Raw genomic sequence first — 57,139 nt, forward strand, 5'->3', positions numbered from 1 at the left:
CGGCAAGATCAATATCGGCGAGTTCAACAGCTATATCGCGCTGGAGCGCACCGTGGCGGAGGCCGCGGTCGCGCGCCTGGGTCAAGGCGATGCGCCTGGACCGGGCTTCGGCGCCATCAAGGGCCGCTGGTTCAAGATGCGCTTCGTGGAAGTCTGAGCCTTTACATAGCTCACGCGACAAGCACCGCGCACGGTTGAGCGGGACAGCGCCATCCCCGGCGCAATTCTGGCATTATTTGCAATAAATAAATAATCACCGGACGCCCCTCCAGCGTCCGGCACGATGCCATGATGAGTTCCGACACCGCAACACAGCAGCTCGACGGCCGTACTGTCCGTGAAATCGTCGAGCACAACCACGAGATGGTCAGCGAAGCCTGGTGCCGCCGCATCGTGCGCCAGGTGCTGCAATCGCTCGAAGTGCAATACGGCATGCGCATGCCGCACCGCCTGATCACGCCCGACACCCTGCTCATCCTCGATTCGGGCGATCCGATGCTGCTGCCCAGCTCGGACCAGGAACCGGATCCCGAGTCGCTGCCCGAAATCGAGGCGCGCGACATGCATGACCTGGCCGCCGTGGTGCACTATGCGGTGACGCTCGACCTCGTTCCCACCACGCCGCTGCGCGGCCGCCCGCTCGGCGACTACAGCGAGTCCTTCATCGAAGCCATCGACCGCTGCCTGGCGCCCGATCCGGCACTGCGTCCGCATACCATCGAACAGATGCGCGAGCTGCTGGGCATCGTGGTGCTCGCGCCGCCATCCGCGGCATTGCTGCCGCCGGAGGAAGACGATGCCGCGCCCGTGCAAGCGGCAGCGCCCGCCGATGTGCCAGTGGCGCCGGTCGTCACGCCCGCACCGCCTGTGGCGCCGGCTCACCTGCCCCGGACCCGTTCCGCGCCCGACCCGGTCGCGGCCCCTGCCGCCACCGAACGCCCGCGGCGCTGGCTGTTGATCGGCATCCTCGCGCTGGTCTTGGCGGCGGCGCTGGTCGCCCTGTTCGCACTGCTGCGCCAGGCCGACTCCAGCGATGCGCTGGCCCTGTCCGTGCCGCCCGCGCTCGAAGACCCATATAGCGCATCCGAGACGCCGCTGGTGGCGCTGCCCCAGGAACCCGCGGCCCGACTGGAAGGCCCGGTGATCGACGAGAGCGCATCCGGTGCGCCGGTCGCCCCGCCACCCGCGCCGGACGCCGCGGTGCCGCCCACCGCGGTCCAGCTGGCGCCCAGGGGCACGCCGCCCGAGGCGGCCGTCGCCGGCACCACCTATACCCTGGCGGTCAAACCCTGGGGCACGATCGTCGTCGACGGCGTCGAGCGCGGCGCCAGCCCACCGCTCAGGCGCATCACGCTGCCGCCGGGCGAGCACACGATCCGCATCGTCAACCCGGGCTTCCCGGAACACACGGTCACCGTGAACTCGGTCGAAGGCCAGACGGGAACGATCGAACTTGATTTCACCGAGGAGGATGCACCGTGAGCATCGCAACCATGAGCCGGGCGGCTGTGCTGGCCACGCTGGCGTTAACGCTGTCGGGCTGCGCCCAGTTCGGCCCCATGTTCGGCGGCCAGGAGAAAGCCCGGCCGCATCCGCGCGCCGACGGCGCCCAGCCACGCAACCAGCGTGCCCAGCGCGCGCAGCAGCCGAACCGCCCTGCCGCGCCGGCGTCCAACCGCGACGACGTCGCGCTGCGCGAAGGGATCGCCCTGTACGACAAGGGCGACTACGACGGCGCGATCCGGCGCCTGAACGGCAGCGACATGAACGGCGCCGGCCAGCGCGAACGGCTGACCGCCCTCAAGTACACCGCCTTCAGCTATTGCGTGACGGGCCGCCAGGCGCTGTGCCGCCAGACCTTCGACCGCGCTTTCAAACTCGATCCGTCCTTCGATCTCGGTCCGGGCGAGCATGGACACCCGCAGTGGGGACCGGTGTTCGCGCAGGCGAAACAGACGGTCAAACGCTGAACCCTAGACCCGGATGTGCGCCACATAGGTCGGCGCCCTGCGCCGCCTGCCGGCCTGCTCGTAGGCATAGGCCATGGCGATCAGCGCCGGCTCGCTCCAGGCCTTGCCGACGAAGGACAGGCCGATCGGCAGCCCGTGCAGCAGGCCTGCCGGCACCGTGACGTGCGGATAGCCGGCCACCGCCGCCGGCGACGAAAAGCTGCTGCCGTAATGGTCGCCGTTGATGTAGTCGGTGAGCCAGGCCGGTCCGCCGGTCGGCGCCACCAGGGCGTCGAGCTTGCGGTCGCGCAGCACCTGTTCCAGCCCCTTGTCGCGCGCATAGCGCCGGTTGTTGGCCAGCGCCTTCACGTAGTCGCGCGCTTGCAGGCCGCCCTTGGACTGGGCCGCGATCAGGTGCTCCTGGCCGAAGTACGGCATCTCCCGCTTGGCGTTGCGCACATTGAAGTCGATGATGTCGGCCATGGTCTTGACCGGCGCGTGCGGCGCATAGGCCGCCAGCCAGGCCTCGAGGTCGGGCCGGAATTCATGCAACAGCACCGTCAGCTCGGTCTCGCCGTACTTGTCGCTATTGGGGATCGTGACGTCTTCCAGGATCGCGCCCTGCTCTCTCAGCAAGGTCAGCTCCTTCTCGATCAGCGCATTCACCCCTTCATTGGCGCCGAAGAAGTCGCGCGCCACGCCCAGGCGCTTGCCGCGCAGGCCGTCCTTGCGCAGGAAGCTCGCATAATTGATGCGCGGCGCCTTGGCGCTCGCGCTGTCTTGCGGATCGGGGCCGGCCAGCGCCCCCAGCAAAAAGGCGGCGTCGGCCACGCTGCGCGTCATCGGGCCGGCCGTGTCCTGCGAGTGCGCGATCGGGATGATGCCGGCGCGGCTGACCAGACCCAGGGTCGGCTTGATGCCGACGATGCCGCAGCTGGCGCTGGGCGAGACGATCGAGCCATCGGTCTCGGTGCCCACCGCCAGCGTGGCCAGGCTGGCCGCCATGGCCGCCGCCGATCCGGAACTCGAACCGCTGGTGTTGCGGTCGAGCGCATAGGGGTTGCGGGTCTGGCCGCCGCGCGCGCTCCAGCCGCTGGTCGAGCGCACCGAGCGCATATTCGCCCATTCCGACAGATTGGTCTTGCCCAGGATGACGGCGCCGGCATCGCGCAGCCGCGCGACCAGATGGGCGTCGCGGGCGGCGCGCACGCCGTCCAGCGCCAGCGAACCGGCGGTGGTGCTCATCTTGTCGCCGGTGGCGATATTGTCCTTCAATAGCACCGGGATGCCGTGCAGCGGGCCGCGTAGCTTGCCGGCCTTGCGTTCGCGGTCGCGCTCGCGGGCGATCTCAAGGGCGTCGGAATTGAGCTCGATCACCGAACGCAGGCGCGGACCGGCGCGGTCGACGGCCTCGATGCGGGCCAGGTAGCGCGTGGCGAGCCCGTGCGCTGTCAGCTTGCCGGCACGCATGGCCTGCTGCTGGAGCTGTACGCCGGCGTCGAGCATCGGGTCGGGCTTGAACTTCGCGGAGGCCTTCGCTGCAGGCGCGGCCAGTGCCAGGCCAGATGTCCCCGCGGCCGCGCCGGCCGCCAAACCCAGTCGTACAAAATCCCTGCGCTCCATGCCCCGCCACTCCATATATTACAAAGCATTAGCATAGCAGCACGACGGCCTCTACCCCAGCACTTCTGTGATACACAAAACCACTTACAGATCACGTCATCATATATTGGACAAACCCAGCCCCAGCCTTCACCCTGATGCCATCATTGTTTTTCACGCATTTTTCAAATTCTGCAGGAGCATCGCATGCCGACCTACCGTTCGCACACCACCACCCAGGGCCGCAATATGGCCGGAGCCCGCGCGCTGTGGCGCGCCACCGGCATGAAGGACGGCGACTTCGACAAGCCGATCATCGCCGTCGTCAATTCCTTCACCCAGTTCGTGCCCGGCCACGTGCACCTGAAAGACCTGGGCCAGCTGGTCGCGCGCGAGATCGAGGCGGCCGGCGGCGTGGCCAAGGAATTCAACACCATCGCGGTCGACGACGGCATCGCCATGGGCCATGGCGGCATGCTGTATTCGCTGCCCTCGCGCGACCTGATCGCCGACTCGGTCGAGTACATGGTCAATGCCCACTGCGCCGACGCCATGGTGTGCATCTCGAACTGCGACAAGATCACGCCCGGCATGCTGATGGCCGCGATGCGCCTGAACATCCCGACCGTGTTCGTCTCGGGCGGCCCGATGGAGGCCGGCAAGGTGATCAAGGTGGTCAACAACGAGCGCAAGGTGATCAAGCTCGACCTGATCGACGCCATGATCAAGGCCGGCGACGCCAGCGTATCGGACGCCGACGTGGCAGAAGTGGAACGCTCGGCCTGTCCGACCTGCGGTTCGTGTTCCGGCATGTTCACCGCCAATTCGATGAACTGCCTCACCGAGGCGCTCGGCCTGTCCTTGCCGGGCAACGGCACCATCGTCGCCACCCACGCCGACCGCAAGGAACTGTTCCTGCGCGCCGGACGCCTGATCGTCGACGCGGCCAAGCGCCACTACGAAGGCGACGATTACTCGGTGCTGCCACGCTCGATCGCCACCAAGGCCGCGTTCGAGAACGCGATGGCGCTCGACGTCTCGATGGGCGGTTCGACCAATACCGTGCTGCACCTGCTGGCCGCCGCCCACGAGGCCGAAGTCGAGTTCACGATGGCCGACATCGACCGCATCTCGCGCCAGGTGCCCTGCCTGTGCAAGGTGGCGCCGATGACCGATAAATTCCACATCGAGGACGTGCACCGCGCCGGCGGCATCCCGGCCATCCTGGGCGAGCTGGCGCGCGCCGGCCTGCTCGACACCTCGCTGCCGACCGTGCACAGCCCCAGCATCGGCGCCGCCATCGAAAAATACGACATCAAGGTCAGCGACGACGCCGACGTGCACCGCTGGTTCCGCGCAGCGCCGGGCGGCGTACCGACCCAGGTGGCGTTCTCGCAATCGGAACGCTACGAACAGAACGATCTGGACCGCAGCAGCGGCTGCATCCGCGACCGCGCGCACGCGTATTCGCAGGATGGCGGTCTGGCGGTCCTGTACGGAAACATCGCCGAGAAGGGCTGCATCGTCAAGACCGCCGGCGTGGACGAAAGCATCCTCAAGTTTTCTGGCAAGGCGCGCGTGTTCGAGAGCCAGGACGCGGCGGTGGAGGCGATCCTGGGCGACACCGTGCATGCGGGCGACGTCGTCATCATCCGTTACGAAGGCCCGAAAGGCGGGCCGGGCATGCAGGAGATGCTGTACCCGACCTCGTACATCAAGTCGAAGGGCCTGGGCAAGGCTTGCGCGCTGTTCACCGACGGGCGTTTCTCGGGCGGCTCTTCAGGGCTGGTGATCGGCCACGCCTCGCCGGAGGCAGCGGAAGGCGGCGCCATCGGGCTAGTGGAAGAAGGCGATATGATCGATATCGATATCCCGGCGCGCACCATCAACCTGCGCGTGACGGCCGAGGAGCTGGCGCACCGGCGGGCGGCGATGGAAGCGCGCGGCAGCGATGCCTGGCAGCCGGTCGGGCGCGAGCGTTACGTGTCGCAGGCGCTGCAGGCGTATGCGGCGCTGACCACCTCGGCCGATCGTGGGGCGGTGCGCGACTTGTCGCAGCTGCGACGTTGACAGCGCACGTATAGGGAATACGGCAGGGCAGAAATGCCGTTCAGTCGAACTGGACGGCATTTTTCTTTGGCGCTGTTCATGTTATTTCGGCACACGGCTCGAATCGATCTGCTTTGACTGCGGCCACCAGCAATTGGCCACGGCATCGGCGGCATCGTCGAACGTGGCCAGCCAGGCCCGTGGCTGTGAGCGTTCCTGAAGGCCCGGCGTGACGCCACGCAAGGCGCGGCGAACAATGTATCGACATCCAGACTGTCCGCGGCGCCGCCTCAAAATGACCGGCGGTACTGAGACCGGGCTGGGCTGGGAAGGTTCGCAGAACCGCAAGTGACCCGTCTTTCGTGCGAATATGCTATGCATTCTTTCCCTGCAGCATCTTTTTGGTGAATGTTATATGATTGCTCGTGGGCTAATTGTCGGAAGGCAAACAGCTGATTTCCATCGATCCTTCGCGGGCTCTCAACAGGCATGTCATGACCGAACACCAACCCGGCGCCGTCGTCAACGAACACTACCTCGACAAGGTGCTGGCGCTTTCCGAAGAAGTCGGCGTCACCGCGACCGAAGACATCTACGATACCCACGGTAACAAGTTGCTGGCAAAGGGCGCACAGGTATCGCGCCGGCTGCAGGAGCGGCTGATCGTGCACCGCCTGCGCAAGCCGATCGAATCCTGCATTGCCGTCGATGGCGCCGTCGACGCGCGGACACTGGCCGGCTGTGCCGCACGCGCGGTCGAGGAATCCGCCGCGCTGGGCGCCATCGTTTCGCTGTCGGGCATCAACGACGGGACCCTGCGGCGTGAACTGGACGCGCTCGAATTCTCCGCGCCGCTGGCGATGATGCTGACCATGATCGACCGCAACGACTCCTCCGGGCTGCGCCATGTGGCCGAGGTGGCGACGCTGGCGCTGGCATTTGCCGCGCATGCCGGCCTGGGAACGGACCTGCGCCGCACCAGCGCCATGGCCGGTGTACTGCACGATATCGGCGAGCTGTACATCGACCCGAAGCTGCTGCGCGCCACCCACGTGCTGGCGCCGGAGGAATGGGCGCACGTCATCGTCCATCCGCAGATCGGCCGCTTGCTGATCCAGGATCTGGGCGAATGCCCGCCAGCAGTCGCAATCGCAGTCGCGGAGCATCACGAGCGCCTGAACGGCACCGGTTACCCGCGCGCCATGGTGGTCGGACAAAGCAGCACCGCCGGCCAGCTGGTCGCAGGCGCCGAACTGATTGCCGGTCTGCTGCACGAACCGAATCCCCTGCAGCGCGCCGACATGGCGCTGAAGGTCGTCAGCGGCGAACATCCGCGCACCATCTCGGCCCTGATATCGCAGGCCAGCCGCAAGCTCGGCGGCGATGACTTCGGACTGGAAATAACGAGCGTCCGCGAAGACGACATCATTCGCCTGTCCGAACGGATGGGCGAGGCGACCGACATGGCAGCCGAGATCGCCCGCAGCGGCAAGGTCGCGCCCAAGCACCTCGACCTGTTGCTGCGCACGCGCGAACGGCTGGCGCTGGTGCAGCGCGCCTTCATAGCCACCGGCCTGGACATGCGCATTGCGGTCACCGAAGGGGCGCCGCCCAGCGCCGCCGAGATGTTCGAAGGCGAACTGGCGCTGCGCGAGATTACCTGGCGCGTGCGCGACATCGGGCGCGACCTGGCGCTGCAGCTGGGGCCCGCGCGCACGTCGATCGCGGGTGTCGAGCACTTGCTGGCGTTGATGTGCTGACGAGGTGGTGCGGCTTAGTGCTGCAACTGGAGGTCGATGGCGGACAGGAGTGGCTGGCGGTATAAGCTTTCCCGGCTTTGCCGCAACCACGCCCGAAGGCTTCCAGGCTGATCCGGCCAGGCTGCCGCCCCCGGGCAGGACGGATCCAGCCGCGTGTCGCCCGATTCACGACTGTGACATCGTGACATTGATGTCGGCCTGGAGCATCGACGGCATGTGCTTGACGAGCTCGTCGATGACGAGGCGTACGCGCATCGGCAGGTAGCGCCCTAGCGGCCACACCGCGTAGACATCGAAACCTGGCCCCCGCAGCGTCGGCAACAACTCGACCAGCAAGCCGGCATGCAACTGGCCGGCAATCAGCCATGACGGCAGCCATGCCAGTCCGGCGCCACCAACAGCGGCAGCGGCGATCGATTCCAGGTCGTCGAAGCGCAACCTTCCCCTGGTCCTGATAGTTCGTAACTGGCCCGATTCGGTAAACAGCCACGGTACTATTCGATCGCCCTTGCCATAGGCCAGCGTGTCATGCGCCGCCAGATCCGCGAGCGTCGAAGGCGCTGTGCGCGTACGAATGTAAGAAGGCGCAGCACACAGCACCATCGTTTGCGCCCCCAGGCGGCGCGCCTTCAGCTCGGCTTCATTGGCCAGTCCTCCGGTGCGGACCACCAGATCGAAGCCGTCGTCCAGCAGGTCAACGGGGCGGTCGGTGAAAACGGCATCGATTTCGAGGCGCGCATATTGTTGCGCGAGTTGCACCAGTAGCGGAGCGACACAATGACGTCCCAGCAGGACTGGAACGCTGATCCGCAGACGGCCCGCCGGCTCGTTCCGTCCACTGTCGAATATCTGCTCGGCCCCCCTGATTTCGGCCAGGGCGCCGGAACAGCGCTCGTAGAAAAGAGCGCCTTCGTCCGTCAGCCTCAGGCTGCGCGTCGTGCGATGGAACAATTGCACGCCAAGCCTCTCTTCGAGCCTGGCCACGGCTTTGCCAACTGCAGAGCGCGATAGCCCCAGCTGTTCCGCCGCCAGGGCGAAGCTGGCGGACTGTGCCGCCTGCACGAATGCGGCGATACCACCCAGTTGATCGCTCATATCACCCAAATCGATGTCGAATAAATGTATCCAGATAGAAGAGAAACATTCACCACTGGATAGTTATTTTCTCTTATACCATGACATTTCGATCCATCAAGGGGAAACCATGAAGACCAAACTGCTGCGCCATGCCGTCCTGGCCCTGGCTGGCGTGCTCGTGACAGCCATGCCGTCCGCGTCCGGACGGGGTGAGGAGGTAGCAATGCAAAAGGCGCAAGCGCCGGGATTTTTCCGCATGCCGGTCGGGCGCCTGACCGTGACGGCACTTTACGATGGCGTTGTCGATATCGATTCCGCATTGCTCGGGGGCGCCAGCAGGCAGGCTATCCAGTCTTCATTGACGCAAGCGTTCATTCCCATCACCGCGCCGGTACCGACGCCGGTCAATGCTTTCCTGATCGATACAGGTAGAAACACAATCCTGGTCGATACCGGCACCGCCAAGCTCTTCGGTCCGCAGCTCGGGCGCATTCTGGACAACTTGCGCGCGGCGGGATATGCGACTGCGGACATCGACACCGTCCTGCTGACGCATCTGCATCCCGATCACAGCGGCGGGCTACTGACCGGGAACGGGAACATGGCCTTCCAGAATGCGCAGGTGTTCGTACCGAAGGCCGATGCGGATTACTGGCTGAGCGAGGCGAGCGAGCGACACGCACGGCCGGACCAGCGCGCCCTGTTCAAGATGTCGCGCGATGCTGTCGCACCTTATCTGGCGGCAGGCCGGCTTACGGTGTTCGAGGGCGACCAGCCACTACGCGACGGCGTCACCGCCATCGCCGCACCCGGCCACACCGTGGGACATACTGCATATCTATTTTCCTCGAAAGACGGCGACCTTCTGGTCTGGGGCGACATCATCCACAATGCTGCGGTCCAGTTCCCACGTCCGGAAGTCTCGATCGAGTTCGACTCGGACCGGCAGCTGGCCGTGAACACCCGGTACAAGCTGCTGTCCTATGCCAGCGCGCGCGGCGTCTGGGTCGCCAGCGCGCACATACCGTTTCCGGGCATAGGCCGCGTAGGTGGCGACAGGTCTTCGATGTATCGCTGGGTGCCGGCCGAGTACCGCTGATGGAAGCAGCCGCAACCCGGCGAAAGGACACCAGTGGTCGGCGGTTCTGGATTTTTTTTGAATGAAAATGGCCCGGACGAAAACTCGACCGGGCCATCGAAACCCTGCCTCAACGCCACACCGTTCTTGTACTGAAGCGGGACTTCCGCTGAACGGCGTGACTGCAAAGGCAGCGTTGTTCTTGATTAGCCAGTGCTTAGTTACGCACCACTTTCTTGTATTCGTTGGTACGGGTGTCGATCTCGATCACGTCGTCCTGGCTCACGAACAGCGGCACCATGATGGTGTGCTGGTGGGCTTCGATGGCGTTCTCCAGCTTGGCTTCTTTCAGGACGTTGCCCGAAGTGTTGCCCTTGACTGCTGGCTCCGAGTAAATGATCTGGCGAGCGATGATGGTCGGCAGTTCGACCGAGATTGCCTTGCCGTCATAGAACACGGCTTCGCATTCCATACCGTCTTTCAGGTAGTGCAGCGCGTCGCCCAGGTTCTCTTCTTCGATCTCGAACTGTTCGTAATCGGCGTCCATGAACACGTACAGCGGGTCGGCGAAGTACGAGTAGGTGACCGGCTTCTTGTCCAGCACGACCACGTCGAACTTGTCGTCGCCGCGGAACACGTTTTCCAGCGGAGCGTTGGTCAGAAGATTCTTCATCTTCCACTTGTAGGTGAAGCCGGTGCGGCTCGAGCCGTTGACGTCGGAACGCAGCACGATGAATGGCTTTTCATCAACCATGATGATGTTGCCAACACGAATTTCTTTTGCGGGTTTCATAGGTATTTTACGTAAAAAGATAGTTGCATTAAATCATCGCGGGCTGGTGACTAGGAGCCTCGGAACCTGCGTTTGATCGTCGGAATCCGTTAGAAACTAACCGGGCATTATACTCGTTTTTCCTGTGCCTGCCCCAGCTCGCACACGAAATCGAGCAGCTTCGTCGCCAAATCGCCATGGCCGGTGACTTGCTCATGCCAGGCTTCGGCCTGCTCCGCGATACGCGGCAGCTCGGCTTCCAGCGCCGTCCAGGCGGCCGCCCAGTCACCAATCGTGCGCGCCCCGTTCCAGCCAAGCATGAAGGCATCCAGCGCTGGCAATCCCTTCGCATAGGCCTGCAGGAAGGCGCGCAGCTTCTTGTGGTGCAGCTGCTCGTCCTGCGGATAGATATGCCAGACGAAGGGGCGCCCCGCCCATTGTGCACGCACCCAGGAATCCTCGCCGCGCACGAAGTTCAGGTCACAGGACCACAGCAGCAGGTCGTAGTCTTCCTGCGGCACGAAGGGCAGCACCTTCAGCGTCAGGGCGCCGCGGGTGGCGCTCGCGCTGGCCGCTGCCGCGCCCCCGAGGAAGGCTTCGACCCGCTCGCGCGCCACGCCCTCGGGCACCAGGCACAGGGTCGGCTGAGCCGCCTCGCGCCAGGTGCCGAACAAGGCATCGACCGGCGCCTCGGGATAACAGAACAGCGACACCTTGCGCCGGGCCGCCTCCTCCGGCGCCACCCCAAAACGGGCGAGGAAGGCGGCAGCCTGGGCCGGATCCTGCTGGAAGGCGCGACGGCGCGCGTCAAGGCCGGCTTCGCGCAGCAGGCCGCCGGTGCGCTCGTTAAAGCCAGGAAAGTAGAAGTGCTTGGTCAGCTTCAGCCTTGGATGCATCGACGGCAGCCGGTGGCAGCCCTCGACCCACTCCTCGGCCGTCAAGCCTTCGTAGTTGATCCATACCGGACGCGGCGTGCGCGCCGCCATCGCCTCGATCCAGGACGGCGGCAGCTCGCAGCCGAAGAACTCGATGACGACGTCGGGAATGTCCTCCACGCCATACACGTCGTCCTGGCCGCGCCAGTGGCGCACCGCGACGCCCTGCACCGCCTGCGCCGCGGCGCCCGGATCGACTTCCGGACAGATGCGGCGGAAACTCGCCAGGTCGTCCACCCACAGCGTGACCGCGACCCCGTGCTCGTGGCGCAACTGGCGCGCCAGGCGCCAGCAGATACCGATGTCGCCGTAGTTGTCGACGACCTTGCAAAAGATGGCCAGCGACGGCGCGGAAGAGTTCTGGAACATGGGTAAACAGTGAGGCCGTCAGGCGGCGGTGGCAGGGGCCGCCATTCTAACGCCATCCGACAAAATATCCCTGAGCACAGTGCAATCCGCGAAGAAATTCGGGCATTTCTGGAGCGCGTCTGCGTTACCGCAATGACCAAAAACGAAGTGCCCACCGACCACCAAGAGCCAAAAACTTCGCCATCGACGCCCGGTCGAACAGCCTACCTGCAGGGAAGGCGGCCTCGATGGCAGCCCTTCCTGCCCTTCGCGTCGCGCCGTCGGTCTTGCGATGGCGCGAACAATGTGAACACGGCCGATCGCGGAAGGCGCCAACCCGCTTCCTGCCTGCCGCGATACGGCCGACTACCTGGAGGAGTTACCATGAACGAGTATCAACAAGCAGGCTATCCACAGCAATTCGGACCACAACAGTTTGCACCGCAATCGCTGGGCAGCATGTTTGGCGCGCCACTGGGTGGCGTGATCGGCCGCGGCATCGGCGGCCTGTTCAACAATGCGGGCCTGGGTGGCCGCATCGGCGAAACGGCCGGCGGTTTCCTGGGTCGTTTTTCACCGCTGTCGGCCGATCCATCGGGCAGCCTCGGCCAGCAACAACTGGACCCGCAACAGCTGCAAGAGCTGCAGCAACTACAGCAGCTCCAGCAGTTGCAGCAGATTCAGCAGATGCAACAGATGCAACAGATGCAACAGCAACAGCAACCGCAGCAGCAAGGCCAGCTGACCCCGCAAGGCGGATTCTTCGGCAACCTGATCAGCACGATCGGCAAGCCGGCCGGCAACCTGATCGGCAATCTGACCGGCAACCGCACCCTGGGCAATATCATCAGCGAAGGCTCCAGCTACGGGCGTTATGTGCCGTTCGGGGCTGACCCGCAGGGCCAGCAACAAGGCCAGCAAGCATCGTCGCCGCTGGTCCAGCTGCAGCAGTTGCAAGTGCTGCAACAGCAGCTGCAACAAACGCTGCAGCAAGTCCAGCAGCAGCAAGCGGTGCTGCAACAACAAGTCGCCCAGCAAGGCGGCCAGCAAGGGGGCCAAATCGCGCCGCAAGGCTGGATCGGCAATGCAATCGCCCAATTCGCCCGCCCGGTCGGCGGCTTCATCGGCGAGCAGCTTGGTAACCAGGGCCTGGGCGCCGCGATCGGCAACGTCGCCAGCCAGCTCGGCCGCTACGTGCCGCTCTCGGCCGATCCCTATGGCCAGCAGCAGTTCGGCCAGCAGTTCGGTGGCCAGCAACTGCCGTATGGTGGCCAGCAACTGCCGTATGGCGGACAGCAGCAGCCTTACGGTGGCCAGCAAACCGTGCATTGAACCAGCCGCCGACCGCTTGACGCGCAAGGCTTGACGCTTATTGCCTGACGCTGACTGTCTAACGCCTATTGTCTAACGACATTGCGCCAGCCTGCCGCAGGCATCCACCTGCGGCAGGCCGGCATTCAGGAGCCCCGCCATGCCGGCATCCCTGCCTCCCACGCTCGGCCGCTACATCGTGCGCGCCGCCAACGATGACAACGCACTTTCCAAGTTTCTCGCAACCCTGGGCACTGAACCAGGCGTGCAATTGGTCGACATTATCGGGCCTTCTTCCGGGCCGCCGCATACGGCCGTCGTTGAGACCGACGCGCCGACCGCCGAGCGGCTGCGGCAACAGACTCTTCACCAGTTAACGATCGAACCGGACCAGCCGCTCTCTCTCTGACGGAGCGGTCCCGGGCAAAGGACATCCCATGCCAAAACATACGAAAGGCTCCGCCGGCGAAGCCCAGGAGACGCCCAACCCGACTCCTGACGGCGCAGGAGCCAAGCGCACTGCGGCTGCAACTGCGGCAGGCGCAATCAATGGCGCCACGGCCATCGCGCACGGCCGTCCGGTCACCGAGCGCAAGAAAAAATACCTGGTCGCGCCACGCGCGGCCCTCACCGGCGCCTTCGGCACCAGCAGCTGGGTCGCACCACTTGGTCTGGCGGCCGTCCAGCAGGCCCTGCACACCCTGCCCGACATCGACGTGGTCGACACCATCGCCACCCGCGGCGGCATGGCGCCGGCCGGCTTCAGCCCCGCCGCCATGGGCGAACCGGCCGATGGCGTGATCGTGGCGCGCATGACCGACCAGAAGGCGGGCGAGCTGCTGCAGCGCGCCCAGGGCCAGCTGCTGGTCGAGCGCGACCAGCACCTGGAACTGCTCGACCCCATGCTGCGCCGCCCGGACCTCGTCAGTTCCCTCACGCCCTACCAGGGACCGCAGGCCGAGCTGCTGCTCGCCGTGGTCGGCAAGGACGGCGCGCCACTGCCCGATGTCGAGGTCTCGCTGTTCGGCGGTGCGCTGCCGAGCTCCGCGGTTACCGGCCCCGACGGGGTCGCCCATCTGCGCCTGTATGGCGAAGACGCGCACGCGATCAGCGGCCTGTACGTCAAGCCGCGCACCGATTACTGGAGCCATTACCAGCGCGACCCCGACCTGAGCCTGGACGAACCGAACGTCGTCATGCTGCGCCCGCTGGCCGATTGGCCCGCCCTGCAGGGCATGCCGCAGCAGCCCGTCATGGGCTGGGGCGCCCGCGCGATGCGTCTCGACCAGGTGCCCCAGCAATTCCGCGGCCGCGGCGTCAAGATTGCCGTCATCGATTCCGGCGCCGCCACCACGCATGGCAACCTCAACCAGATCCATGCCGGCTTCGACGTCGTCAACAAACAGGTCGACCGCTCCACCTGGAACGTCGATACCCTCGGGCACGGCTCGCACTGCGCCGGGGTGATCGCCGCCGCCGATCCGGCCTGGGGCATACGCGGCTTCGCGCCCGAGGCCGAGATCCACGTCTGCAAACTTTTCCCCGGCGGCCAGGTCAGCCAGTTGATCGATGCGCTCGAATACTGCATCGAACAGGGGATCGACATCGTCAACATGAGCCTGGGCGGCGGATCGCCGTCCGAAGCGCTGGAGCGGCAGATCGTGCGCGCCAAGCAGGCCGGCGTCGCCTGCATCGCCGCGGCCGGCAACTCGTCCTCGGCCGTCCAGTACCCGGCTTCCTCGCCGCATGTCCTGGCGGTGGCGGCGATCGGCAAGATCGGCGAGTTCCCGCCCGACAGCTACCATGCCGAAACCATCGGCCCGGACAGCGACATGCAGGGGTACTTTACGGCCAAGTTCAGCTGCTTCGGGCCGCAGGTCGACGTCTGCGCGCCGGGCGTGGCCGTGGTGTCGTCGGTTCCCCCCAATAACTTCGCGGCCTGGGACGGCACCTCGATGGCGGCGCCCCACATCACCGGCCTTGCCGCCCTGGTGCTGGCGCACCGTCCCGAGTTCCAGTCGATGTCGCTGCCGCGCTCGCCAGAACGGGTCGAGCGCCTGTTCCAGGTCTTGCGGATGAGTGCGCGCCCCGTCACGCTGAGCGATCCAAACCGGATCGGCTATGGCTTGCCGGACGCCCTGGTGGCGCTGGGCCTGCCCGTGGCGCAGCCCGGCATGGCGTGGCAAGCTGCGGCCGCCAGTTTCGGTATTCCTGCCGGGATGTTCGCGATGCAGCCAGGCGACGGTGTCCGCCTGGGCATGGGATTGCCAGGCGGTGGCGTGGGCCAGGGTGGAACGATGCAATACCCGTTCGCGGGTTTGCGGCCATCGGGATGGTGATGCCGCCCAGAAGATGACGGAGGCCGGGAAAGCGAACCTGCATGGACTGCGTTCGCAGTGCCACAGATGCAGCGCCCAAAGAAAAACCGGAGCCCCGCTCTCGCGGCCGGCTCCGGCTATCTGTATGGCGTCCCCACGGGGATTCGAACCCCGGTACTCACCGTGAAAGGGTGATGTCCTAGGCCTCTAGACGATGGGGACCTAAAACTGTATTGCGACTACTCTACTACTACTTTGCCCATATGGGCACACTTCTGCCAGCACAATAGAAAAACCGGAGCACCTCTCCGCGCTTGCGCGTTGGTCTACTCCGGTTTTAAGCTGGCGTCCCCACGGGGATTCGAACCCCGGTACTCACCGTGAAAGGGTGATGTCCTAGGCCTCTAGACGATGGGGACCTAAAACTGCACAAAACTTAAACTACCGACTACCTTACCATGCGCCGCCGCTGGCGCGGCGCATTGCCATATTCTTGGCGTCCCCACGGGGATTCGAACCCCGGTACTCACCGTGAAAGGGTGATGTCCTAGGCCTCTAGACGATAGGGACCCTAGTAAATCCAATACTGCTTGTTGCTGTTTTCCATCGTGGTGGAGGTAAGCGGGATCGAACCGCTGACCTCTTGCATGCCATGCAAGCGCTCTCCCAGCTGAGCTATACCCCCTACGAGAAAACAACATTTTACTACACTGCTACTGCTTCGACTAGTGCCGCTTGCGCTGCCTTCGTCCGGTCATTCTTGCCAGTTACCTGGCGTCCCCACGGGGATTCGAACCCCGGTACTCACCGTGAAAGGGTGATGTCCTAGGCCTCTAGACGATAGGGACCGGGAACAACCGCTTACTGCTTTTACTGCTCTACTACCTTACTGCCACTTCAGAGTTGGTGGAGGTAAGCGGGATCGAACCGCTGACCTCTTGCATGCCATGCAAGCGCTCTCCCAGCTGAGCTATACCCCCGCAGTGCTGAAGTGCGAGCATTATATAGGACGACCTTGCATTTCGCAAAGTCCGTTTTTAGCGTTTATGTACAACGCCATTCAACGTTCTTTCTTGCGTAGGGTCGGCGGGTCTTCCCGCCGACCCTACGCCTTCCTGCAGCCCTTGTTACAGGCCCTTCTGCACGCGCGCCAGCACGACGTCACGCCCGAACAGCTCCAGCACCGCATCGATTGCCGGCGTCTGCAGCTGGCCCGTCAACAGCAGGCGCAGCGGCATGGCCAGTTGCGGCATCTTGAGGCTGTGGGCAGCCAGCACTTCCTTGAGCATGGCGGCCAGCGCCGCCTTGTTCCACTCCACCGAGGCGCAGCGCTCGGCGAAGGTGGCCAGCGCGGCGCGGACTGCGTCGGTCAGGTGCAGGGCCAGCAATTCTGGATCCGGCTGCGGATCGCGGTAGAACAGCATCGCGGCATCGGCCAGCTCGTTGATCGTGTTGACGCGCTCCTTCATCAGGCCCAGCACGGTCGGCAGCGCCGGGGCGCCGTCGAAGCGCGCGCCGTCGCGCTCCAGCTTCGGCAGCGCCAGCTGCGCAAGGCGCTCGTTGTCGGTCTGCTTGATATAGTGGTTGTTCAGCCAGCCCAGCTTTTCAGGGTTGAACTGGGCCGCCGATGCGGTCAGGTGTTCCAGGTTGAACCACTCGGTGAACTGCTCCATCGAGAAGATCTCGTCGTCGCCGTGGCTCCAGCCCAGGCGCGCCAGGTAGTTCAGCATCGCTTCCGGCAGATAGCCCTGCTCCGGATATTCCATCACGCTCACCGCGCCGTGGCGCTTGGACAGCTTCTGGCCGTCGGCGCCCAGGATCATCGGCAGGTGGCCATACTGCGGCAGCTCGGCGCCGAGCGCGCGCAGGATGTTGATCTGGCGCGGGGTGTTGTTCACGTGGTCGTCGCCGCGCAGCACGTGGGTGATCTTCATGTCCCAGTCGTCGACCGCGACGCAGAAGTTATAGGTCGGGGTGCCGTCCGGACGCGCGATGACCAGGTCGTCCAGTTCCTTGTTGCCGATCGTGATCGGGCCCTTGACCACGTCGGTCCAGGTCACTTCGCCGTCCAGCGGATTCTTGAAGCGCACCACCGGCTTGACGCCTTCCGGCACGGCCGGCAGGGTCTTGCCCGGTTCGGGACGCCAGGTGCCGTCGTAGCGCGGCTTTTCGCCGGCCGCGCGCATGCGCTCGCGCATCGCCTCGACCTCATCCGGCGAGCAGTAGCACAGATAGGCGGTGCCCGCCTCCAGCATGCCCTTGACCACTTCGCGATAGCGGTCCATGCGCTGCATCTGGTAGAACGGGCCTTCGTCGTGCTCCAGGCCCAGCCACTTCATGCCGTCCAGGATCGCCTGCACCGCTTCCGGCGTCGAACGTTCGAGGTCGGTGTCTTCGATGCGCAGGATGAAGGTGCCGCCGAAATGGCGGGCATAGGCCCAGGAATACAGCGCGGTGCGCGCGCCGCCCAGGTGGAGGTAGCCGGTCGGGCTGGGAGCGAATCGGGTGCGGACGGTCATGGCAGAAAGCAATCAGGTAAAAGAGCGTATTCTACTCCGTCGCCCTGCGCCCGGCTGCATCGGTCAAGCGCCCGCCGCCCCGTTCTGCGCCACCCTTTCCTGCACAGCCCCGGCCTCCCTGCGCGCATCGAGATAGGCTGCCAGCTGGGCCACCGTCTGATATTCATACAAAATCTCGGCATTGATCGCCATCCCGGTCTGGCGCTCGAGGGCCAAAGCCACCGGCATCGCCGACAGCGAATCCAGCCCCACCTCGGCGAAGGGCTGGTCGTCGCCCAGCGTCTCGACGCCGCCATCCAGGCCATACGACAGGCAGCGCCGCACCAGCGCGCGGGTGTCGCCCGGCTCCGCCTCTGCGTCCTCCTTTGCCTCCTCCTTTGCCTCCCCCTTCGCCTGCGGCTGGACCCGCGGAGGGGCCGGGGCCGGCTCCGCCACAGGCGCCCACTCCGGCGCCAGCAAGGGATCGCGCCTGAGGTCCTCATCGGCCGCCTCCTGCTCCGGCGTGCCGATCGCCTCGGCATAGGCGGCGATGCGCGCCGCCAGGGTCGCGGGCGCCGCCGGCGCGCCAGGCTGCTTCAGTTGCGCCAGCAGCGCCGACCAGCGGCGCCGCGCCCAGGGGGCGGCCGGACCGTCGCCGCAGGCGGCCGCCAGCAGGGTCCAGGCGCACAGTTCGCCGGCCGCATGGCTCGGGCAGGCCGCGCCGGCCTCCCGCAGCGCCGCGCGCGCCTGCCGCACGATGTCGGGCGCGTCCAGCACGTCGGCGGCGAATGCCAGGCAAGCGCCGTCGAGCGCGCCGGCGCCCAGGTGCACGTACAGCGCCTCGGTCGGCCCTTCCAGGATGCGCATCACGCGCGCGTCGCGCATCAGCAGCGGCGCCAGGTTCGGTTCCAGGTAGCCGCGCCCGCCCAGCAGCTGCATCAGCATGTCGGCCGCCTCCCACAGCAGCTCCGAGGCCACGCACTTGCAGGCCATGCAGGCTTCCTGCGGCAGGCCGCGCTGAGCGCCACGGACTCCACCCTGTTCGTCATGGGCGCCGAGCGCGCGCACCAGCGCCTCGAGCGCGCCGATCGCACCGGTCAGCTCGTCCAGGCGCGCCAGCGTCACCGGATGCTCGAGCAGGCGCCCGCCCGCCACCTCGCGCCGGCCGGCATAGCGCAGCATCAGCTGGGCGCAGCGCTTCATGCCGCCAACGCACAGCGCGCCGATCCCGAGCCGCGCGAAGGCCATCGCGTCGCGCGCCACCTCCATTCCGGCGCCCGGCTGGCCCAGCACGTGGGTGTCGGGCACGAACACGTCGTCGAAGCGCAGCGCGTTCTGGACCATGGCGCGCATGCCCATGGTCAGCGCCTCGGCTTCCTGGGAGAGGCCGGGCGCGTCGTCCGGCAGCAGCAGCGCCACCGTCCCCAGCACGACGCCTTGCTCGTCGAGCGCGCGCGCCACCACCGTGATCCAGCCGGCCCAGTTGGCCAGGCCGATCAGGTGCTTGTCGCCGTTCAGGCGCCAGCCGCCGGCGCAGCGCTGGGCGCGGGTGCGCATCGCCAGCGGATTGGCGCCCGCCGCCGGCTCGGTCAGCGCGAACGCGGCCAGCTGGCGCCCGCCGGCCAGGTGCGGGGCCACCGCCGCACGCAGGCGCTCGGGTGCGAAGCGCAGCACCGGCCGCAAACCCAGGCCGTTGTGCACCCCGACCGCCGTCGCCAGGGTCAGGTCGATCGCGGCCAGCTGTTCCATCAGGCGCAGCAGGTCGCCGGTCGCCAGCGCCTTGCCGCCCAGGGCGACCGGCGCCTGCATGCCCAGAAAGCCATGATTGCCCAGGTCGAGCAGGACGTGCGGCGGCATCGTGCGGCGCTCGTCCATCAGGCGCGAGTCGAGCCGGCGCGGCGCCCAGCGCCGCAACCAGTCGCGCATCTCGCCCGCCGTGCGCCGGCTTTGCTCGGCCGCGCTCAGCTCGCGCGCGTCGCTGCTGCGGCGGCGCGGATGCAATTCACGGGCCGCGTACACCACGTCCAGTTCCTCGCGGGCGGCCAGCGCGCGGCACAGCGCGCGCTGCACCTTGCCGCTGCTGGTGCGCGGGAAGGAGCCGGGCCGCACCAGCACCAGCAGTTCGACCGTGGTGCCGAAGCGGCTGGCTACCGCGCTGCGGATGCGCCCGACCAGCGCGTCGAGCTGGGCCAGGCTGGCGGCGTCGCTGCGCCCGCGGCGGGCGATGCGCACCAGGCGGCGGTCGGCCTCCAGCACGATCGCCAGCCGCTCCTGGCCGCCGTCATCGACGCCGAACACCGCGCAGCGGTTCGGCTCCAGGAATCCGGTCACCTCCTCCACCAGCATCTCGACGTCCTGCGGATAGATATTGCGCCCATTGACGATCACCAGCTCTTTCAGGCGCCCGGTGATATACAGCTCGCCATCGCGCACGAAACCCAGGTCGCCGGTGCGCAGCCAGGGCCCGGCGCCGTCCGCCAGCCTGGCCTCGAACGCGGCTTGCGCCATGGAGGGCGCGTTGCGGTAGCCGCGCGCCACCGCCGCGCCGGCCAGCCAGATCTCGCCGACCCGGCCCGGCCCCGCTGGACGGCAGCTGTCCGGATCGACCGCCAGCAGCTCCACACCCGGCGCCGGCGGGCCGCAGCTCACCAGCTCGCGCGCATCGGGGTCGTTGCGCTCGGCCTCACGCACCTGGCCCGCCTCGAGACGCGACTGGCTGAGGGCGAAGGTGCGCGGCGCCTGCCCGCGCGGGCCGCCCGCCGCCAGCAAGGTGTGCTCGGCCAGGCCATAGCAGGGAAAGATCGCGCCAGGACGCAGCCCGCACTCGGCGAAGGCCGCGAACAGGCGGCGCACGGTGGCCGCGCGCACCGGCTCGGCGCCGTTGTAGGCCACCGTCAGGCAGGACAGGTCGAGCCGGGCCTTGTCCTCGAGCGTCGTGCGGCGCGCGCACAGGTCCCAGGCGAAATCGGGCGCGCCGGCGCAGGTGGCGCGGTAGGCGTGGATTGCCTCCAGCCAGCGCTGCGGCTGGCGCAGGAAGGTCGCGGGCGCCATCAGGACCGAGCGAAAGCCCACGCTGACTGGGGTGACGATGCTGCCCACCAGGCCCATGTCGTGGAACGGCGGCAGCCAGCTCACCATCACGCTGTCGGCGTCGAAGCCAAAGGCGGCGCGGATCATCGCGACGTTGGCCGCCAGGCTGGCATGGCCGACCTCGACCCCGCGCGGCGCCATGGTGGAGCCGGAGGTGTACTGGATGAAGGCCAGCGCATCGGGCGCAACCATGGGTAGGTGCACCGGCAACCCTTGCAGCCCATCGGTGCACAGCAGGCGCGTGCGTCCGCCGTCCATCACGAAGGCAAGGCCGGGTGCGGCCTCGCGCATGGCCAGCGCCAGCGCCGGATCGGCGTCGACCAGCAGCGCGCGCAGGTGCCGCCCGCCTTCGTTCCGGCGCGGCAGCGGGGCCGGCACCGCCACCAGGCCGGCGCGCAGACAGGCAAAGAAGGCGGTCACGAAGGCCAGGCCGGGCGGATACAAGAGCAATGCCCGTTCGCCCGGCGCGGCCTCGCGCGCCAGCAGGCCGGCCAGCGCATCGACGCGCGCGGCCAGCTCGCCATTGCTGAGGGATTCCTCACGCCCGTCCTCGCGCAGGAAGGTGAAGGCGAGGCGTTCGGGCGCGATGCGCGCGTGGCGCTCCAGCTGGCGCAGGACGAACGCCGCCTGCAGCGGCTCGCTCTCAGCCACGATAGCGCCCCTGGTAGGCCTGGCGCGGCGAGTTGCCGGCAAAGGCGCCGGCGCCGGCGCGGCCGCAGGCATTGGCGACCAGGCTGGCCGCGCGCCGCAGCTGGGCCGGCGTGTGCTGGGCCATCAGTTGCAGCCGCAGCCGCGCCGCCCCGAGCGGCACGCCGGGAAACTCGACCGGGTTGACGAACACCGAATCGCGCGCCAGCAGCATGCCGGCCACGCGCGCCGCGCTTTCCAGGCCGGTCCATACCGGCACGATCGGCGACGGGCCGCCCAGGCAATGCAGGCCCGAGCAGGTCAGCAGCGCGCGCAGCTCGACCGCGTTGCGCAGCAGGTCGGCGCGCAGCCCGTCGCCCTCGCTAGATGCGGCGATGCGCAGGCTTTCCAGCGCCACCGCCGCCTGCATCGGCGACAGCGCGTTCGAGAACATATGTGGCCCGGCGTACAGCTGCAGCTGGCGCCGCACTCCTTGGTGGGCGCAGGCGACGAAGCCGCCGTTGGTGGCGAAGGTCTTGGAAAAGCTGCCCATCACGATGTCAATCCGTCCCAGCATCCGCTGGCTGGCCACCACGCCGCCACCGCCCGGTCCCAGCGCGCCCAGGTCGTGCGCCACGTCGACCAGCAAGGTCGCGCCATATTCGCGGCACAGGTGCTGCAGCAGCGGCAGGTCGGGGCTGTCCGCGTCCATGCTGAACAGACCCTCGGTCACCACCAGGATGCCGTTGACGGCGTCCATCGCGCGGATCCGCGCCAGCAGCTCGCGCACATGGTCGCAGTCGAGGTGGCGGTGCACCAGCACGTTGCGGGTGGCGCAGGCCGCGCCCTGGCGCAGCGAGGCGTGGGCCAGGGCGTCGATCACCACGTGGTCAAACGAGTGCACCAGGGCCGTGATCGCGCCGAAGGCCGCCGCCCAGCCGGTCGGGAACAGCACCAGCTGGTCCAGGCCCAAGAGCTCGCCGAGTGCGGTTTCCAGTGCCTGCGAATGGCGGGTATTGCCCAGCAAGACAGCCGAGCCGGCGCTGTGCGGCCCGGCGTCGTGCAGCGCGCGCCGGGCCGCCTCGTGCACCGCCGGATGGGCGGCCAGCGACAGGTAATCCTGTGACGCGAAATTGATGCCGCGCGCGGACGGCGCGCCATCGGCGGCCACGCTGGCCAGCGGGCCGGGAGGGCCTTCCAGCACCCTGCCGTAGGGCCAGACGCCGTGGCGGGCGCGCAGCGCCACCCAGGCGTCGAGCGCGCCGCCGCGGCGCAGCAGGTCGGGCCCACGCGGCTGGGCGAACTGGGCGACGTTGCCGTCCAGGGCGCCGGAAGCACCAAGGGCCGCCGGGTCGCGCACGGGGTCGAAGGGAATCGATTCATTCTGCACGGCGTCCTCCGGCTACGGATTCAAGAATACGGGTTGGCGGGAGCATGGCATCGGCGCACTCGCGCTGCTGGCGCGCCAGCAGCGCCGCCACCAGCTCGGGCGACAGCGGCCGGTCGAACAGATAACCCTGGGCGGCATCGACGCCCATCGCGCACAGGTCGCCCAGCTGTTCCGGCGTCTCGACCGATTCGGCGATCACGGTAAGGCCAAGACGGTGGGCCATCGCCACGATGCTGTCGGCGACCGCGTAGGCGCGCGTGCGACCGCTGGCGGCGCCCAGGCGGCGCACGAACAGGCCATCCATCTTGAGGATGTCCACCGGCAGCTCGCACAGGTAGTTCAGGCTCGAATAGCCGGTGCCGAAATCGTCGATCGAGACCAGCACGCCGGCCTGCCGCAACTGGCTGATCACGACGCAGTTGGCGGCCAGGTCCTCGATCAGGATGCCTTCGGTGATCTCGAGATCGAGGCAGGCGGGCGGCATCCCGGTCTCGGCCACGATGGCCAGCATGCGCCCGGCCAGGCCCGGCTCGCGCAACTGGCGCGCCGACAGGTTGACCGCGGTTTTTATCTCCGGCAGGCCGGCGGCGTGCCAGGCACGGTTCTGCAGGCAGGCGCAGCGCAGCACCCACTCGCCGATCGGGACGATCATCCCCGTCTCCTCGGCCAGGGGGATAAAGCGGCCCGGGTCGATCCGGCCATACACCGGATGCTGCCAGCGCAGCAGCGCCTCGACCCCGATCACGCGCCGCTCGCGCAACTCGACCTGCGGCTGGTATTCGATGAACAGCTGGCCCTGGGCCAGGGCGTCGCGCAAGCCGTTCTTCAGGGCCAGGCGTTCGCTCTGCGAAGGGGGCAAGACGCTGGTGGCGCCATCGCCAGCGCCCGGGCCGGCTCCGTTGCCGGCATACGCGCGCACGATGTTCTGGCCCCAGCCCTTGGCGCTGCGCATCGCGATGTCAGCGCGCTTGAGCAGCGCGTCGAGGTCGCAGTCCGGCGCCGGATAGAGCGCGATCCCGACCGCCAGCGTCACATAGCAATCGCGGCCGGCGACCGCGAGCGGCGCCGTGAATCGGTCCAGGACCTTGTCGGCCACCAGCAGGGCGTCGGGCTGGCCGCCCAGGTCTTCCAGCAGGGCCACGAATTCGTCGCCGCCCCAGCGCGCCACCGTGTCGCAGTCACGCAGGCAGCGCCGGATCGCGTCGCCGGCCTGGTGCAGCAGGATATCGCCGGCATCAAAGCCGAGGGCGTCGTTGACTTCCTTGAAGCGGTTGATGTTCAGCAGCAGCAGCGCCACCACCCGGCCGTTGCGGCGCGCGCGGTCCATCGCATGGCGCAGGCGGTCACGCAGCAGGCGCCGGTTCAGGAGGCCCGTCAGCTGGTCGCGCTGGAAACCGTCCGTGCCATCCGCCGGCGCCCGGGCGTCGGTGACCGGCGCGGCCAGGCTTCTTGTTACTTCGGCCGGGCCGTCGTCGCCATGGCACAGCACCCGGTTGCGGCCACCCGACTTGGCCAGGTACAGGGCCTGGTCGGCGCGCACGATGGTTTGCGCCACCTTCTCGCCCAGCCGGTACTCGGCCACGCCAACCGAGACCGTCAGCGTGATCGTGCGTTCGACGTCAAGGCAGCGCAGACCTTCGACCGCGCCGCGCACCCGTTCGGCCAGCGCGATCGCACTCGCCGCCGGCGTTTCGGGCAGCATCAGGAGGAACTCTTCGCCGCCGTAACGCCCAAAGGCGTCGAGCGCGCGCAACTGGTCCTGCGCCGTGCGGGCGAAGGCGCGCAGCACGGTGTCGCCGGCCGCGTGGCCATAGGTGTCGTTGATGCGCTTGAAGAAGTCGATGTCGAACAGGCACAGGCTGAATTCGCTGCCATTGCGGTCGGCGCGCTCCTTTTCCTTTTCCACCAGGTCGAGCAGGAAGCGGCGGTTATGGATGCCGGTCAGCTCATCGCGGATCGCCAGCTCGTTGATCGTGGCCAGCGCCTGGCGCAGGCGCGAAAAGCCGTCGCTCTTGGTCAGTTCGAACAGCAGCACGAAGACCAGCACCACGACGTACAGGCCGAGGTCGCACACCAGGTGGAGCAGCGGCATCTGGGTAGCAGGCGCGAACGGCTGGGCCAGGCCGTAGGCCTCCAGCAGGTAGATCAGGGTGGCGCTGGCGCAGCTCATGGCCAGCCAGACGCCGGCGCAGCGCTTGCCGCCCAGGAACATCGCGACCACCGGCCCCGTGATCAGCCAGCTGACGGTGGGCGAGACGATGCCGCCCAGGTGCCAGCTGAGCCAACTGAAATTGAAGAACAGCGCGCACAGGAACACTTCGCGCGCCACCACCACGCTGCCGGTCAGGCGCAGCACCGGTGGCGCCGACAGCATCACCGCGCAACACAGCAGGATCTCGACGGCGGCCGTCTCCAGGCCCAGCAGCCAATAGGCGAGCGCGTACAGCGGCCCGGCGGTGCCGGCCATCACCGCCGCATTCACGACATTGGCGCCGCGCGCCGCCTGGGTCGCATCCTGCTGCAGCGCGGCGGGGATGAAGCGCTGCGCAATGCCCAGGTAGCGCCCGCTCCACCGCTGTGTGCTGTCGTCGTCCATATGATTCCCGATACCCGTTTTGCACACTTGTGCCCTGGTCGCTCAAGGTCAGAGTGTAGGTAGGGAATTTCCTAACGACTTTATTTTCAAACAGATAGTTCGCAGGAAAAAGCTGACCGCTCGGCACGGTTTCGGAATGCGAAATGAATGACGCGCGCCAACAACAAGTGCTGGCGCGCGTCAGAGTCAAGCGCAATGCGAGGGGAGCGCGGGGCGTGGCGCCCCGCTGCCGGATCAGTCGTTCTTGACGACGATGCTCGGGAACTTGCTGCTCATGTCCTTCGCCTTTTCGGCGATCTTGATCGCCACCTTGCGCGCGATCTGCTTGTAGACGGCAGCCACTGCGCCGTCCGGGTCGGCGACCACGGTCGGACGGCCGGCGTCGGCCTGTTCGCGGATCGCCATCGTCAGCGGCAGCGCGCCCAGGAAATCGATGCCGAAGTCGGCGCACATCTTCTCGCCGCCGCCATGGCCGAAGATCGCCTCGGTGTGGCCGCAGTTGGTGCAGGTATGGGTGCTCATGTTCTCGACCACGCCCAGGATCGGGATGCCGACCTTCTCGAACATCTTGAGGCCCTTGCGCGCGTCGAGCAGGGCGATGTCTTGCGGGGTGGTAACGATCACGGCGCCGGTGACCGGCACTTTCTGCGACAGCGTCAGCTGGATGTCGCCGGTGCCCGGCGGCATGTCCACGATCAGGTAATCGAGGTCGCGCCAGTTGGTTTGCTCGAGCAGCTGCTGCAGGGCGCCGCTGGCCATCGGGCCGCGCCACACCATCGGCTCGTCCGGGTCGATCATGAAGCCGACCGACGACACCTGGATGCCATGGTTTTCCAGCGGTTCCATGCTCTTGTTGTCGTGGCTGACCGGACGGCCAGAGACACCCAGCATCATCGGCTGCGACGGACCGTAGATGTCGGCATCCAGGATGCCGACGCTGGCGCCTTCGGCCGACAGGGCCAGGGCCAGGTTGACGGCCGTGGTCGATTTGCCAACACCGCCCTTGCCCGAGGCGACGGCGATGATGTTCTTGACGTTCGGCATTACCTTCATGCCGCGCTGCACGGTGTGCGACACGATCTTGCTGTAAGCGCGGATGGCAACGCCTTCGACGCCGGGCAGTTCCAGCACGGCAGCGGCGGCCATGCCGCGCAGCATTTCGACCTGGCTGGCGGCCGGGTAGCCCAGTTCCAGCTCGAAGCTGACCTGGCCGGCTTCGATCTTGATGTTCTTGACCGACTTGGTCGTGACGAAATCTTTTTGGGTGTTAGGATCGATGACTTCCGACAAAGCGGTCTTGACGTCGTTCTCAGTGATGCTCATGGTGCTCTCCGGATGATATTTGGGCGAAGTGTAGCGCAAAACGGCCTGCAAGCTGGGCGGAAGGGCCTGAAAGTCGGGAATACCCACTGAGCGCGCAGGGCCATCCACTGGTAAAATGCTTCTTTTCATATAACCCGAGCGTTTCGACACCATGACCCGCAAGCTGTTCGTCACCACCGCACTGCCCTACGCCAATGCTGCCTTCCATATCGGCCACATGATGGAATACATCCAGGCCGACATCTGGGTCCGCTTCCAGCGAATGCAGCGCGAGGGTAACCAGCAAGGCGGCCAGCCGAACGAGGTGCATTTCGTGTGCGCCGACGATACCCACGGCACGCCGATCATGATCGCGGCCGAGAAGGAAGGCATCACGCCGCAGGAATTCGTGGCCAAGATCGCCGCCGGGCGCGCGCAATACCTGGACGGCTTCCACATCGCCTTCGACAACTGGTATTCGACCGATTCGCCGGAAAACGTCGAGCTGTCGCAGGGCATCTACCGCAAGCTGCGCGATGCCGGCCTGATCGTCACCAAGACCGTCGACCGCTTTTACGACACCGCCAAAGGCATGTTCCTGGCCGACCGCAACATCAAGGGCGAATGCCCGGTCTGTCATGCCAAGGACCAGTACGGCGACAACTGCGAAGTGTGCGGCGCCGCCTACCAGCCGACCGAACTGATCAACCCGTTCTCGGTGTTCACCGGCTCGACCCCGGTACTGAAACCTTCGGAGCAGTATTTCTTCAAGCTGTCCGACCCGCGCTGCTTTACCTTCCTGAAGGAATGGTTGAACACCCCTGGCCGCCTGCAGCCCGAGATGGTCAACAAGGTCTCGGAATGGCTGGGCGAAGAAGGCGAGAAACTGGCCGACTGGGACATCTCGCGCGACGCGCCCTACTTCGGCATCCCGATTCCAGATGCTCCGGGTAAATTCTTCTATGTGTGGCTGGACGCGCCGGTCGGCTACCTGGCCAGCCTCAAGAATTACTTCGAGAAGCAAGGCCAGGATTTCGACGCCTTCCTGAACGACCCGGAAGCCGAACAACTGCATTTCATCGGCAAGGATATCGTCTCGTTCCACCTGCTGTTCTGGCCGGCCATGCTCAATTTCTCGGGCCATCCGATCATCGACAAGCTGAAGGTCGCGGTGCACGGCCACCTGACCGTGAACAACGAAAAGATGTCCAAGTCGCGCGGCACCGGCATTTCGCCGCTGCGCTACCTGGAACTGGGCATGAACCCGGAATGGCTACGCTACTACCTGGCCTTCAAGCTCAACGCCAGGGTCGAAGACCTGGACTTCAATGGCGACGACTTCGTGGCCCGCGTGAATAGCGACCTGATCGGGAAATACGTCAATATCGCCAGCCGCTGCGCCGGCTTCATCGCCAAGCGCTTCGACGGCAAGCTGGCCGACAGCCTGTCGCAGACCGCCCGCGACACCATCTGCAAGGCCCTGATGGCAGACGGCGCCGAGCGCCAGGCCAGCATCGCCACCGCCTTCGAGGCGCGCGAATACGGCCGCGCCCTGCGCGAGATCATGGAGATCGCCGACGTCATCAATCAGTACGTCGACGAGCACAAGCCATGGCTGCTGGCCAAGGACGAAGGCAAAACCGCCGAACTGCATGACGTGTGCACCACGGCCCTCATCTTGTTCCGCCAGCTGACCGTCATGCTGGCGCCGGTGCTGCCGAACGTGGCCACGCGCGTGGCCGAATTCCTGGGCGATGCCGAACTGAGCTGGGCCGACACCCATGGCGCCGCCGTCTATGAAACCATGCTCGGCCGCACCATCGGCACCTATGCCCACCTGATGCAGCGCGTCGATGCCAAGATGGTCGAGAACCTGTTCGACAAGCCGGCCGTGGCCGCCGTTCCCGCTCCGGCAGCGAAGGTTGAGACTGCGCAAGCCCCGGCAGCCGGCGACAGCGACATCGAAGCCCTGGCCCCGGAAATCTCGATCGACGACTTCACCAGGATCGACCTGCGCGTGGCGAAGATCGTCAACTGCGAACACGTCGAAGGCTCGAGCAAGCTGCTGCGCCTGACCCTGGACGTGGGCGAAGGCCGTCACCGTAATGTGTTCTCGGGCATCAAGTCGGCCTACCAGCCGGAAGACCTGATCGGCAAGCTGACCGTGCTGGTCGCCAACCTGGCGCCGCGCAAGATGAAATTCGGCGTGTCCGAAGGCATGGTACTGTGCGCCTCGGCAGCCGACGAGAAAACGAACCCGGGCCTGTACCTGCTGGACCCGATGCCGGGCGCGACGCCAGGCATGCGTATCCGTTAAATCCGCAAGGCAAGAGGCCATCCTGACACCGGCAACGCCGGTCGTAGAGGGGCCTCATGCAAGCCTCGGGAAGCATTCCCGAGGGTGTGGCGTGTGTGTACAATGCCATGTTTTAAATATGACAAAACGCCGCCACAAACTCTTTTGATAGGTAGCTAATAATATGACCGATTTGAATCCTCTCCGCCATATCCCTGAAGCCAATGTGTTCCGTAAGGGCGACGTCTTCGTCCTGTTCGGCGAACTGTTCGGCCGCGGCTATGTCAACGGCCTGATCGACCAGGCGCGCGCCGCCGGCATGACCATCGTCGGCGTCACCGTCGGCCGCCGCGACGACAGCGGCGCCCTGCGCCAGCTGAACGACGAAGAACTGGCCGAAGCGGAAGAGAAACTGGGTGGCCGCATCATCAACGTGCCGCTGATGGCCGGCTTCGACATGGACGCCCCGGAAGGCGAACAGAACCCGACCGAAATGCTGTCCGGGATCACCCTGAAGAACTGGCAGGAAGAAAAGCTGGACTGGGAACGCATCGAGCGCTGCCGCGCAGCAGGCGTGGCCCGCTTCACCGCTTCGGCCGCGACCGTGATGGCCGAGATCGATAAACTGGTGCCGCAAGGCGCCAACGTCTTCTTCGCCCACACGATGGCCGGCGGCATCCCGAAGATCAAGGCCTTCCTGGCCATTGCCAACCGCATCTATAAAGGCCGCGGCGAGCGCTTCATGTCCTCGCGCGCCCTGCTCGACAGCGACCTGGGCAAGCTGATCCTGATGAACTTCGACGAAGTCTCGGCCAATACGCTCAAGTACCTGATCGATGCATCCGCCGCCATCCGCGAGCGTGTGACGCAAGCCGGCGGCGAAGTGCGCTACACCGCCTACGGCTACCACGGCACCGAGATCCTGATCGGCGACGAGTACCAGTGGCAGACCTACACCAACTACACCCAGGGCTATGCCAAGATGCGCCTGGAATCGATCGCCGAAGCAGCCTGGAAGAATGGCACCTTCGCGACCGTGTTCAACTGCCCGGAAATCCGCACCAACTCGTCCGACATCTTCGTCGGCGTCGAGCTGTCGCTGTTCCCGCTGCTGCGCGCGCTGAAAAAAGAAGGCGGCGGCGCCTGGGCCGACGAGCAGTGGCGCATCTGTGAAGAGCTGCTGGGCGACGACACCTCGCTGCAACAGTTGCTCGACACCATCGAGAGGTACAATAACGATGCGACCAGCGCCACCTTCCGCAATTTCGAAGCCTGGCCGATGGACAATACCCCGGCGCTGGCCGACGTCATGATCGGCACCTCGGAAGCCATCACCGCCCTGCACAAGGACAAGAAGGCGCTGATCACCGATCACCTGTCGAGCCTGGTGCTGGAAGGCGCCGGCCCGTTGATGTTCCATGGCGCGTCGGAAAAAATCGCGCCGGTACTGTGGCTCAACCACGACATCATCGCCCGCCAGCTGAACGCCTTGCACAAGTAAGACTTGACGCCGGCGGCGCGTGGCAGAAGAATCTGCCCGTCGCCGGCAACCAGCCGTCATTTATCTTAAGCGAATCATGATCTTCTCGAAAAAACACGTGATGTACGAATCCGAGCACACCAAGTTCATCTCGGAGCTCAAGAAGCAGAATCCGCACCTGGACGCAGGCCAGGTCGCCGGCCGCGCCCTGCTGTGGGACAAGGAACCGGTTTCGCTCGACGAGCAGGCCCGCGTCGAGGAATCGCGCCTGCGCCAGCAGGCCTATCCGTACCAGAGCAAGGTCTGAGGCCGGAGGCGCGCGCATGATGCCCCAAGGGGCGGCCGGGGGAGAGGATATTCCTCTGCAAGCCGCCGTGGACGACCAGCATGCCGCGCCATCCGCACCGGAAGACGCCGCGATCGCGCGCCTGTATGGCGAACCGCTGACGCGCCTGCCGAACGACCTGTACATCCCGCCTGACGCGCTCGAGATCTTCCTCGACGCCTTCGAAGGTCCGCTCGACCTGCTGCTGTACCTGATCCGCAAGCAAAACTTCAACATCCTCGACATCCCGATGGCGCAGGTGACCCTGCAATACCTGGTGTACGTGGAGCAAATCCGCAAGAGCAACCTCGAGTTGGCGGCGGAATACCTGTTGATGGCTGCGATGCTGATCGAGATCAAATCCCGCATGCTGCTGCCCAAGCGCCAGGACGACCTGGTCGAGGACGTCGGCGACCCGCGCGCCGAACTGGTGCGACGCCTGCTGGACTATGAACAGATTAAATCCGCTGCTGTGGCGCTGGGCAATGTGCCCCAGGAAGGCCGGGACTTCGTGCGCCCGCAGCTGTTCGTGGAACAGGGCCTGAATACGGCCCTGCCGGACGTCGATCCCTGGGACTTGCAGCGCGCCTGGCTCGACGTGCTGCGCCGTGCCAAGCTGACCCAGCACCACCGGATCGGGCGCCAGGAACTATCGGTGCGCGAGCATATGTCGGCCATCCTGCGCACCCTGCAATCGCAGCGTTTCGTCGAGTTCGGCGACCTGTTCGCCGGGCAGCACACGGTCCCGATCGTGGTCGTTCATTTTGTCGCCATGCTCGAACTGGCGAAAGAAACACTGATCGAAATTACCCAGGCCGAGCCTTTTGCGCCGATCTACGTGCGCCTGGCCTATTCGCCGGCTTGATGCCGTTTTATTCTCATTTGTTCACCCATGAAAATCATTTCTTCCATTGACGAATTGCGCGATCAGTTGCGCGGCCAGCTGCGCACCGCTTTCGTGCCGACAATGGGCAATCTGCATGAAGGCCACCTGTCGCTGATGCGCCTGGCGCGCCGTCACGGCGACCCGGTGGTCGCCTCGATCTTCGTCAATCGCCTGCAGTTCGGCCCCAACGAGGATTTCGACAAATACCCGCGCACCTTCCAGGAAGACGTCGCCAAGCTGGAAAAGGAAGGCGTCTACGTGCTGTTCGCGCCGACCGAGAAGGATTTGTATCCCGAGCCGCAGGAATACCGTGTGCGTCCGCCGGACGACCTGGGCAATACGCTGGAAGGCGAATTCCGCCCCGGCTTCTTCGAGGGCGTGTGCACCGTCGTGACCAAGCTGTTCTCGTGCGTGCAGCCGCGCGTGGCCGTGTTCGGCAAGAAGGATTACCAGCAATTGATGATCGTGCGGAATATGGCGCGCCAGTTCGCCCTGCCGACCGAGATCATCGGCGCCGAGACCTTCCGCGCCGACGACGGCCTGGCCCTGTCCTCGCGCAACGGTTACCTGTCGGGCAGCGAGCGTGCCGAAGCCCCGGTGCTGTACCAGCAGCTGAATGCGGTGGCCGATACCATCCGCAGCGGCGAGCGCGACGTCGACGCCGTCGAAGCGCGCGCGATGGCAGCCCTGGCCGAACGCGGCTGGAAACCGGACTACGTCTCGGTGCGCAAGCGCATCGACCTGCAGGCGCCGATCGGCGCCGACCTGGAACGCGGCGAGCCGCTGGTGGTGCTGGCGGCGGCCAAGCTGGGCGCGACCCGCCTGATCGATAACCTGGAAATTTGATTCATGCCAATGCTGCACGATTGATTTCCCGTTTGCAACAAGATTGCAATGAGCGTTATACTTCCGTGCAGCAGCATTTTACAATCACGCCCAGGACCCCGCCGTGAACGTCTCCGATGCCGTCGCCATTGCCCGCAAGGGCCCGCCCAAGCCATCCGATCTATTGAGCCGCATTCCCGGCAATGCCGCGCCGCACCAGATGTCGGATCCGTTCGACATCGGCGACGCCTTGACCGCCCTGTCGCTCAGCGGCGATCCCGTCACCGTCTATTCCGGCATCCAGGACCCGATCCTGGTGCGGATCGAGTCGGTCGATCCGGAATTACCGCATTTCGTGCTGGATTTTACTGGCAGTGAATTGCCGGTCACCCACCATGCCACCTTCGTCAGCGCGATCGGCGGCAACGCCAAGCTGCAGTTCGAGCTGGAAAGCGACTGGGATGGCTTGCCCGGCCAGCCGCACCTGGTGCCGGCGACCTTCCCCGAACACTGCCTGGTGCTGAACCGGCGCTCCGCGCGCCGGGTCGAGACGCCGGTCGGCGCCAACTACAGCGCCAGCTTCGGCCTGTCGGGCCGCCAGTACGAACTGCCCCTCTACGATTTTTCCCAGGGCGGCGTCGGCATGCGCGCCTCGCCCGAGCAGTGCTTCGGGCTACATGTGGGCAAGAAACTGATCGGCGTGCGCCTGGAACTGGGACCGGCGCTGGTCGTCACGGCCGACCTCGAAGTGCGCCTGATGCGCCCGTTCCGCACCTTCCTGCTGGGCGAGCAGGTGCAGATCGGCTGCAGCTTCGTGAATATTTCGATGCAGTTGCAGCAGACGCTGGAGCGCTTTTTGACCAGCGGCCGCACCGAGCGCCGCGCCGCGACGGTCTAAGAGCCTGCCGTCAAGTCGAGGCTGACCACTCTCAGCGTGGCATCGTCTTCGCACTGCCGGTCGACGAAGCCCAGGCGCCTGGCCAGCCGCCGCATCGGGGTGTTAGCGGCAAGCACGAAACCCTCCATGCGGCGCAATCCGCGCGCCGTGGCGTGCGCGATGAGTATCTCCAGCAAGCGCCGCGCCAGGCCGAGTCCGTGCCAGTCGTCCACCACGGTGACCGCGAACTCGCAGCTATCGCTGCCCGCCGCGCCCACATAGCGCGCGCCCGCGACGATGTCCTGGTCCGGGCCGCCCTCCCCGCTGACGGCGACCAGCGCCAGGTCATGGCGTGGATCCGGGCGGGTCGCCGCCGCCAGCATGGCGGGCGGCGGCTCGCGCAGCGGCATCATGAAGCGCGCATAGCGCGAATCCGCCGACAGCCGATGGAAGGCCTCGCGCATCTCGTCTTCGTCCTGGGCCTGGATCTCGCGCAACAAGACCGTACGGCCGTCGCGCAGCCGTGCCAGGGCCGGCAGTCCCGCTCTGTCCGGTGGGTCGTCTTGCATCTCAGAGCCGTTTCTTTTGCCGCGCCAGGGCCTGGATTTGCGCAATGGCGATCGCCAGTTCCGACTGCGCCTTGGCGTAATCGATCTTCGTGCCCCGGTTGCGCAACGCTTCTTCGGCCTGCTTGCGCGCTTCGTTCGCGCTGGCTTCGTCCAGGTCGCGTCCTCGGATGGCCGTGTCCGCCAGCACCGTGACCTCGTACGGCTGCACTTCGAGAATGCCGCCGGCGACGAACACCAGTTCTTCGTCATCCTGTCCCGGCACCTTGATGCGCACTGCCCCCGGCCGTATCCTTGTCATCAAGGGCGTGTGCATGGGATAGATGCCGAGCTCGCCGCTTTCTCCGGGCAACGCGACGAATTCCGCATCGCCTTCAAACACCCCTTCCTCGGCCGAGACGACACTGACGTGGATCGTCGCTGGAGTTGCCATGATGTTCTCGCTGTGTTCGCTGGTTTGCGCAGGAAGACGGCCATCGCTCAGACCGCCGCTGCGCCGGAAACGATCTCGGAGAGTTCCTTCGTGATCGCCGCTTGCCGGGTCTTGTTGTAGACCAGCTTGAGGTCGCCGATGACGGTTTCCGCGTTGTCGCTTGCCGCCTTCATCGCCATCCGGCGCGCCGAGTTCTCGGAAGCGAAACTCTCGGCCACCGCCTGGTAGATCAGCGCCTCGACGTAGCGCACCAGGAGCTCGTCGATCACGTCGGCCGGATTGGGCTCGTACAGATAGTCCCAGCTATGCGTGCCCCTTTCGGCCCGCACGTTGTTCCCGGACAGGGGTACGAGCTGCTCCATCACGGCTTCCTGGCTCATCGAGTTGATGAACCGCGTGTAGCACAGGTGGATGGCATCGATCTGCGCATTCTGGTAAGCGTCGAGCAGCACCTTGGCCGGGCCGAGCAATCGTTCGAGGTGCGGCGTGTCGCCAAGCTGTACGGCATGCGCGACGACCCGGGCTCCGATGCGTGTCATGAAGGACAGCCCCCTGTTGCCGATGACGACCAGGTCGCTTCCGATGCCACTTTCCTGGAAATCACGCATCGCATGGGTCACCATGCGCAGGATGTTGGTGTTCATGGCGCCGCACAGGCCCTTGTCGGTCGTGATCACGATGATGCCGACCTTCCTGGCGTCGCTGCCAGTGACGAGGAAGGGATGGCTGTATTCCGGGCTCGCCTCCGCCAGGTGCCCGGTGATGTTGCGGATCTTGCGGGCGTAGGGACGCGCGGTGCGCATCCGCTCCTGCGCCTTGCGCATCTTGGAAGTGGCGACCATCTCCATCGCCTTGGTGATCTTGCGGGTGCTCTCCACACTCTTGATCTTGTCGCGTATTTCCTTGCCTCCAGCCATGATCGCTACTCCTTATCGACGTCCTGCGCCTTACTTACTTGCCGGGTGACAGGCATCAGGACCAGAGGCCCGACGCCAGCAGCTGCTCGGCCTCCTCGAACACGCTCCTTTCGGGCAGCAGGCTGGCACGCGCGAAGCGCACCAGCGAGAATGCGCGTACGCGTGGCGGCACGGTCGGCAGGCGGGCAATCCGGAACTCGAGATCGACGCCCTCTTGCCTACCGAGCGCCATGCCATCGGGCTCGAGCACCACGTTCATCCGGTCCAGGGTCAGCCGCCGGGTGGACACCGAGAGATACCGTCCCGGCTGTGCAAACACCGCGCGGACATGGTCGAGTTCACGGTCCAGCGCATCTTCGGGCAGGCCCAGACCGGCCTGCTCGCGCGCGTTCTCCTCGACCTGGGTCTGCAGCCGCGCCAGTTCACCAAGGTCGGTCGCGATGTCGCCGCCGATCAGGGAGCCGATGCCCCTGCCCTGGCGCTCGAGCAACTGCAGCCGCGTCTTGAGCAGTGCACGCTCGCGCACGAGCGCGACGCGGCGCGACTTGTCCGCAGTCGCGCGCGCCAGGCCTACCAGAGCGAGCTGGTCCAGCAAGAGGCGTACGATCGCACTCCTCAGTTCGGCGTCGGTACGCGCGCACAGCTTGACCTGGTGATCGCTGAAACTCACGGTCTTTTGCGGAACGTCGCGGCGTACGGTGTCACCTTCAAGCCTGACGCCCAGGATATGGCGCTCGACCAGTTCCATCCCCAGCACCGCATGCGCGTCAGGCGCGTCGCCGTTCTCCGCAAAATACGCACGCACGTCCGGCGAACGGCTGATCAGCTCAGCGACGTCGTCCGGCGCAGCGAAATAGGCGTGGATATAGGGATCGCCCGTCCAGGCGGCGCCGCTGGCTTCGCGCGCCGCCGGCACGGCATCGACCAGGCCGCGCACGTAGTTGAACGATATCGCCACCGCAGGCGCGAGCCGCTTCTGGTAGCGGCGCGCCAGGCGCAGCTGCGGGTGCAGCGCCATCACGCGTTCGATCGCCGCATCGACGCCTTCCCTGGCCTCTATGGTGGCCTGGTCATCCGTGCGCCGTATTTTATCGAGCAAGCCCATTGCAGGTCCGTGGCGAACACCTCAGGTATACCGTTCGTTGACGATATGCACGTGAATTTTCCGGTTCTTCCAGAACATGTCCTGGACGCGCGGCAGCAGGATGCGCAGCGCTTCCGGCGGCGCATCCCTGAACGTCAGCAGCACCGCGGGCCGCGAACCGTCGCCAGGCAAGTGTTCGATCTCGTCGAATGGCGGAAATCCGTACTTGACGAGGAATGCCTTGATGTCGTCGTCGCTGGTGCCTGCTTCCACATTTCCCATCACCAAGTCAGCCATGGCATATCCCCGTCAGGCCATGATGTGGACACCACCATCGACGTACATGGTTTCTCCGGACAGCCGCCTGGCATAGGGCGTGGCCAGGAAGGCGCAGGTGAAACCGACGTCCATGATGTCGACCAGCTCGCCGAGCGGCGCACGCTCGGCCGCGTCCGCCAGCAAGAGGTCGAAGTCCTTCAGGCCGGAACCGGCGCGCGTCTTGAGCGGGCCCGGCGACACCGCATGCACCCGGATACGCTTCGGGCCGAGTTCGTAGGCCAGATAACGCGCGCACGCTTCCAGGGCAGCCTTGACCGGTCCCATCAGGTTGTAATTGGCGACCACCTTGTTGGCGCCGTGGTAGCTCATCGTGAACATGGCGCCGCCGTCCTTCATCAAGGGGGCAGCCTGGCGCGCCATGCGCACGAAGGAGTGACAGGAGATGTCCATCGCCTGGCCGAAGCCCTCGGCGCTGCTGTCGAGCAGCCCGCCCTGCAGGTCTTGTTTCGGCGCCCAGGCGATCGAATGCACGAACAGGTCGAGCCGCCCCCATTGCCGTTCGATCTCGCCGAACACGGCCTGGATGTCTTCCGGCCTGGTGACGTCGAGCGGCATGAAGATCGGCGCGCCCAGTTCGCGCGCCAGCGGCTCGACATAGGTCCTGGTCTTTTCGCCGGTATAGGTGATGGCGAGCTCGGCGCCGAGCTCGCGGAACGCCTTGGCGCATCCATACGCAATCGAATGCTCGTTGGCGATCCCTGAGACCAGGGCCTTCTTGCCCTCCAATATCGGGCGGTGGCGTACATTCGTCATGACGAAGCTCCTTCGATTGGGTTGATTCCTGTTAGTAACCCTCGATCCGCATTTGCGCCACCTGGCCCGGCACCACCAGCTCGGCCTCGGTGGCGGCGAGCACCTGCTCCACCCCGACGCCGGGCGCCGTTTCCAGCAGGGTGGCGCGGCCGCCATCGAAGCCGATGACCGCCAGTTCCGTCACCAGCAGGTCGATCGTGCGCAATGAGGTCAGCGGCAGCGAGCATTGCCGCACGATCTTCGGCTTGCCCCTGGCGGTATGCTGCATGGCGACGATCACGCGTCTGGCGCCGGTAACCAGGTCCATCGCGCCGCCCATGCCGGGCACCATCTTCCCGGGAATCATCCAGTTGGCCAGCAAGCCTTGCTGGTCGACCTGCAGGCCGCCCAGCACCGTCAGGTCCAGGTGCCCGCCCCGGATCAGGCCGAACGAGACCGCGCTGTCGAAGGTCGCCGCGCCGGGCAAGGCCGTGACCGGCTGGCCGGCGGCATCGGTCAGATACGGCTGCGCCAGTCCATCCTCTGGAATCGGCCCCGTACCCACCAGGCCGTTCTCGGACTGGAAGTAGATGTGCATCCCGGGCGGGACGTAGTTGGCGACCAAGGTCGGAATGCCGACGCCGAGGTTGGCCAGCATCCCCGGGCGCAATTCCTGGGCAATCCGTTTGGCGATCAGGGTGGGAGCGTCCATGGTGCGGCCTTCCTCGTCAGTCACCTGTGGGCCACGAGGTAATCGACCAGCACCGCCGGCGTCATCACATGGTCAGGCGAGATCATCCCTACCGGGACGATATTGGCGGCATCCACGATCACGGTCCTGGCCGCCATCGCGATCACGGGATTGAAATTGCGGGCAGTCAGGGCGTAGACCAGGTTACCCTCGTAATCGGCAAGAAAGGATTCGACCAGGGCGAAATCGGCCCCGAGCGCCGTCTCCAGCAGATAAGGCGCGCCGTCGACCTCGATCTTGCGCTTGCCCTCTTCGACCGCAGTGCCGACGCCGGTCGGGGTCAGGACGCCGCCCAGCCCGTAGCCGGCGGCGCGAAGCCGCTCGATCAGGGTGCCCTGCGGCACCAGTTCGACCTCGATGTCGCCGGCGATCATCTTTTGCTGGGTTTCCGGATTGAGCCCGATATGGCTGACGATCGCCTTGCGCACGGCCCCGGCCGTGACCAGCTTGCCGATGCCGCGGCCCGGGGCCGCGGTGTCGTTGGCGATCACGGTCAGCTCGCGCTTGCCCTGGCGCGCCAGTTCGTCCATCACCCGTTCCGGCGTGCCGACGCCCATGAAGCCGCCAATCATGAGGCTGGCCCCGTCCGGGATCATGGCGACCGAGTCCTCCAGGCTGACCGTTTTCATGCGGCCGTCCTCACGACTGCTCTTGTGTGCCGCGCGATCATCAGTTCTTCATTGGTCGGAATCACCCATGCCGAAACTTTGCTGCGCGCCGTGCTGATGCGCGGCCCTCCCGCGGCATTGGCGGCCGGCTCGAGTTCGACGCCGAGCCAGCGCGCCGCACGGCAGACCCGTTCGCGGATCAGCGCCGAATGCTCGCCGATGCCGGCCGTGAACACCAGGGCGTCGGCGCCCTCGGTGGCGGCCGCCAGCGAGCCGAGCTCGCGACCGATGCGGTAGACGAACAGGTCGACCGCAAAGCGCGCCCGCGCATCGTCGCTGTCCAGCAAGGTCCGCATATCGCTCGAGATGCCCGACACGCCGAGCAGGCCCGACTGCTTGTAGATCAGGTCTTCGATGGCGCGCGCATCCATCTTGAGGTAATCCAACAGGAACAGCACCACGCCCGGATCCAGGTTGCCGCAGCGCGTACCCATCGGCAAGCCGTCGACGGCGGTGAATCCCATGGTGCTGGCCACGCTCTTGCCTCCCGCCAGCGCGCACAGGCTCGAACCGTTGCCCAGGTGCGCCACCAGGGCGGCGCGGGCGGCGCCCAGCTCCGGATAGGCCGGCAGCACCGACGCGATGTATTCGTAGGAGAGGCCATGGAAGCCGTAGCGCCGCACCCCCAGCCTGGTGATGCTGTCCGGCAGCGCGTAGGCCTGGGCCACCTCGGGCTGCGCGCGGTGGAAGGCGGTATCGAAGCAGGCCACTTGCGGCAAGTCCGGCCGCGCATCAAACAGGGTGCGGATCGGCGCCAGGTTGTGCGGCTGGTGCAGGGGCGCGAGCGGCGTCAAGCGGTCGAGCGCCTCGATCACGGCCGGGGTGACACGCGCCGCCTCGGTGAACTGCACGCCGCCATGCACGACGCGGTGGCCGACCGCCACCAGCCGGTGGCCCGCGCGGTGGCTGCGCAGGAAGTCGCCGATGTAGTCGGTCGCCTCCTGGTGGCCGAGCGCGGCGCCGGGCTCCCAGCGCCGCTCGCCGATCAGCGCGCCCCCGGCATCCTTGGCGCTGAATTTCGCGGCGCTGACTTTCCCCCCGATACTCAGTCCCTCGACCTGGCCATGGAGGACGAGTTCGGGTTCGGCCGGGCCGGCGTCGAAGGCGCGGAACTTGATGCTCGACGAGCCGGCGTTAAGTACCAGGATGAGGTCGGCCATGGCATCACCTCACCGGCTGGCCGCTCTCGCGACGCGCCTTGGCCACCAGCGTGGCCACCGCGCACGAGGCCAGCCGGGTCACCATCGAGTCGGCGCGGCTGGTCAGGATGATCGGCACCTTCGCCCCGAGGACGATGCCGGCCGCGTCGGCGCCGGCCAGGAAGGACAGGCTCTTGGCCAGCATATTGCCGGCCTCGAGATCGGGCACCAGCAGCACGTTGGCGCGCCCGGCGACGGGCGAATCGATCTTCTTGATCTTCGCCGCATCCGGGTCGATCGCGTTGTCCAGCGCCAGCGGGCCGTCGACCAGGGCGCCGCTGATCTGGTGGCGGTCGACCATCTTGCACAGCGCCGCGGCCTCGACCGTGGAAGGCACTTTCGGGTTGACCGTTTCCATCGCCGACAGCACCGCCACCCGCACTTCCCTGAACTGCAGGGCGTGCGCAAGGTCGATCGCGTTCTGCAGGATGTCCATCTTTTCTTCCAGCGTCGGCGCGATGTTCACGGCGGCGTCGCTGATGATCAGCGCATCGGGATACCCGGGCACGTCCATGACGAAACAATGGCTGACGCGGCGCGCGGTGCGCAGTCCGGTTTCGCGCTTGACCACCGCCCCCATCAGCTCATCGGTATGCAGGCTGCCCTTCATCAAGGCTTCGGCCTTGCCCTCGCGGACCAGCTCGACGGCGGCCGCCGCCGCGGCATGGCTGTGGGCCGCCTCGACGATAGTCACGTCGCCGATCCGCAAGCCGTTTTCATGCGCGACCGCTTCGATCCGTTCGCGCGGCCCGACCAGCACCGGCGCAATCAGCCCGATCCGCGCCGCTTCCAGCGCGCCCTCGAGCGAACTTTTATCGCAGGGATGGGCAACGGCAGTCGGCATCGGCGCCAGCTCCTTGCAATAGTCGATCAGCCGTCGGTATTTCTCGTGCTTCGGTTCCATATCGTGTCCTTTCAATGCAGGCGCGCCGAGCTCGGCGTTTCCGGGACTGGCGGGAGGGTGGGCGGGTGCGCGGGCGGATGGCCGGCGCCGCGGCCAGGTTTGCTGCCGGCTTTGCTGCCTGGCTCGCCGCTGAGCAGCGCGTGCAGCCGCTCCACCATGGCCAGCTGGGCGCCGGTCGCCGGCAGCGCCTGCACCCGCTCGTCCGCCATCAGTTTGTCGATGAGCGTCAGCAGCCGCTCGCGATCGCCCCGGTCTCGCAGCAGGATAGGTAAGGTAGCGATCGCTTGCTCCGGTTCAAAACGGGTGATGATCTCCTGCTCGCCGCGCATGCGGCGCCATTGTTCGAGCGGTATGTCCGGCAAATACTCGGCATAGGCTTGCGCCAGTTCCTTGCGCTTGACCAGGCGCGACAGCGGCAGCAGTTCGCCCTGTTGGGCGCGCAGGCTGGCCAGGCGCGCGAAGGCCTCGGCATAGCCGCCCTCGGCGATCGACTCCAGCGCTTCCCGGACGAAGGGCAGCGCACGCACACCGGTCGCCTCCGGACCCGGCTGCGCCTGCGGTTTATCTTCCATGTAAAGCGAATACATATTCGCGTATACGCTGAAGAAGCTCGCTTCGGTGTTGGCGTCGCGCACGGCGCGGTACAGGTCCAGCGACGAGCTGACCAGCTCGGCGCCGGCGTTTTCCAGGCGTCGCCACGGATCGCTCTCGTCGAGCGGCTGGCGGTGCGCCCTGGCTGCCTGCGCTGCGGGCAGGAGCCACGCCATCCAGGGGTTCCGGCTCGACAGCGCCCAATTCTGGACGCGCAAGGGGTGGAAGGCGCGCAGCAGCCGTGCGCTCAGGTCGCTGGACATGGCCCTCACCCATGGTTGCACGAACAGTTCGTAGCCACGCTGGTTGAAATCGGACAGCGCCGCCACCGCTTCGAACGGCCGCTCGTCGACCCGATTGAAGCGATTGAACTGTGCGCTGGTCTCCTCGAGCCGGCGTTCGTGCAAGGTGACGTCGTACTGGGCCTGTCCAGCGGCATCCTTGTCCGGGAGTTCAGTGATCTGCATGCCGTACAGGCCTGGCGGCAGCAACTCGACGACATCGAGCACCGATACCAGCTGCGTATATTCCTTCTTCGCCACCTTGCCGGAAACAAAAATGCCAAGATGACCGATGGTCTGGTGCAGCAGGCCGACGATCACCTGGCCGCGCGCCTTGATTTCTTCGGTACTGCCATAGATGTCGGCTACCCAGTTGAACGCCTGCTGCGGCGGGGTGATGTTGTCACCCATCGACGCGAACAGGACGATCGGCATCTCGATCGCGCGCAGGTCGAAGGCCTGGCCGTTGGCGCCCTTGACGTCGCCGGACCACAGCTTGTTGCCGACGAACAGGTTGCGGGTGATGAATTCGATCTCTTCACGATTGAGCAGGTAATAGGTGCCCCACCAGCGCTCGAAATCCAGATAGCGCGCCGGTTCGGTGTCGGCATGCCGGTACACCTTGTAATACTTGTCCCAGAGCGAGTTGGCCGGATTCAGATTCTCGAAGTTCTGTACCAGGTGCGCGCCGTCGAAGACGCCATTGCCCAGGTCGGCGACGAACGAGGACAGCCAGGTGCCGCCCAGCATGCCGCCGGCATAGCGCATCGGATTGTCGCCCTCGCCTTCGTTCCAGGCCCCGCTCACATACGACATCGGCGCCCCGTTGATGAGGAGCGGTCCGGTATCGTCGGGGCTGGATGCGGCCAGCATCATCGCCGCCCAGCCCCCCTGGCAGTTCCCGATGATGGCCGGCTTTTCGCTTGACGGGTGCAGCGCGCGCACGTGCTTGACGAATTGCTCCTCGGCGCTGCACACATCGAGCATCGTCTGTCCGGGTTCGGGGTCGCGAAAGAAGCTCACGAAGTACACCGGATGGCCGGCGCGCATCGCCACGCCGGCCTGCGAATCGTCCTTGAAGCCGCCGATGCCGGGGCCATGGCCCGCGCGGGGATCGATGATGAGATAAGGACGCTTCGCGGGATCGATCGCGACGCCTGCCGGTGGCGTGATCCGCAACAGCGCGTAGTTGACCGGCCGTGCGAAGCTGCGCCCGTCGAGGATGGTCTCGTAGCTAAAATGCAGCACCGGCTCGGGACCGCGCGAGGCACGCTCGATGAAGTTGTCGCCGCGCTGGCGCAAGGTATCCCAGAACAGGATGGAACGCTGGAAGGCATCGATCGCATAGTGCTGATACGACCCGGGATTGAACGCGGCCATCCATCCGGCGCTTCCGTCCGGCGCCCCCTCGCCCGCTGCCTCGCTGAGCGCTGCCGCCGTACGCCCGCTGAACTGCTCCAGCGCGGTTTTCAAGCGCCTTTGATGGAGTTGACTGAGCTTGGCGCCGATCTCATGGCTCCGAGCAAGGTGCTTATTGTCCATGAACGAACCTCGATGGGGAAGAACGCTGCCGTCAGGAGGCGGATATGCGCTTCACATGTTCCGCTGCGGCCTCCATTGTCTACCCATTAGGCCAGGCCGCAATCAGACCAAGGTCCAACCTCGGCATGGGGTCAGTGCGAATGCGAAGAGGCGCCGGCTGTCCAGCCGGGCGATGTAGAGAGAAGGATTGAGGCCGGCTTAGGCGTCGACCGCGACGCTCTGCGCCCAGGCCAGCGCCGACAGGTGGGCCTGGTTGACTTCGGATGGCGTGATCGCGAGCGTATCGGCCAGCGACGCCACCAGGTTCGAGTTGAGCTCGCAGGCTTCGGCCAGCGCCAGGTAGGGGCCATACGGCCCTTCGCGCCGCGTCAGCGCCTGCACCACCCCGTCGGGCAGCTGGATAGTCTCGAGCACCTGCTGCATGCTCAGCCCCAGCAGCCGGTCGAGCAGCGAAAACATGCCGGCCACGAACAGGTTCTCGGCCTCGCTCTTACCCAGGTATTTTTGCCCCAGCAGCTCGGCCAGGCGGCCGCGCACCACGGCGGTCTCCATCAGCACCGGCGAATAGCCGCTCGCGCTGGCCGTGGCCAGCAGCAGCACCAGCCAGCGGTACAGCGGCGCATAGCCCAGCAGCGAGATCGCCTGGCGCAGCGACTGCACTTCGCGCCCGGCGCCGAAGCCCGCGGTATTGATGTAGCGCAGCAGCTTATAGGTCAGGGCGGGGTCGCGTTTCAGCACGCTTTCGAGCTTGGGCACGTCCTCGTTGTTCTGCACCAGCTGCATCAGTTGGAGGATGATGCTCTGGGTCGGGTTCATGCCCTTGACCGGGTTGCCCGGCCGCGGCGTCAGGTGCAGCTTGCCGACGAAGGCGTCGAGCCCGAGCGCGGCGCAGGCGTCGAAGTCGGCCCAGGTGCCTACCGGCCGCCCCACCATGCGCAGCGCCGAATGCTTGGCGGCGGCATAGCTGCGGGCCTGGTCGGCCACGTTGGCGCCGGTGAAGCGCACCTCGAGGTAGGAGGCATACGGCGACAGGTTGCGCCCCAGCAGATTGATGTCGCAGCCGCGGATCGCCACGCCGACGCCACCCGCGCGCACGGCCTGCACGGCCGAGCGCACGTCGAGGTCGGTCAGCTGGCGGATGTCGAAGGTGAGCACGGTGCGTTCCGGCGGCAGTGCGTGCAAGGCGTCGAGCGACAGCATGCCCGGCACCGCGTCGAGGAACAGGATCTTGTCGCGCAGCAGCCAGCCATGGTCGTCATGGTTAACGTGCTCGGCGACGAAACCGACCAGCCCTTCCAGGTCCTGGTCGGTGGGAATGCGTCCGTCGTGCTGCTGCCACGACAGTTCATAGCCGAGCACACGCTGCCTGGGGTCAAGCAGCGGTTCGCGGACGATGAAGTTGGTGCGATGCATGAAGGCGCCGTAAGTGAGTGACCGGCGAAATGCGCGGCGCCGGCTTAGAACCCGAGGCTGTCGAGCAGATCGTCGACCTGGCCCTGGTTGGCCACGACTTCGGTGCCGGTTGGCTTGATTTGCGGGCCGTTCAACAGACCGTTGTCGAGCTCGCGCTTGATCTCGCTCGGGGCGAAATCGATCAGCACCTGCACCAGCTGCTTCTCGAGGTTCTGCGCGATGCCCGTGATGCGGCCGATCACCTGGCCGGTCAGGTCCTGGAAGTCCTGGGCCATCATGATGTTCATCAACTCGCTGCGGGTGGCAACTGCCCCCGCCGCCGACTCGTTCATGCTGGAAATCGTGCGCTGGGCCATCTCGCGCCATTCGGCCTCGGTCGCGCCCTTGTCCAGCAGCGCCTGCCAGCCTTTGGTGAGCTCGTCCGAGCGGGTCTCGATCGCGTCTTGCAGAGGGCCGGCCGCATCGGTCGCGTCCAGCACCTTCTTGGCAGCCTGTTCCGACAGGCGCGCCACGTAATCGAGGCGGTCGCGCGCATCGGGGATGTCGCTCGCCGCCTTTTCGATCAGCTTGTCGAGCCCCAGCCCGCGCAGGTTTTCGTGCAGCGCACGGGTCATCAGGCCGACCCGCTTGAGCACCTCTTCATGCGAAGAGGCCGCGCCGGCCTCGGGCGCCGAGTTCATCTCACCCATTTCAGGCTCCGGCTTTATCCAGTTTCTCGAAGATCTTGTTCAGCTTCTCGTCGAGGGTCGCGGCCGTGAAGGGCTTGACCACGTAGCCGCTGGCGCCGGCCTGGGCGGCGGCGATGATGTTCTCTTTCTTCGCTTCCGCGGTCACCATCAGCACCGGCAGCTTGGCCAGCGCGGGATCGGCACGGATGTTTTGCAGCATGGTCAGGCCGTCCATATTCGGCATGTTCCAGTCCGACACCACGAAGTCGAACGATTCGCTGCGCAGCTTGGCCAGCGCCATCACGCCGTCTTCTGCCTCGTCGACGTTGGCATAACCCAGTTCTTTCAACAGATTTCGCACGATGCGGCGCATCGTCGAGAAATCGTCAACAACCAGGAAACGCATCTTTGGATCAGCCATGAATAACTCCGTTTGAATCTTATACTGTGGTTTGTTGGGTGAGCTGCCCTGGTGGGCGAGATAACAGGCTCAAGAATAGCATTTTTGTTGCCTTACGGCGATAAAATAGCCCCTAAAGCATGTCTCCAGCTCTAATTCGGATCAAACACGCAACGCCCGGCCGCCCTGCGCCGCCAGATGTTCGAGCACCATGCGCGGCAATGCCTGCAAAGGGCCGACGTCGTGGGCGGCGCCCAGCGCGATCGCTTCGCGCGGCATGCCGAACACGACGCAGCTGGCTTCATCCTGCGCGAAGTTGTGGGCGCCAGCCTGGCGCATCTCGAGCATGCCGGCCGCGCCGTCCTTGCCCATGCCGGTCAGGATAACACCAACGGCGTTTTTACCGGCCGCCTGCGCGGCGGAGCGAAACAGCACGTCGACCGAGGGACGGTGGCGGTTGACCGGTGGCGACTGCTCGATGCGGGTCATGTAGTTGGCCCCCGAGCGCGTCAGCAGCAGGTGCGAATGGCCCGGCGCGATATAGGCGTGGCCGGGCAGCACCCGCTCGTTGCCGGCGGACTCGACCACGCTGATCTTGCACAGCGAATCCAGGCGCTTGGCGAAGGAGCTCGTAAACCCCTCCGGCATGTGCTGGGCAATCAGGATGCCCGGGCAGTCGGACGGCATCTGCATCAGGAATTCGCGGATCGCTTCGGTGCCGCCGGTCGAGGCCCCGATGATGATCAGTTTTTCGGAAGAAATCAGGGGGCTCCTCAAGGCCGACAGCGGTGCGCTGGCGACCTGCGGCGTGCGCGAACGCGGCGCGATGCGCGCGCGCGCGGCGGCGCGGATCTTGTCGGCGATCATGTCCGCATACTCGCGCATGCCGGTCTGGATCGAGATCTTCGGCTTGGTCACGAAGTCCACCGCACCCAGTTCGAGCGCGCGCATCGTGATTTCCGAGCCGCGCTCGGTCAGCGACGACACCATCAGCACCGGCATCGGGCGCAGGCGCATCAGCTTTTCCAGGAAGTCGAGGCCGTCCATCTTGGGCATCTCGACGTCCAGGGTCAGGACATCGGGGTTATGCTTTTTGATTAATTCGCGCGCGACCAGCGGATCGGGCGCGGTGGCGACCACTTCGAGGTCGGGCTGGGAATTGACGATCTCGCTCATCACGCTGCGGATCAGCGCGGAGTCGTCGACGATCAGCACCTTGGTCTTCATGTGTTTCCCTTTCAACTAACTGATCAGAACAGGTCGATGGCGCCACCGACGGGTTCGACCTTGAGTCGCTTGGCGTAGTCGAGCTCGCGCTTCGCCAGCGTATCGTTCTGGGTTTGCATCAGTTTCTTGACCAACACCTTGCCCGTGCGCGGGAAGAAAAACACCTTGCGCGGGTAGATGTCGTTCAGGTCTTCGGCCAGCACCGGGATGCGTTCGGTCTTGAGGAACTGCATCACGAAGGCGGCGTTACGCTCGCCGACGTTCATCGCGGTAAAGCCGCGCAGCACGGCGCCGCCGCCGAACACTTTTGCTTCCAGGTGTTCGCGGCGGGCCCCGGCCTTGAGCAGGTCATTGATCAGGATCTCCATCGCGAACGAGCCGTAGCGCATCGAGGCCGAGACCGGGTTGCTGCCGGCGTCGGCGCCGCCGTCGGGCAGCATGAAGTGGTTCATGCCGCCCAGGCCGGTCAGGCGGTCGCGAATGCAGGCCGAGACGCAGGAGCCGAGCACGGTCGCGATCAGCATGTCCTTATTGGTATAGAAATACTCGCCCGGCAGGATCTTGGCCGCGTCGACATTGAAGGTGCGGTCGTGATAGAGGTTGGTGGCGAACTGGTTGTTCATGGTCGTCTTACGCTTCAGGCACTGCGCCCATCGAGTTCATACACCGTCTTGCCGCGCAGGCGCAGCGCATCCGACACGTACAGGAAGTTCTCGGAGTGGCCGGCGAACAGCAGCGCGTGCGGCTTCATCAGCGGCACGAAGCGGCTCAGGATCTTGCGCTGCGTCGGCTTGTCGAAATAAATCATCACGTTGCGGCAGAAGATGGCGTCGAACTGCCCTTCCAGCGGCCAGCCGTCGGCCAGCAGGTTCAGCTGCTTGAAGGTGACGAGGTTGCGCAGCTCGGGGCGCACGCGCGCCATGCCTTCGTGGGCGCCCTTCCCTTTCAGGAAGAAGCGGCGCAGGCGCTCCGGCGACGTCTTGTCGAGCCGCTCCATCGGGTACACGCCATTCGAGGCCGTGGTCAGCACATTGGTGTCGATGTCGGTGGCGACGATCTGCACCGGCGGCGTGAGCGTATTGAAGGCCTCGCAGGCCGTCATCGCGATCGAGTACGGCTCTTCGCCGGTCGACGCCGCCGAGCACCAGATCGTGAGCGGGCGCGTGTCTTTCTTGCGTACCGCGATCAGATGATCGAGCAATAGCGGGAAGTGATGCGCCTCGCGGAAGAACGAGGTCAGGTTGGTCGTCAGCGCATTGGTGAACGACTCCCACTCGCGGTCCATGCGGCCCGCTTCCAGGTCGTCCAGGTAGGTGGCGAACGACTGGATGCCGGTCGCGCGCAGGCGCCGCGCCAGGCGGCTGTAGACCATTTCCTGCTTGCTGTCGGCCAGCGAAATGCCGGCGCGCTGGTGGATCAGCGCGCGTACCCGTTCGAAGTCACGGCGCGTGAAGTCGAATTCCTTGACCGTTTCTGTTTTCTGCTGCGGCACGTTTGTTGCCTTCTGAATGCTGGTTGGTCCGCGCCACGATTGGCGCGGTCCGATGTGGATGCTGCGTGCCGCTGCTTTGCAGCTGCTTGATTATGCAGCCAGCTTGTCGATCAGGCCCATCTCGCCCGAGGACATCAGCTTGTCGATGTCGACCAGGATCAGCATGCGCTCGTCGACCGTGCCCAGGCCGATCATGTAGTCGGAATTGAAGGCGGTGCCCATCTCTGGCGCCGGCTTGATCTGGTCTGGCGTCAGGGTGGTGACGTCGGACACGCTGTCGACCACCATGCCCATGATGCGGCCGCCGATGTTCAGGATGATCACGACAGTGAACTGGTCGTACACCGGGGTGCCCAGGTTGAACTTGATGCGCATGTCGACCACCGGGATGATGATGCCACGCAGGTTGATCACGCCCTTGATGAATTCAGGTGCGTTGGCGATGCGGGTCACCGCTTCGTAGCCGCGGATTTCCTGCACTTTCAGGATGTCGATGCCGTATTCTTCCGAGCCGAGGGTAAAGGCCAGGAATTCGTTGCCGGCGCCGTCGTTCGCGGTCCCGTCAGCCGAGGTGGTGTTTGCCAGGTTGGACATGGGATTTCCTTCTTATTGAGTAAAAATTGATGGAACGACGGGATCGTCGGCCAACTGACGCGACGAGCGCACCAGCGCCGCCACGTCGAGGATCAGGGCGACGCCGCCGTCGCCCATGATGGTTGCGCCGGAGATCCCGGCCACTTTGCGGTAATTCGCTTCCAGGTTCTTGACCACCACCTGCTGCTGGCCCACCAGTTCGTCCACGAACAGCGCCGCCTTCTTGCCTTCGGTCTCGAGGATGACGACGATGCCGTCGCTCGGCTCGCGGTGACGCGGCTCGATGTCGAACATCTGGTGCAGCGGGATCAGGGGCAGGTATTCGCCGCGCACTTTCAGCACGCGCCCGCGTCCCGCGATATCGCGCACGTCTTCGGGCGCCGGCTGCAGCGACTCGACCACGAAGGACAGCGGCAGGATATAGACTTCTTCGCCGCTCCTGATCGACATGCCGTCCAGGATCGCCAGGGTCAGGGGCAGCGAGATCGAGATCGTGGTGCCGAAACCGGCCGCCGAACGGATGTCGACGGTGCCGCCCATGGCGGTGATATTGCGCTTGACGACGTCCATGCCGACCCCGCGGCCGGAGACGTCGGTGACCACTTCGGCGGTCGAGAAGCCCGGCGCGAAGATCAGCTGCCAGACTTCCGAATCGCTCATGGTGTCGGACACGGCCAGGCCGTTCGAGGCCGCCTTGGCCAGGATCTTCTCGCGATTCAGGCCACCGCCGTCGTCCGCCACTTCGATCACGATGTGGCCGCCCTGGTGGCCGGCCGACAGGAACAGGCGCCCTGCTTCCGATTTACCCGCCGCGACGCGCGCGGCCGGCATCTCGACACCGTGGTCGATCGAGTTGCGCACCAGGTGCGTCAAGGGATCGACGATGCGCTCGATCAGGCCTTTATCCAGTTCGGTGGCGGCGCCGTGGGTGATGAAATCGACTTTCTTGCCGAGTTTACCGGCCAGGTCGCGCACCATGCGCGGGAAGCGCGAGAACACGAAGTCCATCGGCATCATGCGGATCGACATCACGGCCTCTTGCAGCTCGCGCGTGTTGCGGCCCAGCTGGCTCACCGACGACATCAGGCGTTCGTGCAGGATCGGGTCGAGCACGGTGCTGCGCTGCTCGAGCATGGCGTTGGTGATCACCAGTTCGCCGATCAGGTTGATCAGCTGGTCGACCTTCTCCACCGAGACCCGGATCGACGACGATTCGGACTGAGCGTCCTTCTTGGCGGCCTTTTTCTCGGCGCTCAGTTCGGCCAGGTGCTCGACCACGTTCTGGGCCTGCACCGACATCGCCGCCACCGGCTCGGGCGCACTGGCCACGATGCCGGCCGCGGCGCGGATCTGCTCGATCGGCTGGAAGAAACCGTAACCGAGATCGTCGTCCGACAGCTCGCCGCCGGCGGGCGCGACGTCGTCATCGGGGCCGAAGAAACCGTAGCCCTGCGCATCCTCGATGCGCTTGCGCTCGGCCGCCTCGATCGCGCGCTGCTCGGGCGTGAGCGCCGGCGCCTCGAAGATCCTCAGGTCGTCCGGGTCGAGCACGAAGGAGCAGATCGCGATGATGTCGTCCAGGCTCTCGTGGGTGGTGATGACCAGCGCCGTGCGCCCGCCCTCGAGCGGCGCCACCGAGACGCGGCCCATCAGCCCCAGTTCATCGACCAGGGCGTTGATGTCGCGCTGGGCGACTTCGGGCAGCTCGATCTTGTAGCGGTGCGCGCCTTCGGTAGAGTGTTCGGTGCGCGCCTGGGCCGTCAGGTAGGACGGCGCCACCACCGGCGCGGCCGGCACCAGGCCCTCGGCCAGGTCGTGCAGGGCCATGCGCACGTTGGCGATGGCTTCATTGTCCACGGTCGCGCCATGGCGGTGGCCGTCGAGCTGCATCTTGAGCCCGTCCTTGGCCGCCAGGAAGGCGTCCACGTGGTTCGAGGTCAGCGCCATCTCGCCCTTGCGGATACGGTCCAGCAGCGACTCCAGCACGTGGGTCACGTCGCACATATCGGTCAGGCCGAAGGTCGATGCGCCGCCCTTGACCGAGTGGGCGGTGCGGAAGATCGCGTTCAGGTCTTCCGCATCGGGCGCGGCGACGTCGACGCCCAGCAGCAGGCGTTCCATTTCGGCGAGCAGTTCCTCTGCTTCGTCGAAAAAGACCTGGTAGAACTGGCTGATGTCGATGGTCATAAGACTGTCCGCTCGAATGAAAGCAGGGTCAGGGCGTGGCGCATGGCGTCAGCCGATCACTTTTTTGACCACCTCGATCAGGCGCTGCGGATCGAAGGGCTTGACCAGCCAGCCGTTGGCGCCGGCGGCGCGGCCTTTGTTCTTCATCTCGTCCGACGACTCGGTGGTGAGCATCAGGATCGGGGTCTTGGCGTAGCCCGGCAAGGTGCGCAGGGTCTTGATCAGCTGCAGGCCGTCCATCTTCGGCATGTTCTGGTCGGTCAGCACCAGGTCGACGTTCTGCAGCTTCGCCTTTTCCAGGCCATCCTGGCCGTCCACGGCCTCCACCACGTTGTAGCCCGCCGCCTTCAGGCTGAACGCCACCATCTGGCGCAGCGAACTGGAATCGTCGACCGCGAGAATCGTTTTTGCCATTCTTTTTGCTCCTGCTATTTTGTATCCGGCTTCATGCCGGTTGAATTGTTCGGTAGATGCGCTCAGAGCAAAGCTCAGAACAGCTCGACGTCGCCGCTTTCCAGGTGCTTCTGCTCGACCGAGCGGCGCAGCATGCTGCGCAGTTCGAGCGACTGGATCGCCAGCGCCATGCTGACCTTGCCGAGCCGATCGACGATCTCGTCGCTGTCGGTCTCGGGCGCGATATCGGCGCCATGCTCGCTGAGCGTGCCCAAAAAGTCGCGCAAGCCCGCCACGCGTCGCAGTGTACGTTCAATCAGTTGCGCCGTCATGTCCTGGAACTGCATGCTGGTGATCGCCGTGTTCACGTGCGCGCCCACTTCGCCCGACATCGACGACAGCAAAGCACGGTCTTCCGGCGTCGGCGCACCGCCCTCCAGCAGCCGCTCGATCGCTTCCTGGCGCGCCCCGACCGCCGTGTGCACTGCCATGAAGCTGGCGGTGAGCTTGTCGATCGCCTCTTCCAGCAGCAGTTCGGTCTGCAGCAGGTCGGTCTCGACCTCGGTCAGGTGGCGCCGCCCGTGCATGGACACGCCCGACAGCAGGCGCTTCACATGCGATCCCAATATTTTTTTTCTTGTCATTTCACTCTCTCCAGTCCTGCCGGGCCTATTTTTTTACTGCTTCCAGCGTGGCGGTGGCCGCCGCTTCGGCATCCTCCGCCGGCACGTCCAATGTCGCCGCGTCGCGCCGCACCGCGTCTTCGGTGCGCTTGTTCATGACGATGATGCTGATGCGGCGGTTGACCGGGTTGAACGGGTCCTTCGCATCGAGGTGGGCGGCCGAGGCCAGTCCTACCACGCGCAGCACCTTGTCGTCCTGCAGGCCGCCCAGCACCATCTCGCGGCGCGAGGCGTTGGCGCGGTCGGCCGACAGTTCCCAGTTGCTGTAGCCCGATTCGCTGTAATACGGCGTCGAATCCGTATGCCCCGAAATCCCCAGCTTGTTCGGCACCTCGTTGAGCACCATGCCGATGATGTGCAGGATTTCCTTGGTATATGGCTGCAGCTCGGCCTTGGCCAGCGCGAACATCGGGCGGTTCTTCTCGTCCACGATCTGGATCCGCAGGCCTTCGCTGGTGATGTCGAGCAGCAGCTGGTTCTGGTACTTCTTGAGCATCGGGTTGACCTCGATGGCCGACTCGATGCGCGACTTGAGCATTTGCAGTCGCTGTCCTTCTTCGCGCGCCAGCGCGGCCTTGGCCGCCTGCAGGTCGTAGGTCTTCTTCTCGGGCGGCGAATCGCCGCGCTTGACCTGGCCGGCGGTGCGGGTCAGGTCTTCGCCGCCGCCCTTGATGACCGACGACGAGTCGCCCGAACCGGAGCCGCCCGCCATCGCCACCTTCAGCGGCGTCTTGAAGTATTCCGAAATGCCGACCAGGTCGCCCTTGGCGGTCGAGCCCAGCAGCCACATGAGCAGGAAGAACGCCATCATCGCAGTCACGAAGTCGGCGTAGGCAATCTTCCAGGCGCCGCCGTGGTGGCCGCCGGCCACCTTCTTGATGCGCTTGACGACGATGGGCCGCGCGTTGTCGTCAGCCATGCGCGCCTCCCTTCGTGCAGCCGGGGGTGAAGTCGAATGCGGTCATCGCGGCTTATTTCTTCTTCTTGATGTGCTCTTCGAGCTCGGCAAAGGTCGGACGCTCGGTCGAGTACAGCACCTTGCGGCCAAATTCGACGGCCAGCGCCGGCGCATAGCCGTTCAGGCTCGCCAGCAGCGTGACTTTCACGCACTGGAACATCTTGGTCGATTCTTCGAGCTTCTGTTCCAGCACGGTGGCCAGCGGCGAGACGAAGGCGTAGGCCAGCAGGATGCCCAGGAAGGTACCGACCAGCGCCTTCGCGATCAGGATCCCCAGCTCGGCCGGCGGCAGGCCGACCGATTCCATGGTGTGCACCACGCCCATCACCGCCGCCACGATACCGAAGGCCGGCAGGCCGTCGCCGATCTTGGCGATCACGTGGGCCGGGATCGCGCCTTCGTGGTGGTGGGTCTCGATCTCGTTGTCCATCAGGTTTTCGATCTGCATCGCGTCCATATTCCCCGACACCATCAGGCGCAGGTAATCGGTCATGAATTCGATGATGTGGTGGTCGGCCACCACCGCCGGGTATTTGGAGAACAGCGGCGACGAATCCGGCGCTTCGATATCGCCCTCGATCGACATCAGGCCTTCCTTGCGCACCTTCGACAGCACGTCGAATTGCAGGGCCATCAGCTCCATATACATGTCCTTCGTATACTTGGAACCCTTGAAGATGCTCGGGAAGGCCTTCAGCGTGGCCTTGATCGCCTTGCCGTTGTTACCGACGAAGAAGGCGCCAAAGGCGGCGCCGCCGATCATCAACAGCTCGATCGGCTGCCACAGCGATGCCAGGTGACCGCCGGCGAGCGCAAACCCGCCGAACACGCAGGCGCAAACAATGATGTAACCAACAATCACTAACAAGGGATTTAGCTCCAGAAAAGCCTGTTCCGACCTCGTCCTGAGGACCCGAAACCGGTAATTTCAGAAAAAGTTTATTCAGGGAACTACTCTAGCTGGAGAATGGCCCACGAGCAAGAAAAACTCCCTGAATACTCACCATTTGTCGCCTAAAAGTCCCACATATACAGCGCCGGTCCTTGCCTCGCTGGATGGATGACGCGGCTCGGCGGCCGGTCTTCGATGACGAATTCGTAACTGAAAAGCGTCGAACCGGGCCGCATCTCGCGCGCGGCCTTGCGCCACAGCGCGCTCATCGCGGCGGGCGACAGATAGGCAAACACGGCGTCGTAGTCGCCGAGGTCGAGTTTTTCGTAGTCGCCGCGGATAAAACGCGCGCGGCTACGGGTGGCCAGCGCCCGCACATGGCTGGCCAGCCACGGCAGCGGCGCCAGCTCGATCCCCTCGATGCGTGACTCCGGCCGGCGCCGCTGCAGCTCGAGCACCAGGCCGCCGATGCCGCTGCCGATGTCGATCACGCGCACTGGCCGCTCTTGCGGCAGCGCGGCCGCCACCGCCTCCCACACCTTGCGCCCGGACGGGTAGTAAGGCACCTGGGTGCGGTAGGTCGACCAGTACAGTAGTAACAGGAACAGGAAAACGGCGAGAAAGACGGTCGGCGGAATCGCCAGCTGGCTGGCGCCCAGCAGCGCCAGCGGAAAACCGAACTGGATCGCGCGCCACCAGCTGGCCAGGCCGCGCCACCAGGACAGCAGCGCGGCCAGCACGCCCTGCACCAGGGCGACGTGCCAATACGACAAGACCAGGCCGTTGCTGGCGAGGAGGTAGACGATGGCGAGCGTGAGTGGAAAGGCGGCGACCTGGATCAGGAGCGCCCGGACCGCGGGAAAGCGGAACAGACGTGGCGCCAAGTCAGGCGCCGGTGGCGGCGTCGCCGGCAGCGTCGGCCGCATCGGCAACGGCGCGCTCGGCCGCTTCGCGGGCATCCTTGGCCTTGCGGGTCTTGCCGGCGCGCGAAGGCATGTGGCACAGGCCGCACAGGTAGTCGGCGTTCAGGTCGAGGGCGTTGACGATGAATTTGCCCTGGCAGCGGCTGCACGGAGCCAGCAGCAGCATGCCGCTCTGGAAGAAACGCACCAGGGTCCAGGCGCGCGTGAGCGACAGCAGCGGTTCTTCGCCCGGCGCCGGCGGCATTTGTTCGAGGTAGAGCTTATAGGCCTTCATGACGGCCTGGATGCCGGAGGCACCGGCATGCTCCACCAGGAACTGGTGGATGTTCATGAACAGCGAGGAGTGGATGTTCGGTTGCCAGGTCAGGAACCAGTCGGTGGAGAACGGGAGCATGCCCTTGGGTGGAGAGACACCCTTGAGCTCCTTGTACAGTTTGAGCAAGCGTTCACGCGACAGCGAGACCTCGGTCTCCAGCAACTGCAGGCGTGCGCCCAGGTTGATCAGTTCGATCGCGAGCTGGATTTCCTGCGCTTCGGTTACGACGCTTTTTTTGCTCATGCACTGCTCCCGGCCTGTTCCAAGGCGGCCGTAAAGTGGCCGCTGGCAGGGATTATACGATCTCTTCGACCGGCTGGCCTGCCATCAGGATGGCAGCGTGCGATTGCGCCAGGCTGCGTTCCTTGGTGTGGCTGGTCAGCATGCCCAGGATCGCGGTGTCGTCGAAGCGGAAGCGGGCCAGCATCATGTTGCCGCCGGCGAGCTTCAGGATCTGGGCATTGCTCATGCCTTCGATCAGGTCGGCGATCTCGGCCGACACGCCCAGGCGGAAGATGGCGGTGACTTTGTCGGCACGAATCATCTGCTGGGCCAGCATCAGGTAGCTCAGGTTTGCGTCGCGAATCTCAGCCATCATGTCGTTCATCGTCATCTTCTCTCTCCGTTGGTTGTTTCGGCGTTGTTTTGTGTTGCCGACGAGATAGATTCTGACTGTGAGGAAACTTTTCAGGAATTGGACAAAACCTGTATTTAAGGTAGGCGAACAACGAGGGAGAGCCGTAGGAGTTTGTCTGACAAACGCCTCTGACTCCCTATGAAAACCCACCAGAAAAGAGGGCTGAAACGGCGCCGGGAAGCACCTTGATTTGGGTCTACGCCAGCCGGCAGCTGTCGCAGATTCACTACAGGTTTTGCTGAATTTACTCACGGAAACTCGGAAATTTCCGCTTTACCGCCTGTGCATGTGTTGCTTTTATGCACTTCACTCATCCATTAACGGCAGCCTTCAGCCGGACTTTAGGGTTTTTTGAAAATATTTTTCAATATTTTTTCGACGCCTTTCTGCCCTTCTGACTCGTTATCGGACAGCTCATCAGGAACTTTAGGGTTGGACGCAAAATAATTTCAACATTTTTTCGTCAATACAACGAATGTCGTAAAGGCAACATTCGGGTGTCGATAGACGATGGAACTTGCTACACTGCCGACCTGCACGCATTCTTCAAGCGTCAACTATCTATATATGGGACCGGCATGACCGCACCAACCACCACCCGCGCCGACTGCCTGGCGCTCGATGCACGCGACCCGCTGGCCGCGCTGCGCACCCGTTTCGACCTGCCCGAGGGCGTCATCTACCTGGACGGCAACTCGCTCGGCGCCCGTCCCCGCGCCGCCCTGGCCCGCGCCCAGGACGTGGTGGCGCGCGAATGGGGAACCGACCTGATCAAGAGCTGGAACACGGCCGGCTGGTTCGACATGCCGAAACGCCTGGGCGACCGCCTGGCCCCGCTGCTCGGCGCCGGCCCCGGCGAAGTGGCCGTTACCGACACCACCTCGCTCAATCTGTTCAAGGCGCTGGCCGCCGCCCTGCGCATCCAGTCGGAGGGCGCCAGCGCCGGCCGCCGCGGTGG

Annotated in this window: 51 protein-coding genes and 6 tRNA genes (2 of these 57 running past the window's edge); 16 read left to right on the forward strand and 41 right to left on the reverse strand. The window is 65.4% G+C overall.

The features are described 5' to 3' along the window. The 3 genes from dbpA to SOM61_RS16860 all read left to right on the forward strand — a co-directional run. A protein-coding gene (gene dbpA / locus SOM61_RS16850; protein WP_320475143.1) for an ATP-dependent RNA helicase DbpA crosses the window boundary here: on the forward strand, positions 1–157 show its 3' end. Its footprint begins 1,253 nt before the window's first position; 157 of the gene's 1,410 nt are visible here — the last part of the coding sequence; its start codon lies beyond the left edge, outside the window; its stop codon occupies positions 155–157. Positions 158–288: 131 nt separating this feature from the next. Beyond that, positions 289–1,482, forward strand: a complete 1,194-nt coding sequence (locus tag SOM61_RS16855) for a PEGA domain-containing protein (RefSeq protein ID WP_320475144.1) — start codon at positions 289–291, stop codon at positions 1,480–1,482. Next, entirely contained in the window at positions 1,479–1,970 is a 492-nt protein-coding gene (locus SOM61_RS16860) for a TssQ family T6SS-associated lipoprotein (protein ID WP_320475145.1), read from the forward strand. Before SOM61_RS16855 ends, SOM61_RS16860 begins: the two co-directional genes overlap by 4 nt. A gap of 3 nt (positions 1,971–1,973) precedes the next feature. Here SOM61_RS16860 and SOM61_RS16865 read toward each other — a convergent pair whose 3' ends face one another. Further along, on the reverse strand, positions 1,974–3,572 hold the full coding sequence (locus tag SOM61_RS16865) for an amidase (protein WP_320475146.1): 1,599 nt from the start codon (positions 3,570–3,572) through the stop codon (positions 1,974–1,976). 186 nt (positions 3,573–3,758) lie between these two features. Between SOM61_RS16865 and ilvD the strand changes: the two genes are divergently transcribed. Further along, the gene (gene ilvD / locus SOM61_RS16870; protein ID WP_320475147.1) at positions 3,759–5,621 is read left to right on the forward strand and encodes a dihydroxy-acid dehydratase; all 1,863 of its coding nucleotides are present in this window, start codon (positions 3,759–3,761) and stop codon (positions 5,619–5,621) included. Positions 5,622–6,094: 473 nt separating this feature from the next. After that, on the forward strand, positions 6,095–7,360 hold the full coding sequence (locus tag SOM61_RS16875) for an HD-GYP domain-containing protein (protein ID WP_320475148.1): 1,266 nt from the start codon (positions 6,095–6,097) through the stop codon (positions 7,358–7,360). A 165-nt stretch (positions 7,361–7,525) separates the two neighbouring features. Here SOM61_RS16875 and SOM61_RS16880 read toward each other — a convergent pair whose 3' ends face one another. Continuing rightward, on the reverse strand, positions 7,526–8,455 hold the full coding sequence (locus SOM61_RS16880; protein WP_320475149.1) for a LysR family transcriptional regulator: 930 nt from the start codon (positions 8,453–8,455) through the stop codon (positions 7,526–7,528). A gap of 109 nt (positions 8,456–8,564) precedes the next feature. On the opposite strand from SOM61_RS16880, the gene SOM61_RS16885 reads away from it, so the two are divergent. Next, on the forward strand, positions 8,565–9,536 hold the full coding sequence (locus tag SOM61_RS16885) for an MBL fold metallo-hydrolase (RefSeq protein WP_320475150.1): 972 nt from the start codon (positions 8,565–8,567) through the stop codon (positions 9,534–9,536). 196 nt (positions 9,537–9,732) lie between these two features. Here the strand turns inward: SOM61_RS16885 and SOM61_RS16890 are convergent, their stop codons facing one another. Together SOM61_RS16890 and earP are read right to left on the reverse strand one after the other, a co-directional pair. Further along, positions 9,733–10,308, reverse strand: coding sequence for an elongation factor P (locus SOM61_RS16890; protein ID WP_123072262.1), 576 nt, complete (start codon positions 10,306–10,308; stop codon positions 9,733–9,735). A 107-nt stretch (positions 10,309–10,415) separates the two neighbouring features. Then, on the reverse strand, positions 10,416–11,591 hold the full coding sequence (earP, locus tag SOM61_RS16895; RefSeq protein ID WP_320475151.1) for an elongation factor P maturation arginine rhamnosyltransferase EarP: 1,176 nt from the start codon (positions 11,589–11,591) through the stop codon (positions 10,416–10,418). A 363-nt stretch (positions 11,592–11,954) separates the two neighbouring features. Here earP and SOM61_RS16900 point away from each other — a divergent pair, with 363 nt between their 5' ends. From SOM61_RS16900 to SOM61_RS16910, 3 genes are all read left to right on the forward strand, one after another. Next, complete coding sequence (locus SOM61_RS16900) at positions 11,955–12,902, forward strand: hypothetical protein (RefSeq protein ID WP_320475152.1); 948 nt, start codon at positions 11,955–11,957, stop codon at positions 12,900–12,902. Between the two features lie 139 nt (positions 12,903–13,041). Further along, entirely contained in the window at positions 13,042–13,290 is a 249-nt protein-coding gene (locus tag SOM61_RS16905) for a hypothetical protein (RefSeq protein WP_320475153.1), read from the forward strand. A gap of 28 nt (positions 13,291–13,318) precedes the next feature. Then, a complete protein-coding gene (locus tag SOM61_RS16910; RefSeq protein ID WP_320475154.1) occupies positions 13,319–15,220 on the forward strand; it encodes a S8 family serine peptidase in 1,902 nt (633 codons plus the stop codon). Positions 15,221–15,345: 125 nt separating this feature from the next. On the opposite strand, the gene SOM61_RS16915 is transcribed toward SOM61_RS16910, so the two are convergent. From SOM61_RS16915 to apbC, 11 genes are all read right to left on the reverse strand, one after another. Next, positions 15,346–15,421, reverse strand: a tRNA-Glu gene (locus SOM61_RS16915). Positions 15,422–15,542: 121 nt separating this feature from the next. Beyond that, positions 15,543–15,618 (reverse strand) — tRNA-Glu (locus SOM61_RS16920). Between the two features lie 75 nt (positions 15,619–15,693). Continuing rightward, positions 15,694–15,769: transfer RNA gene (locus SOM61_RS16925), tRNA-Glu, on the reverse strand. Between the two features lie 39 nt (positions 15,770–15,808). Then, a tRNA-Ala gene (locus SOM61_RS16930) sits at positions 15,809–15,884 on the reverse strand. Positions 15,885–15,971: 87 nt separating this feature from the next. Further along, positions 15,972–16,047: transfer RNA gene (locus tag SOM61_RS16935), tRNA-Glu, on the reverse strand. 56 nt (positions 16,048–16,103) lie between these two features. Beyond that, a tRNA-Ala gene (locus SOM61_RS16940) sits at positions 16,104–16,179 on the reverse strand. Positions 16,180–16,326: 147 nt separating this feature from the next. Continuing rightward, a complete protein-coding gene (gene gltX, locus SOM61_RS16945) occupies positions 16,327–17,718 on the reverse strand; it encodes a glutamate--tRNA ligase (protein ID WP_320475155.1) in 1,392 nt (463 codons plus the stop codon). Between the two features lie 63 nt (positions 17,719–17,781). Beyond that, complete coding sequence (locus SOM61_RS16950; RefSeq protein ID WP_320475156.1) at positions 17,782–21,438, reverse strand: AMP-binding protein; 3,657 nt, start codon at positions 21,436–21,438, stop codon at positions 17,782–17,784. Next, complete coding sequence (locus tag SOM61_RS16955; RefSeq protein ID WP_320475157.1) at positions 21,431–22,804, reverse strand: aminotransferase class I/II-fold pyridoxal phosphate-dependent enzyme; 1,374 nt, start codon at positions 22,802–22,804, stop codon at positions 21,431–21,433. The genes SOM61_RS16950 and SOM61_RS16955 overlap by 8 nt, the downstream gene beginning before the upstream one ends. Beyond that, positions 22,794–25,400 carry a diguanylate cyclase domain-containing protein gene (locus tag SOM61_RS16960; protein WP_320475158.1) on the reverse strand — a complete coding sequence of 869 codons (2,607 nt, stop codon included), beginning with the start codon at positions 25,398–25,400 and terminating at the stop codon, positions 22,794–22,796. Before SOM61_RS16960 ends, SOM61_RS16955 begins: the two co-directional genes overlap by 11 nt. A 234-nt stretch (positions 25,401–25,634) precedes the next feature. Then, a complete protein-coding gene (apbC, locus tag SOM61_RS16965) occupies positions 25,635–26,723 on the reverse strand; it encodes an iron-sulfur cluster carrier protein ApbC (RefSeq protein ID WP_320475159.1) in 1,089 nt (362 codons plus the stop codon). A gap of 151 nt (positions 26,724–26,874) precedes the next feature. Here apbC and metG point away from each other — a divergent pair, with 151 nt between their 5' ends. The 6 genes from metG to SOM61_RS16995 all read left to right on the forward strand — a co-directional run bounded on the left by metG (position 26,875) and on the right by SOM61_RS16995 (position 33,412). After that, complete coding sequence (gene metG / locus SOM61_RS16970; RefSeq protein WP_320475160.1) at positions 26,875–29,019, forward strand: methionine--tRNA ligase; 2,145 nt, start codon at positions 26,875–26,877, stop codon at positions 29,017–29,019. 163 nt (positions 29,020–29,182) lie between these two features. Beyond that, the gene (locus SOM61_RS16975) at positions 29,183–30,499 is read left to right on the forward strand and encodes an enoyl ACP reductase FabMG family protein (protein WP_320475161.1); all 1,317 of its coding nucleotides are present in this window, start codon (positions 29,183–29,185) and stop codon (positions 30,497–30,499) included. Positions 30,500–30,575: 76 nt separating this feature from the next. Then, the gene (locus SOM61_RS16980; protein WP_147934857.1) at positions 30,576–30,785 is read left to right on the forward strand and encodes a DUF3460 family protein; all 210 of its coding nucleotides are present in this window, start codon (positions 30,576–30,578) and stop codon (positions 30,783–30,785) included. A 16-nt stretch (positions 30,786–30,801) separates the two neighbouring features. After that, entirely contained in the window at positions 30,802–31,668 is an 867-nt protein-coding gene (locus SOM61_RS16985; protein WP_320475162.1) for a segregation and condensation protein A, read from the forward strand. Between the two features lie 27 nt (positions 31,669–31,695). Beyond that, entirely contained in the window at positions 31,696–32,535 is an 840-nt protein-coding gene (gene panC / locus SOM61_RS16990; protein ID WP_320475163.1) for a pantoate--beta-alanine ligase, read from the forward strand. Positions 32,536–32,638: 103 nt separating this feature from the next. Next, the gene (locus tag SOM61_RS16995; RefSeq protein ID WP_320475164.1) at positions 32,639–33,412 is read left to right on the forward strand and encodes a flagellar brake protein; all 774 of its coding nucleotides are present in this window, start codon (positions 32,639–32,641) and stop codon (positions 33,410–33,412) included. Here the strand turns inward: SOM61_RS16995 and SOM61_RS17000 are convergent. The 26 genes from SOM61_RS17000 to flhD all read right to left on the reverse strand — a co-directional run bounded on the left by SOM61_RS17000 (position 33,409) and on the right by flhD (position 56,157). After that, positions 33,409–33,960 carry a GNAT family N-acetyltransferase gene (locus tag SOM61_RS17000; protein ID WP_320475165.1) on the reverse strand — a complete coding sequence of 184 codons (552 nt, stop codon included), beginning with the start codon at positions 33,958–33,960 and terminating at the stop codon, positions 33,409–33,411. The two genes, SOM61_RS16995 and SOM61_RS17000, sit on opposite strands and share 4 nt — an antisense overlap. 1 nt (position 33,961) lies before the next feature. Beyond that, positions 33,962–34,390 (reverse strand): F0F1 ATP synthase subunit epsilon, encoded by a 429-nt coding sequence (locus SOM61_RS17005; RefSeq protein ID WP_320475166.1) that lies wholly within the window; start codon positions 34,388–34,390, stop codon positions 33,962–33,964. A 47-nt stretch (positions 34,391–34,437) separates the two neighbouring features. Beyond that, entirely contained in the window at positions 34,438–35,307 is an 870-nt protein-coding gene (gene atpG / locus SOM61_RS17010) for a F0F1 ATP synthase subunit gamma (RefSeq protein WP_320475167.1), read from the reverse strand. Between the two features lie 55 nt (positions 35,308–35,362). Further along, on the reverse strand, positions 35,363–36,412 hold the full coding sequence (locus SOM61_RS17015; RefSeq protein ID WP_320475168.1) for a hypothetical protein: 1,050 nt from the start codon (positions 36,410–36,412) through the stop codon (positions 35,363–35,365). A gap of 21 nt (positions 36,413–36,433) precedes the next feature. Then, entirely contained in the window at positions 36,434–36,688 is a 255-nt protein-coding gene (locus tag SOM61_RS17020; RefSeq protein WP_320475169.1) for an RNA-binding protein, read from the reverse strand. Positions 36,689–36,700: 12 nt separating this feature from the next. Then, a complete protein-coding gene (gene fabI, locus SOM61_RS17025; protein WP_320475170.1) occupies positions 36,701–37,483 on the reverse strand; it encodes an enoyl-ACP reductase FabI in 783 nt (260 codons plus the stop codon). A gap of 31 nt (positions 37,484–37,514) precedes the next feature. Continuing rightward, positions 37,515–38,174: a 3-oxoacid CoA-transferase subunit B gene (locus SOM61_RS17030; RefSeq protein WP_320475171.1), complete on the reverse strand. Its 660-nt coding sequence runs from the start codon at positions 38,172–38,174 to the stop codon at positions 37,515–37,517. 20 nt (positions 38,175–38,194) lie between these two features. Next, positions 38,195–38,842, reverse strand: coding sequence for a CoA transferase subunit A (locus tag SOM61_RS17035; RefSeq protein ID WP_320475172.1), 648 nt, complete (start codon positions 38,840–38,842; stop codon positions 38,195–38,197). After that, positions 38,839–40,041 (reverse strand): acetate/propionate family kinase, encoded by a 1,203-nt coding sequence (locus SOM61_RS17040; RefSeq protein WP_320475173.1) that lies wholly within the window; start codon positions 40,039–40,041, stop codon positions 38,839–38,841. The genes SOM61_RS17035 and SOM61_RS17040 overlap by 4 nt, the downstream gene beginning before the upstream one ends. Before the next feature lie 4 nt (positions 40,042–40,045). After that, a complete protein-coding gene (locus tag SOM61_RS17045) occupies positions 40,046–40,984 on the reverse strand; it encodes a phosphate acetyltransferase (RefSeq protein WP_320475174.1) in 939 nt (312 codons plus the stop codon). A gap of 11 nt (positions 40,985–40,995) precedes the next feature. Continuing rightward, the gene (locus tag SOM61_RS17050; RefSeq protein ID WP_320475175.1) at positions 40,996–43,398 is read right to left on the reverse strand and encodes a DUF3141 domain-containing protein; all 2,403 of its coding nucleotides are present in this window, start codon (positions 43,396–43,398) and stop codon (positions 40,996–40,998) included. A 198-nt stretch (positions 43,399–43,596) separates the two neighbouring features. Further along, a complete protein-coding gene (locus SOM61_RS17055) occupies positions 43,597–44,811 on the reverse strand; it encodes an EAL and HDOD domain-containing protein (protein ID WP_320475176.1) in 1,215 nt (404 codons plus the stop codon). Between the two features lie 44 nt (positions 44,812–44,855). Beyond that, positions 44,856–45,500 (reverse strand): protein phosphatase CheZ, encoded by a 645-nt coding sequence (cheZ, locus tag SOM61_RS17060; RefSeq protein WP_320475177.1) that lies wholly within the window; start codon positions 45,498–45,500, stop codon positions 44,856–44,858. A gap of 1 nt (position 45,501) precedes the next feature. Then, positions 45,502–45,900, reverse strand: a complete 399-nt coding sequence (cheY, locus tag SOM61_RS17065) for a chemotaxis response regulator CheY (RefSeq protein WP_005666673.1) — start codon at positions 45,898–45,900, stop codon at positions 45,502–45,504. 141 nt (positions 45,901–46,041) lie between these two features. After that, positions 46,042–47,106 carry a protein-glutamate methylesterase/protein-glutamine glutaminase gene (locus SOM61_RS17070; RefSeq protein WP_320475178.1) on the reverse strand — a complete coding sequence of 355 codons (1,065 nt, stop codon included), beginning with the start codon at positions 47,104–47,106 and terminating at the stop codon, positions 46,042–46,044. A gap of 23 nt (positions 47,107–47,129) precedes the next feature. Continuing rightward, a complete protein-coding gene (gene cheD / locus SOM61_RS17075) occupies positions 47,130–47,729 on the reverse strand; it encodes a chemoreceptor glutamine deamidase CheD (protein WP_147934842.1) in 600 nt (199 codons plus the stop codon). Between the two features lie 14 nt (positions 47,730–47,743). Next, positions 47,744–48,598 (reverse strand): CheR family methyltransferase, encoded by an 855-nt coding sequence (locus tag SOM61_RS17080; RefSeq protein ID WP_320475179.1) that lies wholly within the window; start codon positions 48,596–48,598, stop codon positions 47,744–47,746. Positions 48,599–48,688: 90 nt separating this feature from the next. Then, a complete protein-coding gene (locus SOM61_RS17085; RefSeq protein WP_071362121.1) occupies positions 48,689–49,192 on the reverse strand; it encodes a chemotaxis protein CheW in 504 nt (167 codons plus the stop codon). A 12-nt stretch (positions 49,193–49,204) separates the two neighbouring features. Beyond that, positions 49,205–51,379, reverse strand: a complete 2,175-nt coding sequence (gene cheA, locus SOM61_RS17090; RefSeq protein ID WP_320475180.1) for a chemotaxis protein CheA — start codon at positions 51,377–51,379, stop codon at positions 49,205–49,207. Between the two features lie 48 nt (positions 51,380–51,427). Next, complete coding sequence (locus SOM61_RS17095) at positions 51,428–51,793, reverse strand: response regulator (RefSeq protein ID WP_320475181.1); 366 nt, start codon at positions 51,791–51,793, stop codon at positions 51,428–51,430. A 74-nt stretch (positions 51,794–51,867) separates the two neighbouring features. Beyond that, the gene (locus SOM61_RS17100) at positions 51,868–52,416 is read right to left on the reverse strand and encodes a chemotaxis protein (RefSeq protein ID WP_320475182.1); all 549 of its coding nucleotides are present in this window, start codon (positions 52,414–52,416) and stop codon (positions 51,868–51,870) included. Positions 52,417–52,441: 25 nt separating this feature from the next. Further along, on the reverse strand, positions 52,442–53,374 hold the full coding sequence (gene motB / locus SOM61_RS17105; protein ID WP_320475183.1) for a flagellar motor protein MotB: 933 nt from the start codon (positions 53,372–53,374) through the stop codon (positions 52,442–52,444). Positions 53,375–53,426: 52 nt separating this feature from the next. After that, positions 53,427–54,281, reverse strand: coding sequence for a flagellar motor stator protein MotA (gene motA, locus SOM61_RS17110; RefSeq protein ID WP_320475184.1), 855 nt, complete (start codon positions 54,279–54,281; stop codon positions 53,427–53,429). 146 nt (positions 54,282–54,427) lie between these two features. Then, on the reverse strand, positions 54,428–55,231 hold the full coding sequence (locus SOM61_RS17115) for a class I SAM-dependent methyltransferase (RefSeq protein WP_320475185.1): 804 nt from the start codon (positions 55,229–55,231) through the stop codon (positions 54,428–54,430). Further along, complete coding sequence (gene flhC, locus SOM61_RS17120; RefSeq protein WP_320475186.1) at positions 55,191–55,787, reverse strand: flagellar transcriptional regulator FlhC; 597 nt, start codon at positions 55,785–55,787, stop codon at positions 55,191–55,193. Before flhC ends, SOM61_RS17115 begins: the two co-directional genes overlap by 41 nt. A 52-nt stretch (positions 55,788–55,839) precedes the next feature. Continuing rightward, positions 55,840–56,157, reverse strand: coding sequence for a flagellar transcriptional regulator FlhD (gene flhD / locus SOM61_RS17125; RefSeq protein ID WP_005666655.1), 318 nt, complete (start codon positions 56,155–56,157; stop codon positions 55,840–55,842). A gap of 602 nt (positions 56,158–56,759) precedes the next feature. On the opposite strand from flhD, the gene kynU reads away from it, so the two are divergent. Next, positions 56,760–57,139, forward strand: the beginning of a protein-coding gene (gene kynU, locus SOM61_RS17130; RefSeq protein ID WP_320475187.1) for a kynureninase. The gene runs 895 nt beyond the window's last position; 380 of the gene's 1,275 nt are visible here — the first part of the coding sequence; it begins with the start codon at positions 56,760–56,762; its stop codon lies off the right edge, out of view.

The organism is Massilia sp. CFBP9012 (assembly GCF_034045115.1).
Lineage (GTDB): Bacteria > Pseudomonadota > Gammaproteobacteria > Burkholderiales > Burkholderiaceae_D > Telluria.

Coding starts and splice junctions, on each gene's coding strand:
- SOM61_RS16875 (WP_320475148.1), top strand. CDS start 6,095: ATGACCGAACACCAACCCGGCGCCGTCGTCAACGAACACTACCTCGAC.
- SOM61_RS16900 (WP_320475152.1), top strand. CDS start 11,955: ATGAACGAGTATCAACAAGCAGGCTATCCACAGCAATTCGGACCACAA.
- SOM61_RS17000 (WP_320475165.1), bottom strand. CDS start 33,960: ATGCAAGACGACCCACCGGACAGAGCGGGACTGCCGGCCCTGGCACGG.
- SOM61_RS17045 (WP_320475174.1), bottom strand. CDS start 40,984: ATGGAACCGAAGCACGAGAAATACCGACGGCTGATCGACTATTGCAAG.
- SOM61_RS17070 (WP_320475178.1), bottom strand. CDS start 47,106: ATGAAGACCAAGGTGCTGATCGTCGACGACTCCGCGCTGATCCGCAGC.
- ilvD (WP_320475147.1), top strand. CDS start 3,759: ATGCCGACCTACCGTTCGCACACCACCACCCAGGGCCGCAATATGGCC.
- SOM61_RS17040 (WP_320475173.1), bottom strand. CDS start 40,041: ATGGCCGACCTCATCCTGGTACTTAACGCCGGCTCGTCGAGCATCAAG.
- SOM61_RS16960 (WP_320475158.1), bottom strand. CDS start 25,400: ATGGACGACGACAGCACACAGCGGTGGAGCGGGCGCTACCTGGGCATT.
- SOM61_RS16890 (WP_123072262.1), bottom strand. CDS start 10,308: ATGAAACCCGCAAAAGAAATTCGTGTTGGCAACATCATCATGGTTGAT.
- SOM61_RS17020 (WP_320475169.1), bottom strand. CDS start 36,688: ATGGCTGACTTGGTGATGGGAAATGTGGAAGCAGGCACCAGCGACGAC.
- flhD (WP_005666655.1), bottom strand. CDS start 56,157: ATGACGATGAACGACATGATGGCTGAGATTCGCGACGCAAACCTGAGC.
- SOM61_RS16980 (WP_147934857.1), top strand. CDS start 30,576: ATGATCTTCTCGAAAAAACACGTGATGTACGAATCCGAGCACACCAAG.
- SOM61_RS17100 (WP_320475182.1), bottom strand. CDS start 52,416: ATGACAAGAAAAAAAATATTGGGATCGCATGTGAAGCGCCTGCTGTCG.
- cheA (WP_320475180.1), bottom strand. CDS start 51,379: ATGACCATCGACATCAGCCAGTTCTACCAGGTCTTTTTCGACGAAGCA.
- fabI (WP_320475170.1), bottom strand. CDS start 37,483: ATGACGAATGTACGCCACCGCCCGATATTGGAGGGCAAGAAGGCCCTG.
- SOM61_RS16885 (WP_320475150.1), top strand. CDS start 8,565: ATGAAGACCAAACTGCTGCGCCATGCCGTCCTGGCCCTGGCTGGCGTG.
- SOM61_RS17095 (WP_320475181.1), bottom strand. CDS start 51,793: ATGGCAAAAACGATTCTCGCGGTCGACGATTCCAGTTCGCTGCGCCAG.
- SOM61_RS16985 (WP_320475162.1), top strand. CDS start 30,802: ATGATGCCCCAAGGGGCGGCCGGGGGAGAGGATATTCCTCTGCAAGCC.
- motB (WP_320475183.1), bottom strand. CDS start 53,374: ATGGCTGACGACAACGCGCGGCCCATCGTCGTCAAGCGCATCAAGAAG.
- SOM61_RS17035 (WP_320475172.1), bottom strand. CDS start 38,842: ATGAAAACGGTCAGCCTGGAGGACTCGGTCGCCATGATCCCGGACGGG.
- SOM61_RS16905 (WP_320475153.1), top strand. CDS start 13,042: ATGCCGGCATCCCTGCCTCCCACGCTCGGCCGCTACATCGTGCGCGCC.
- metG (WP_320475160.1), top strand. CDS start 26,875: ATGACCCGCAAGCTGTTCGTCACCACCGCACTGCCCTACGCCAATGCT.
- SOM61_RS17115 (WP_320475185.1), bottom strand. CDS start 55,231: ATGCGGCCGACGCTGCCGGCGACGCCGCCACCGGCGCCTGACTTGGCG.
- earP (WP_320475151.1), bottom strand. CDS start 11,591: ATGTTCCAGAACTCTTCCGCGCCGTCGCTGGCCATCTTTTGCAAGGTC.
- flhC (WP_320475186.1), bottom strand. CDS start 55,787: ATGAGCAAAAAAAGCGTCGTAACCGAAGCGCAGGAAATCCAGCTCGCG.
- atpG (WP_320475167.1), bottom strand. CDS start 35,307: ATGGCTGGAGGCAAGGAAATACGCGACAAGATCAAGAGTGTGGAGAGC.
- SOM61_RS17050 (WP_320475175.1), bottom strand. CDS start 43,398: ATGGACAATAAGCACCTTGCTCGGAGCCATGAGATCGGCGCCAAGCTC.
- gltX (WP_320475155.1), bottom strand. CDS start 17,718: ATGACCGTCCGCACCCGATTCGCTCCCAGCCCGACCGGCTACCTCCAC.
- panC (WP_320475163.1), top strand. CDS start 31,696: ATGAAAATCATTTCTTCCATTGACGAATTGCGCGATCAGTTGCGCGGC.
- cheZ (WP_320475177.1), bottom strand. CDS start 45,500: ATGGGTGAGATGAACTCGGCGCCCGAGGCCGGCGCGGCCTCTTCGCAT.
- SOM61_RS17055 (WP_320475176.1), bottom strand. CDS start 44,811: ATGCATCGCACCAACTTCATCGTCCGCGAACCGCTGCTTGACCCCAGG.
- SOM61_RS16975 (WP_320475161.1), top strand. CDS start 29,183: ATGACCGATTTGAATCCTCTCCGCCATATCCCTGAAGCCAATGTGTTC.
- apbC (WP_320475159.1), bottom strand. CDS start 26,723: ATGAGCATCACTGAGAACGACGTCAAGACCGCTTTGTCGGAAGTCATC.
- cheY (WP_005666673.1), bottom strand. CDS start 45,900: ATGGCTGATCCAAAGATGCGTTTCCTGGTTGTTGACGATTTCTCGACG.
- SOM61_RS17030 (WP_320475171.1), bottom strand. CDS start 38,174: ATGGACGCTCCCACCCTGATCGCCAAACGGATTGCCCAGGAATTGCGC.
- SOM61_RS16880 (WP_320475149.1), bottom strand. CDS start 8,455: ATGAGCGATCAACTGGGTGGTATCGCCGCATTCGTGCAGGCGGCACAG.
- SOM61_RS16910 (WP_320475154.1), top strand. CDS start 13,319: ATGCCAAAACATACGAAAGGCTCCGCCGGCGAAGCCCAGGAGACGCCC.
- SOM61_RS16855 (WP_320475144.1), top strand. CDS start 289: ATGATGAGTTCCGACACCGCAACACAGCAGCTCGACGGCCGTACTGTC.
- SOM61_RS17085 (WP_071362121.1), bottom strand. CDS start 49,192: ATGTCCAACCTGGCAAACACCACCTCGGCTGACGGGACCGCGAACGAC.
- SOM61_RS17005 (WP_320475166.1), bottom strand. CDS start 34,390: ATGGCAACTCCAGCGACGATCCACGTCAGTGTCGTCTCGGCCGAGGAA.
- SOM61_RS17015 (WP_320475168.1), bottom strand. CDS start 36,412: ATGGGCTTGCTCGATAAAATACGGCGCACGGATGACCAGGCCACCATA.
- SOM61_RS16865 (WP_320475146.1), bottom strand. CDS start 3,572: ATGGAGCGCAGGGATTTTGTACGACTGGGTTTGGCGGCCGGCGCGGCC.
- cheD (WP_147934842.1), bottom strand. CDS start 47,729: ATGAACAACCAGTTCGCCACCAACCTCTATCACGACCGCACCTTCAAT.